Origin of the sequence: Moraxella sp. CTOTU47579, from assembly GCF_032004885.1 — a bacterium.
Lineage (GTDB): Bacteria > Pseudomonadota > Gammaproteobacteria > Pseudomonadales > Moraxellaceae > Faucicola > Faucicola tetraodonis.
This window is the reverse complement of sequence record NZ_DALZOJ010000004.1, coordinates 189637-231410: the sequence shown is the minus strand read 5'-3', so window position 1 is coordinate 231410 and position 41774 is coordinate 189637. Positions and strand designations below refer to the sequence as shown.

Here is a 41774-nt window from a genome sequence, read left to right as displayed (position 1 = left end):
TAGGTAACCCCCCACTTCAGTTTGAGTTGCTTATTTCAAGTTGAGAGTGGGGTAAAATATATTCTTATAAAATCACTATGACTTGATTTTAGTTCAGTCATCCAATGCGCTCTACCTACTATTAACCTACCTTAGTCAAAAAGTTATTCTAGTTGATGTCTTTTGAAAAAATAAAGCACGCTACTTGCGTCCCTCATGGCTTGTGCTGTCAACCATACAGCAAAATACTGGGTAGCTTTCATCACGCACCCTGACAGTAAAAACTTGAAACTCTGCTGACTTCAATAACAAGCTTTTTTGTATCTATCTACACAATAAATCACATTACTACCACAAACTGGTATTACCAATTTACAAAAAACCTAAAAAATATCGCTGTTTTTTTAAAATTCAATTGAATTAAAGCATAATTTTCTTTATTATTTGACCAATTATTGACACTCAGACTATTTTGGTAATACCAATTATTTCATGGAGGAAATGATGCAACATTGGCAACAGATTTACGATCCCATGGGCAATATTTGGCTTTCAAGTGCCATTGCCCTTATCCCAATTATCTTCTTTTTTCTAGCCTTAGCGGTGTTTCGCTTAAAAGGTAGTGTCGCAGGCACTATTACCGTTATTTTAGCGCTGCTTGTTGCCCTATTTTTATATCAAATGCCGGTGACGTTAGCGTTATCATCCGCGATTTATGGATTCTTCTACGGGCTTTGGCCTATCGCCTGGATTATTATCGGGGCGGTATTTTTATATAAAGTCACGGTAAAAACAGGGCAATTTGATATTATCCGCTCCAGTATTTTATCGCTCACCCAAGACCAACGCTTACAGATGTTACTGGTCGGGTTTGCCTTTGGTACTTTTTTAGAAGGCGCAGCAGGCTTTGGTGCCCCTGTGGCTATCACAGCAGCGTTATTGGTCGGATTAGGGTTTAAGCCTTTGTATGCCGCTGGACTTTGCCTCATTGTCAATACCGCCCCTGTTGCTTTTGGCGCGATGGGGATTCCAATCATCGTAGCAGGACAAGTATCTGGGGTAGAAACCCATGCCATCAGCCAAATGGTCGGACGTCAGTTGCCTTTTATTGTGCCGATTGTGTTAGTGTGGATTATGGCGATTATGGATGGGTGGCGCGGGGTTCGTGAAACCTTCCCAGCGATTGTGGTCGGTGGTGGGTCGTTTGCTATTGCGCAGTTTTTGACCTCAAACTACATTGGACCTGAGTTGCCTGATATTACCGCTGCTATTGCCTCGTTAATCAGTTTGACGTTGCTATTTAAAGTGTGGCAGCCCAAGCATGTGTTCCGTTTTGAAAATCAAGTCGATGGCAAAAATCAGATGGGTGATACCACAAGCGTATCAGCACCGTTGCCAACCACCCATTACTCGCCCGCTCAAATCATCAAAGCTTGGATGCCGTTTGCGATTTTGACCGCGATGGTGTCGTTGTGGAGCATTAAGCCGTTTAAAGATTTGTTTGTCAAAGGCAAAGATGGTCACCCTGATGGCGCATTAGTCGATATGGTGATGAGTATCAATGTGCCGTATTTGCACAATGCAGTACAAAAATTGCCCCCAGTCGTCACCAAGATTACCGACTATGCGGCCATTTATAAATTTGATTGGTTCTCGGCAACAGGTACTGCCATCGTGCTCGCGGCGATTATCTCTATCGTGATGCTAAAAATGCGTCCTAAAGAAGCGTTATCGACGTTTGGCGAGACCGTCAAAGAACTACGCACCCCGATTTACTCTATTGGTATGGTGTTGGCGTTTGCGTTTATCGCCAATTATTCGGGGTTGTCTGCTACATTAGCATTAGCATTGGCACACACGGGCAAAGCTTTTACCTTCTTTTCACCATTTTTGGGTTGGTTAGGGGTGTTTTTGACAGGCTCAGACACTTCAGCCAATGCGTTGTTTGCCGCCCTTCAAGCCACCACTGCTCAGCAAATTGGTGTGCCTGAGGTGTTGTTAGTGGCAGCCAATACCTCGGGTGGTGTGACTGGTAAAATGATTTCTCCGCAATCCATTGCCATTGCCTGTGCCGCCACAGGTTTGGTCGGTAAAGAGTCAGATTTGTTCAGATTTACCGTCAAACATAGTATTATTTTTACCATTATGATGGGCGTGCTCATCACGCTACAAGCGTATGTCGTGCCTTGGATGATTCCACACGGGTAATGATGGGTAAGGTATGAAGGTTGCAACGCAGGTTATTGAACAATTAATTTCGCTAATAGACCGTGAAGGGTTAAAAAATGGCGATAGATTACCTGCCGAGCGCCATTTGTGTGAGCGACTAGGGGTATCTCGTACCGCACTGCGTGAAGCGATACAGCAGATGAATAGTGTCGGTATTACCGAAAGTCGCATTGGGTCGGGAACGTTTGTCAAAGATGTGCAAAAAATTAAACAGAACCAACCCCTTGTGGCGCTGTCTGATAGTTTGATACTACGAACCTTAACCCCGTTATTAGATGCCGATCCCCTGTATCGACTTGATGTGCAAGAAGCAAGAATTGTACTAGAAGGCGGCACAGCTTGGTACGCTGCCCAAAGAGCCAGCAAACAAGACATTGAAAAAATCCGCTTTCACTATGAGCAGTTAGCAAACAGTCAGGCGCATGGCGATACCGAACAAGCCGCTATTGCCGATGCCAATTTTCATTTAGCGATTGCTGAAGCTTCCCAAAATGCGGTATTGTTGCAGATGATGAAAAATGTTTTTCACCTACTGCGACATAACGTGGTATTAGCTCGGCGAAAAATTTACACCGAGCATTATGGCTTTGAAACCCTACATACGCAGCACATGGCAATGATGAATGCGATTATCGCGCGTGATAGTGAATTAGCTCGCAAAGCCGTGGGTGAGCATATTGAGTTTGTGATAAAACAGGTTGCCAAGATTGATGAGGCAACGGCTCGCCGACAGCGAGTTTCCCGATTGGCCACTGATGTTTTTTAATACTAATGCTTTTTAATACTGATGCTTTTTAATACTGATGCCTGTTAATTCAGGCGCATTTGATAAACGTATTTTAGTGTAAACATTTTTGAATGCACGTGGCTATTTCTACCATTAATAATATAGTTAAGATAGGGATATTATGATTATTTCTTCTGCCAATGATTACCGAGAAGCGGCTCGCCGCCGTTTACCCCCTTTTTTATTCCACTACATTGATGGTGGCGCGTATGCAGAATACACCCTAAAACGTAATGTTGAAGACTTATCGAGTATTGCCTTACGTCAGCGGGTATTAAAAGACATGACGCAGCTTGATTTATCCACTGAGATTTTTGGTGAGCAGCTGTCTTTGCCTGTGGCACTCTCGCCAGTGGGTTTGACAGGTATGTATGCTCGCCGTGGTGAAGTCCAAGCAGCCATGGCTGCTGACAAAAAAGGCATTCCATTTACCATGTCAACGGTATCCGTCTGCCCTATCGAAGAAGTTACTCCAAAAATCAATCGCCCTATGTGGTTTCAGCTGTATGTGTTACGTGACCGTAAATTTATGCAAAATGTGCTGGAGCGCGCCAAAGCAGCAGGCTGTTCAACGCTGGTGTTTACCGTCGATATGCCTGTACCTGGGGCGAGATACCGTGATGCGCACTCGGGCATGAGTGGACCCAATGCCGCCATGCGTCGCTATCTACAAGCGTGCACCCATCCGCACTGGGCAATGAACGTGGGATTGCTAGGAAGACCCCATGACTTGGGTAATGTCTCTAAATATCTTGGTAAAGCGATTGGCTTAGAAGATTATATCGGCTGGCTCGGTAATAACTTTGATCCCTCGATTTCTTGGAAAGACTTAGAATGGATTCGTGATTTTTGGGATGGCGCTATGGTCATCAAAGGTATTCTTGACCCACAAGACGCCAAAGATGCGGTACGTTTTGGCGCTGATGGTATCGTGGTTTCCAATCATGGTGGACGTCAGCTTGATGGCGTGATGTCAACCGCCACTGCCCTACCCAAAATTGCTGATGCTGTTAAAGGTGATATCAAAATCTTAGTGGATTCGGGTATCCGTAATGGCTTAGACGTGGTGAGAATGTTGGCATTGGGGGCAGATTTATGTATGTTAGGACGTGCATTTATCTATGCGTTAGCCGCCGATGGTGAAGCTGGGGTGACCAATTTACTCAACTTGATAGACAAAGAAATGCGCGTGGCAATGACATTGACCAGTGCAAACCGAATTCAAGATATCAATCGAGACTGTTTAGTAGATTTTAGTACTTTGACTTGATAGACTGACAGTAAATAGCCAACCTTAGCATCTTTATGGGATTTTTTTATTCTGGTAAATCCTAAGATTTTATGATTTAGCTAAGTTCACCGCGCCACTAAGTGCATTAAATTTATCAACTTCATGGCGCAATAACCGCTTATGATGAATGGTTGATTGAGCGATGGTAAATGAATTTAATATTGATATTTTTTATTTTCGATAAAAAAACCGCTCTATGAGAGCGGTTTTTGTTGTTTATGACCTATCAAATTCTAGAAGAAGCCCATCGGTTTTTCAGAATAGCTGACCAGTAAATTTTTGGTATTTTGGTAATGCTCTAACATCATTTTGTGGTTTTCACGCCCGATGCCTGATTTCTTGTAACCACCAAATGCGGCATGGGCTGGATAAATGTGGTAACAGTTTGTCCATACTCGCCCAGCTTCAATGCCACGCCCCGCACGGTAAGCAGTATTACCACTACGTGCCCACACGCCAGCACCCAGCCCAAACATAGTATCATTGGCAATACGCATGGCATCATCAAAGTCCTTGAAAGTCGTCACAGACAATACTGGGCCAAAAATCTCTTCTTGGAAGATTTTCATTTGGTTATTGCCTTTAAAAATCGTCGGCTCGATATAATAGCCTTCACCTACCTCATGTCTGGCATTTCCACCGGTTAAAAGCTCGGCGCCTTCTTGTTTGCCTGTAGCAATACAGCCTAAGATTTTGTCTTGTTGTTCCTGAGAGGCTTGCGCACCAATCATCGTTTCCGTATCCAATGGATGACCCGTTTTAATACGTTTTACCCGTTCCACGGCTTTCGCCAAAAAGGCATCGGCGATACTTTCATGCACTAAGGCTCTCGAAGGACAGGTACATATTTCACCTTGATTGAGCGCAAACATAGTAAAACCTTCAAGCGCTTTTTCTAGGTAATCATCTTCTTTATCCATGACATCGGCAAAGAAAATATTGGGTGATTTACCGCCTAATTCTAAAGTAACTGGAATAATATTCTCTGTCGCATACTTCATAATAAGCTGACCGACAGGGGTTGAGCCAGTAAAGGCAATTTTTGAGATGCGTGGGCTTCTAGCTAAATGACTACCCACCTCTTCGCCATACCCATTCACGATATTTAAAATACCTGCTGGTAGCAAATCTTGAATCAATTCAACAAGCACCAATAAGCTCACAGGCGTCTGCTCGGCGGGTTTTAAGACGATGCAGTTACCCGCGGCTAGTGCAGGCGCTATTTTCCAGGTAGCCATTAAAATTGGGAAGTTCCAAGGAATGATTTGTCCAACCACACCTAGAGGTTCATGAAAGTGATAAGCGACGGTGTCATCATCAATGGGTGAAACACCGCCTTCTTGCGCGCGGATTGCACCGGCAAAGTAGCGAAAATGGTCAATGGCAAGTGGTATATCCGCAGCTAAAGTTTCACGGATGGGCTTACCGTTTTCCCATGTTTCAGCTACTGCCAATAACTCAATATTTTGCTCAAGGCGATCTGCGATTTTTAATAATAGATTAGAGCGCTCTGTGGGTGAAGCCGCATTCCACTTAGTTTTAGCAGTATGGGCAGCATCAAGTGCAAGTTCAATGTCTTCTGGACTTGATTTGGCGACTTTGGCGAAGGGCTTGCCGTTGACGGGTGAGATGTTATCGAAGTACTCACCTTTAACAGGCGCAACCCATTGGCCGCCAATAAAGTTGTCATACTTTTCTTTAAAATTGATTTTAGCACCGTCAGTATTAGGGTCAGCATAACGCATAATGACATTTCCTTTTGTCAGTTGGTAGATAAACTGCTTCGTGCAGTTGGGGGTTACACATTCATATTATTACAGAAACGGTAGGTAAAAGGTAGGTGTTTAATTATCCTTTACAATAAGGGATGTACATTATACTATTGAGGATAGCTTATTTTAAAAACCAAGGATTGGTTAGTGAATTAGGATATTTTAAAATATGAATAAAAATAGACTGTTAGAGCAAAGGCATCGGATTGATAAGAGGCGTTTTAACATTACCTTTACCGATAATAATGCAGATCTTATCCAACAAAGTATCGTTCAGTCATGGCATCGCTCAGACAGTGCCAACATTCCAACTGAGCGCCAACAAGCACCCATTAACGCCACCAAAAGCGATCAATCGTATTATCTAAAAAAAGCCTTAGACTATTGTCAAAATCAATTACAACATATCACGTTGAAATCCTCCATGGTGATGGCTGTGGCTGATATCGGTAGTACGATTATCTGGACGACTGCCAGCAAGTCTATGCAAAAAGCGGCCGAAGCGGTTAACTTCATCGAAGGCGGATGTTGGGGAGAAAGCCAAGTTGGCACAAATGCGCTTGCATTATCACTAAAAACGCAGCAATCAACTTGCGTTTTTTCCAATGAACACTATATGCCTTCGGTTCATGAATGGGTCTGTTACGCCACGCCTATCATTGAACCGCACACCAAGCAAGTCATTGGCGTACTGGATTTATCGACCACTTGGCAGAATCACAATAATTTTGGCATATTTGCTGCTGAACGCTGTGCCAGTATTTTACAATCCGCTTTGAATGAGTGCCAAAGACACTATCTGTATATTCAAGGATTTAACGAACCCAGCGTCATATTCAATGGCAAAACCTTGCGGCTGACCCCTCGGCAAGTCGAGATATTGACAGTGTTAGCACTTTGTCCCCAAGGCATGAGCTTAGATGCCTTACACCAAGCGATTTATGGTGAGCGTAAAGTGTCACAAGGTACGCTAAAGACTGAAATGTCGCAGTTACGTGATACACTTACTGGTTTATTGGGTTCTCGTCCTTACCGATTATTAATGCCTATTGATGGTGATTTTTTACGGGTTGAACAATCATTAAATGCTGGTTATTTAGAAGCAGCCATCAAGTTATATACCGGTATATTTTTTAGCAAAACTGAGAGCCCTTTTTTATGCACTTGGCGCACTTGTTTAGAAGCTCGCTTGAGCCAAGCCATATATCATTCAGATCAGGTTGATTTATTACTCATGCATTTGGCAAATTGTCCTGATGCTAGCGATGCTATAGAAAGGTTGATTGAATTAATGCCAGATAACCTCTCAATTCACCAACATTTAGAGGTACTGTCAAATCGGTAACCATCAATTTTTGCTTAACCGTCAATTTTCCCCTAATCATAAATTTTTCGTTGAAATAGAAATTATCAAAAAAACACAAATTATTATGCTAATATTGCCACCTTTGTAAATGACCATGTAAAGGATTACAACTATGTTAGCGCTGTTTGGATTATTAATTGTGATCGGGTTTATGATACTTATCATGACCCGCAAAGCGTCCCCTTTTACCTCTCTTATTTTAGTGCCTTTAATTATTGGTGTTATCGCCGGAGCCATAAACCAGTGGGGGTTTTCTGCACTTGATATTCCTAAATATGCTATTGCAGGGATGATCAGCGATGCCGATTTAAAAATTAAAGGTGTTGCAGGTACAGCACTTATGCTGTTATTTGCGATTTTATACTTTGGTTTAATGCTGAGTGCTGGATTGTTTCAGCCATTGGTCAATTTTATTGTCCGAGCAGTCAAGGGCGACCCTTTAAAAGTCTTGGTTGGCACAGCGATTCTTGCACTAGGCATCTCAGTTGATGGCGATGGATCGACGACCACTCTTGTGGTCTGTTCAGCCATGCTACCTGTATATCGCAAATTGAATATGAAAATGATGGATTTAGCAGTATTAATTGTCTTAGCAAACTCTATCATGAATTTATTACCCTGGGGAGGACCCACCGCACGTATCATCACAGCGCTGCATGTTGATGAGGGGGAGTTATTACGTGCAATCATGCCGGGGATGATTATCGCCGCCATATGGGTCATTGCTGTGGCTGTCATACGGGGTTTAGCAGAGAGAAAACGACTGGGTATCACCAATCTAAACACAGACGGTATGGTACATCTAATCGATACACCACATGAGGACGATGCTAAATTTACTAGACCCCACCTCATTTGGTTTAATTTTGGCTTGACGCTGCTTGTCATGATTGAACTTATTTTTGGTGGTATGTGGTTTCTACCAAAGGTAAATTCAGCATTAATTTTTGCGATTGCATTAGCCGTTGCTTTAATGGCCAATTACCCGAAACAGGCCGATCAACGTGAAATTATTGAAAAATATGGCTCATCAGCTGTACAAGTAATTTTCATGGTGCTGGCAGCGGGTGTGTTTATGGGGATTTTATCTGGCACAGGTATGAGTCATGCCATGGGCGAAGCCCTAGCGACTTGGATTCCTGAGCGATTTGGTAATCACTGGCCGTTGATTGTTGCCTTGATCTCTGTACCTGGTACGTTTTTGCTAAGTAATGATGCTTTTTATTTGGGTGTGTTGCCAGTATTAAACCAAGTTGGGATAAAATATGGTTTTAGCTCAATGGATATTGCGATTGCTTCAACCGCTGGTCAAGCATTTCATTTATTAAGTCCATTGGTTGGATTTATCTATCTATTGCTGCATATTACAGGTGTTGAGATGGGTAAATGGCAGATTCAATCAGCCAAATGGGCGATTGGTATTTTTGTCGCATTTTCCTTAGCGATATTCACGGTGGGTGGTGTGCCACTTTGACAGGCTATCATCGGGTATTTTAATTATACGATTTTAGTAACCATTATAAATTTACTGTTTATACAGGCGTCTAAAAACGACATTTTTTAGACGCTTTTTTATCGAAAATTTATAGTACGTAAATTCTGTGATAATTACCGTTCCTATTATTACCATATAACTCATAGCATTAGAAGGCTGGCATTTTCAAGCCTTTTTTCTTGGGTCAAAAGTGCTACAATGTGACAAAAAATTTTGAGACCCTTATGAATAACGCGTTATGGCTTCCTTGCACCCAGATGCAAGCCCTTGAAAACAATCCCCCACTCCACCTCGTCAAAGCTCAAGGCAATCAATTATACGACCACGACGGTAACGCCTATTACGATATGATTAGCTCATGGTGGGTCAATTTACATGGACATTGCCATCCCTTTATCAACGAAAAAATAAAACAGCAGCTCGATACGCTTGAGCATACTTTAATCGCTAGTGTCACTCACCCGCCGATTTTGACGCTTGCAGAAAAATTGGTTGCCATCACGCCCAAATCATTCACCAAAGCTTTTTTTGCCGACAGTGGCTCAGGGGCGGTGGAAGTCGCACTTAAAATGAGTTTGCAGTACTGGCAGCAATCAGGGCAAACGCAAAAAACCAAATTTATCTCATTGGAACACGGTTATCACGGTGAAACCGTTGGCAGTCTTGCGGTGACAGATATCCCGCTGTTTAGTGAGCAATACAAAGATTTGATTGTCAGTCAAATTCGTATTCCTTCCCCCGCGCATATTTTCAATACTGACGCTATCGCAGCGCAGCTGCATGAGCAAAAAAGCTTGGATTCACTAGAGCGCATCTTGGCAGAAAAATCCCGCGATATCTGTGCGATTATCCTTGAACCTTTGGTACAAGGGGCGGCGGGCATGGCGATGTATTCTGCTAATTATTTGCTTGGCGTTGCCAAACTTGCGCACCATTATCACATCCATGTGATATATGATGAGATTGCCGTGGGTTTTGGTCGTACAGGTACTATGTTTGCGGTAGAACAAATGCTAGCCTTGGCAGATGCGGATAAACAAGACGATTATTGCCCTGACTTTATCTGTCTGTCAAAAGGTCTAACGGCAGGCTATCTGCCAATGTCTTGCGTCATGACAACCGATGATGTTTATCAAGCGTTCTATGATGACAAAGTGGAAAAAGGGTTTTTACATTCGCATAGTTTTACTGGCAACCCATTGGCTTGTAGCGCGGCTTTGGCGTCGCTTGAACTGTTTGAACGCGATAATGTCTTGCTACACAACCAATCCCTTATCCAAGCGATGGCTGATGGCTTACAGCAATTAGCTGATGCCAATTTACTCATAAAGTTTGTACGTCAAACCGGCATGATTGCGGCTTTTACCTTGGATTTTTCTCAAAATTTGGGCAAAGCTTTTGCCAATTCATGCCTTGATCAAGGCGTGATGATTCGCCCGATTGGCAACCATGTTTATCTTATTCCGCCTTATTGCACCACCCCAGCAGAGCTTGGTCACATTTTTGGCATATTAAATCATTGTTTGCAAAAGCTTTGTGACAATCTCCCCCAAATGCCCCAAGGCTCGTTGCAAGCCATTGATTTGCCTTAACACCTTTACTAACACCTCATGAAATTTACTAACTAATTAATTGTAAATAAATGTTTGTTATCATAATTAATCGTCAAAAGTTAGGATTTGTTACAAACGTTCAATTCTTACTGTATTATAAAAAATTGTATTAGAATTCACAGCTTATGCCTACATTGCTAATATTTAACGTATAATCCATGAGATTATCGTCAAAAAATATTTAACTTTTGTAGGAATTTTAACCAACTTAACTTAACTCAATCGTGAAACTTACTTAGATGATTTATGCGTAGATTTTTTTATAACCAACCAAATTTGCTACAAGTTGGCAGCACTGTGCCTTTGACCGAAGATATTTTTCATCATTGGTGTAAAGTGTTAAGAGCAAGTATCGGCGAGCAATCGTTGTTTTTTGATGGTCAAGGTGGTGAATATACCGTCACTTTAACGGATATCACTAAAAAACAAGCGCTCGTTACCATCAACGATTTTAATCCGATCAACCGAGCTTTACCATTTACTGTGAACATTGCCTTGGTTATGAGCCGTGGCGAGCGCATGGATTATGCCATTCAAAAAGCCACAGAGCTTGGGGTGTCATCGATTCAACTACTCACAAGCCAACATGGCGAAGTACGCCTAAAAGTAGACCAAACCGATAAAAAACTTGCCCATTGGCAGCAGGTTGCGGTATCGGCATGTGAGCAATGTGGGCTTAATATCGTGCCAAACTTACTGGCACCAAAAGCTTTTAGCGACTGGATTGGTGAGCTAGCAGGCATGCCCACTTCTACCAACGTGACCAAATTAATTTTAGCCGTTCCTCCTGATGACATTGAGCGTAGCGATGTTGAGCATAACGATATTGAACCCATCACGCCCTATACCCCATATCCCAACCCACTACCTCAGATAACAAACCAGTTTAGACAGTGTTCTTTAGCCCAATTTTGGTTACTTATTGGGGCAGAAGGTGGGTTTTCAGAGCAAGAAATAACGCAAGCTATCGAGCGAGGTTTTATGCCTTGGCAAATTGGCGAGCGTGTGCTACGAACTGAGACAGCCCCTGTCGTCGCATTGTCTTCATTGTTAACGTTACATCAAACTTTGACCCTTGCACAGGAATAATCATGTCACCGAACAACGATCCCGTCATGCCAATAGACCATCGTGATTGCTTTACAGGAGCTAACAAATTTTGTCATGATGAGTTAAGTCAGTATGGGTTTATTGTCGATAGCCATTTTTTTGATCAACAAATTTCGCTTGAACATCAAAATGCGGTGTTTGCCTCGGTTTTTTCAAAAATCCATGATGGCATTTTTATGCTTGATGAACATCTACGTTTTATCTGTGTCAATCAGCAATTTTTAAACATTACCGCCTTGCCACGCGATCAGGTGATAGGTAGCCCGTTTTATTTTTATCCGTATAAGACCTACGCCCCACACTTACAGCAAGCGATTGCCACCATCATTACCAAACTGGATAATCGACAATCAATTTCGACCAATTTAGTGCTTTCTTATCACAATTCACCTGAAGTGGCGGTTTGGCTAGATATCTCCGTGTGTGAAGTCGATGACAACCGAGTGGTGTATGTAGGGCTACTTAGCAATTTAACCAAAAAAGATGCGCAGCTTAGCCACACCTTACATCTATACAATTATGATGAATTAACGGGTCTGCCCAATTACGATACTTTTTATGACAAATTAAAAAGCTGTATTGACTATTACCAGGCAGCCGATAATCAGCGTGAGTGTATGGGGATATTGCTACGCATCAATATTGATAAATTGCAATCTTTTAACATCAGCCTTGGCATTGAAAATACCAATACGCTGATTCAAGGTTTTGTCAAACGGGTAAAGTCCTTAAAAATTTCGGGTGCCAGTTTAGTCACTTTTTCGCGGTTTGGGGGTGATAGTTTTGCGGCGATGATTTCGGTACAACACCTTAATGCCGCGCATCACTACGTGGCAGCGCTCAAACAGTTATTTGACCTACCTTTTAGCATTGACAACCAATCAATTTATTTAAGGTTGTCGATTGGTGCTTCGGTTTTCCCAACCCATACCCAAGATGCTCAGACATTGCTATTGCAAGCAGACACGGCGTTAAAACATGCGCGGCTTATCAGTGATGAAGATTGTGTTTGGTATGATGCCAACCAGCAAAAAGGCAATTTTAAAGACATTCATTTGCTCAGTGCCTTTAAAAATGCGTTATTAAAACAGCAAATTTTGCCCTATTTTCAGCCTAAGTTAGAGTTTGCACAGCCTGACTTGCCGATGTTTGAAGCGCTGGTGCGCTGGGAGCATCCCACCCTTGGACTTCTCTATCCCAACGATTTTTTGGATGAGGTGCTCGATAAGTCATCGCAGCCGCTATTTGAAAAAATCGTGTTAGTTTGTATCGAGCAGATTTTGACATGGCGTGAGATGGGCTATAACTGCCTCATCTGTATCAATATTGATACTCGCCAATTGATTAGTGACAAATTTATTGAGTTTATTGAAGGGACGATACAGCAGTATAGTTGGCTTGCGCAACTAATCAGTTTTGAAATCACCGAAGTCTGCAACATTCAAGATGAAGTAAAATCGCAAGCGATGTTATCAAAACTGCGCCAGTATGGTTTTAGTATATCGATTGATGACTTTGGTACAGGCTTTGCCGCGATGCAATATTTGATTAAATATCCGATTGATGTGCTCAAAATTGACCGCTTATTTATTATGGATATTTTACAAGACCCAAAAAAACAAGTGATTGTCAAATCAGTGATTGAGATGGCGCACTCGTTATCCATGCAAGCATTGGCTGAGGGCGTCTCAAACCGTGAAGAAATCGAATATCTGCGTAGTCTTGGTTGTGATTCGATTCAAGGCTTTGGGTTTGCTAAACCCATGTCTGGTCAAGATACCACTGAGTGGCTTAAAGCCAACTATAAACCAAACTATTTGCTATAAGTTTAAATGTTTAAATTAGACTAATTAGATTTTTTTATGACCCTATAGTCATGTTAGTACCTTGTCACCTTTGTCAAATTTTCCTATCTTAGAGATATAAAACCTTAGTATTGGGGTAGGTTTTTTTCTTTTTAAAACACTAATCAAGGATATCGTATGCAATATAAAGCACCGCTTCGTGATATGAAATTTGTCATGCATGAATTATTAAAATTTGAAGATCACTACAAAACCATTCCTAGCTATGCCCATACGGATAAAGAAACGATTGATAGTTTCATAGAAGCAGGTGCAAGCTTCTCAGAAGCAGAATTGTCACCCCTTAACCGTTCAGGCGATGAAGAAGGCTGTCGTTTTGAAAATGGTAATGTATATACGCCAAAAGGCTTTAAAGAAGCTTATAAACAATACTGTGAATTAGGCTTTCCTTCTTTATGTGCCGATGAAGAATTTGGCGGTCAAGGCATGCCATTGTCATTGGGTTCAGCGGTCAGTGAAATGGTAGGTACGGCTAACTGGTCTTTCTCAATGTACCCAGGTCTATCTGAAGGTGCTATCCGTACGCTAGAACACCACGGTACCGATGAACAAAAACAAAAATATTTATTGAAACTCGTCAGCGGTGAGTGGACAGGTACCATGTGTCTGACCGAAGCACATGCAGGTTCTGATTTAGGTATTACCCGCACCAAAGCTGAACCCAATGAAGACGGTTCATACGCTATCACCGGTCAAAAAATCTTTATCTCAGCGGGCGAACACGACATGGCAGACAACATTGTCCATATCGTACTAGCGCGTTTACCGGGTGCGCCAGCAGGTACCAAAGGTATCTCATTGTTCATCGTACCAAAATTCAATGTCAACGAAGATGGCTCTATCGGTGAGCGTAACACCGTTACCTGTGGTTCGATTGAACACAAAATGGGTATTAAAGCCTCTGCAACTGCGGTACTAAACTTTGATAAAGCTAAAGGTTACTTGATTGGACCAGAAAACAAAGGTCTAAACTGTATGTTTACCTTTATGAATACCGCCCGTATTGGTACTGCGATTCAAGGTCTAACTGCGGCGGAATTGGCTTTCCAAGGTGGCTTAAGCTACGCCAAAGATCGTCTTGCGATGCGCGCATTAAGCGGTGCAAAGGCGCCAGAACAAGTGGCTGACCCAATCATCGTCCATCCAGCAGTGCGTAACATGGTATTAACTTGTAAAGCGTTTGCAGAAGGTGGCCGTGCCCTCGTCTACTATCTATCACAATTCTCTGATGTGGTAACTAAAGGTGAAGGCGAAACACAAGCTTACGCTGACCAAATGTTGTCTTTTTTAACCCCAATTGCTAAAGCCTTCTTAACTGAAACAGGTTATGAAGCAGCCAATCACGGTGTGCAAGTGTATGGTGGTCACGGCTTTATCCGTGAATGGGGCATGGAACAAAACGTACGTGATACGCGTATTGCTTGTATATACGAAGGTACCACTGAAATCCAGTCACTCGACTTGTTAGGTCGTAAAGTATTGGGTTCACAAGGTAAAATGCTAGCTAACTTTAGCAAAGTCATTTATCAATTCTGTGAAGAAAACAAAGACAACGATGCGATGGGTGAATTCATTCGTCCACTGGCACGTCTGAATAAAGAATGGGGCGATTTAACTGCTCGCATTGGTATGCAAGCCACTGAAAACCCTGATGCAGTGGGTGCAGCGGCGGTTGACTACATGTACTATAGTGGCTACATCACCCTAGCTTACCTATGGGCTCGTATGGCGTTAGTCGCTCAACAAGCGCTCCAAGGCGACACCACTGAGACCAAATTCTATCAAGCCAAAATCAAAACCGCTCAGTTCTACTTTGCAAAACTACTGCCTCGCACCTTAACTTACGTCAAACGTATTGATACAGGGCTTGAGCCATACATGAGTATGGAAGTTGACGAATTCCAGTTCTAATTTTTTACTAAGCTATCCTAGTAATAAAATTATGATAGAATCATTGATAGTCTAATTCTTTATTCAATCCTTAGGTAGCAAAAGCTGTCTAAGGATTTGTCTCATTTCGAATGACGAGCTAACCCATAAAAGGAAATAATATGCCTATTTATAATGCGCCAATTCAAGACATGAAATTCATCTTAAATGATGTATTCAATGCAGCCGATTTTTGGCAAAAAAATGAACAGTTAGCCCATGTTGACAGTGACACGGTCAATATGATTTTAGAAGAAATGTCAAAATTTGCTAAAAACACGTTACTTCCTATCAACCGCTCAGGCGATGAAGAAGGGGCACAATATCTAGGTGAAGGCAGAGTAAAAACCCCAACGGGTTTTAAAGCAGCATTTGACGAATACGCACAAGGCGGCTGGATTGGTTTGGGCGGCGATCCAAATCATGGCGGTCAAGGCATGCCAAAAATGGTTACGATGCTCGCTGAAGAGATGGTATTTACTGCCAACCAATCATTCGCGCTCTATCCAAACCTATCAGGTGGCGCGTGCATGTGTATTTATAACGCAGGCTCTGAAGAACAAAAACAAACCTACTTAGAAAAAATCTACTCAGGTGAGTGGACAGGTACGATGTGTTTGACTGAACCGCACGCAGGTACGGATTTGGGTATCATCAAAACCAAAGCCGTGCCAAACCAAGACGGTAGCTACAGTATCACAGGTACCAAAATTTTTATCACCGCAGGTGAACATGACTTAGCAGACAATATCATCCATTTGGTATTGGCAAAAACCCCCGATGCCCCAGCAGGCTCAAAAGGGATTTCATTGTTTATCGTACCTAAATTCCATGTGAATGCGGATGGCTCATTGGGCGAGCGTAACGCGGTAAGCTGTGGCTCTATCGAGCACAAAATGGGTATCAAGGCCTCAGCGACTTGCGTCATGAACTTTGATGGTGCCAAAGGCTTTATGGTAGGCGCAGAAAATACCGGTCTTGCGTCCATGTTTATCATGATGAACTATGAGCGTTTGACAATGGGGTTACAAGGTATCGGTGGCGCTGAGTTAGCGTATCAAAACGCCACAGCTTATACCCTTGACCGTATCCAAGGTCGCGCCGATAGCGGTATCCAAGAGCCAAACAAAGCCGCTGACCCAATCGTATTTCATGCCGACGTTCGCCGTATGCTGTTAAATGCGAAAACCATCAGTGAGGCCTCACGCTGCTTTGCGATGTATGTCGCCAAAGAGCTTGATACCAACAAATATACCGATGATGCTGAAGCAAGAAAAGCCGCTGATGACCGTGTTGCTCTTTTGACGCCCGTTGCTAAAGCATTCTTAACCGACCGTGGTCTTGAAGCGTCAATTGACGCACAGCAATGCTTTGGTGGTCATGGCTATATCCGTGAATGGGGTATGGAACAAATCGTACGTGACACCCGTATCTCGCAAATTTATGAAGGGACCAATGGTATCCAATCACTTGATTTGTTGGGTCGTAAAGTGGTGAAAAACGGCGGTGCGTTTGTGACAACGTATGTGCAAGAAATGCGTGATTTTGCCAATAACATGAAAGCAGACCATGCCATCAAACAAGCAATTTTAACATCAGCGGATAAACTTGAAGACGTAACCAAAGCGGTGGTAGCGGCGGCAGCGGTCAACAAAGACGAAATCAATGGCTGTGCGGTTGATTATTTACAAGCCTTTGGTTATGTCAGCTTTGCTTATATGTTTGGCTTGATGGTTGAAGCCGCAAATGGCAAAGAAGGCGACTTCTATGCCAACAAAGCAAAATTAGCAGACTACTATGTCGGTCGTATGTTGCCGCGCTTAGATGCGCATATTGCGATGGTAAAAGCAACAAGCCAACCTATCATAGCGTTTGACCGCGATTATTTTGCGGCAACCATTGCTTAATCCCTACTTAAACATAAAAAAATCGGCGCTAGTAGCCGATTTTTTTATGAATTAACATGTTAGCGAAGCATATCGTCATCGTCATCTGCCAACGATTCATTTTCATCAAAATCGAAGTCTTCATATTCAAAATCCGCTGAGTCGTTTTCTTCAACGACAGCAACACACTCTTCATATAATTCAAAAATATATTCTTTGATATCACTTTCTTGCTGGTGTTTATTTGGCGTGAGTTTGGCTTCTTCTTCATAGATGAATTTTGCCAAATTTAGCGCGACATAGTTATTACTTAGTTCAATCATGGTGTTATCCTTCTTATGTGCGGTATTATTATGTTAAAACGATAGCGATAGCGCATCGTTAGTATGACATATTCAAAAATAGAAAGCTTAAAGCAGTTGTAAGCTCGTGTAAAATTTGAGCGTTTAACAATTTAACGCCATAAAATATAAAACCCACCGAAGTGGGTCTATATGACTGCTTACTGCTTATCTTTTAGGCTTTGGGTAAGGTCACGCCCATTTGACCTTGGTACTTACCGCCACGGTCTTTGTAGGAAGTTTCGCACACATCATCGGCATCACTTTGGAAAAATAGCATTTGCGCCACGCCCTCGCCGGCATAGATACGCGCGGGTAAGTTGGTGGTATTACTAAATTCAAGCGTCACATGCCCTTCCCATTCTGGCTCAAGCGGCGTGACATTGACAATAATACCGCAGCGCGCATAGGTAGATTTTCCCAAACAAATGGTCAATACATCGCGGGGAATACGAAAATACTCGACAGTACGAGCCAAGGCAAATGAGTTGGGCGGGATGATACATTCATCGCCCACGATATCAATAAAGCTACGCTCATCAAAGTTTTTTGGGTCAACGATGGCAGAATGTACATTGGTAAACACTTTAAATTCGCGCGCGCAGCGCACATCATAACCATAGCTTGAGGTGCCGTAGCTGACCAATTTTTGTCCCTGCTCGCCCACACGTACTTGACCTGCTTCAAATGGCTCAATCATGCCATGCTCTTGTGCCATTTGGCGTATCCAGCGGTCGGATTTGATCGACATTTTGTTTCCTCAAATTTTAAATTTAGGCAGAATTATACTGTAATTTACTACATATAGGCGAAAAAAAACGGCTCTCACTCGAAAGCCGTTTTTTCGGTGAGAAAATTAACTCATACGTAATTTATCAAAGGTCAATTTATCTTGGGCATCGACATCCACTTTGATGGTGTCACCCGCCACAAACTCACCCGATAACAATTTGACGGATAGCGGATTTTCGATTTCTTGCTGGATGGCGCGTTTTAGCGGTCTTGCACCATACACAGGGTCATAACCCACAGCGACCAATTGGGTCATGGCTTCATCTGACAATACAATATTCATGTCACGCTCTTGAAGACGTTTGCGTAAGCGTGACAGTTGAATATCTGCAATACCTGCCATTTGCTCTTGCCCAAGTGGATGGAATACCACGATTTCATCAATACGGTTGACAAACTCTGGGCGAAAATGCTGATTGACTGAATTCATTACTGCCGCTTTGATTTCTTCGTAGCTATCGCCTGCCATCTCTTGGATTTTATGCGAACCAAGGTTTGAAGTCATGATAATGACGGTGTTTTTAAAGTCCACAACGCGACCTTGACTGTCGGTCAAGCGACCATCGTCTAGCACTTGCAGTAAGATATTAAACACATCAGGATGCGCTTTTTCTACTTCATCAAACAATACCACACTGTAGGGTCGGCGGCGTACCGCTTCGGTCAATACCCCACCTTCTTCATAACCCACGTAACCTGGGGGTGCACCGACAAGACGGCTGACACTGTGTTTTTCCATAAATTCAGACATATCAATACGAATCATGGCATTTTCATCATCAAACAAGAAACTTGCCAATGATTTGGTCAATTCAGTTTTACCCACCCCTGTCGGACCTAGGAACAAGAACGAACCGCTAGGACGATTGGGGTCAGATAGCCCTGCACGACTACGGCGCACCGCATTGGCGACTGCTTGTACCGCTTCATCTTGACCGACTACGCGCTCATGCAATTTTTCTTCCATGTGCAGCATTTTTTCACGTTCGCCTTGCATCATTTTGGTAACAGGGATACCTGTTGCAGCAGCAACGACTTCAGCGATTTCGTTTTCGGTGACTTTGTTACGTAGCAGTTTGACGCTTGGCGCTTCCCCTGCTTGCTCTTTTTGCTCAGCCAAGTCAGAATCTTTAATACGTTTTTCCAGTTGTGGAATGGTTTCGTATTGCAGTTTTGACATGGTCTCGTAGTCACCTTCACGCTGGGCTTTTTCATAGGCGATACGTGCTTTATCAAGCTCATCTTTGAGCTGTTGGCTACCTTTAACGAGGGCTTTTTCTGCTTGCCAAATTTCATTTAAATCTGCGTATTCTTTTTCAAGCTCGCTGATTTGGGTGTCGAGCAGTTTTAGCTGTGATTTCGCGCCTTCGTCATCTTCATGCTTTAAGGTTTCACGTTGCATTTTGAGCTGAATCAAACGGCTGTCTAATTTGCCCAAGGCTTCTGGTTTACTATCAAGTTCCATTTTTAGACGGCTAGCCGCTTCATCCACCAAGTCAATGGCTTTGTCAGGTAGCATACGGTCGGTGATATAACGGTTACTCATACGCGCGGCGGCAATAATCGCACTGTCTTGGATATCGACCCCGTGATGCAGTTCATAACGCTCTTTTAGGCCACGCAAAATGGCAATGGTATCTTCCACCGTAGGCTCATCAACCAATACTTTTTGAAAACGACGCTCAAGGGCGGCATCTTTTTCGATATATTGGCGGTATTCATCAAGGGTAGTCGCGCCCACGCAGTGCAGCTCACCACGCGCTAACGCAGGTTTAAGCATATTACCCGCATCCATCGCGCCATCGGCTTTACCGGCACCGACCATGGTATGAATTTCATCAATGAATAAAATAACTTGTCCTTCGCTTTTTGCTAGGTCATTAAGTACCGCTTTTAGGCGTTCTTCAAACTCACCACGGAATTTTGCCCCCGCAATCAGTGCCCCCAAATCAAGCGATAATACACGTTTGTTGCGCAAGCCTTCTGGCACATCACCGTTTACGATTTTTTGTGCCAATCCTTCAACAATCGCAGTTTTACCTACACCCGGCTCACCGATGAGCACCGGATTGTTTTTGGTACGGCGTGACAACACTTGAATGGTACGGCGGATTTCGTCATCACGCCCAATCACGGGGTCAAGTTTGCCCGATTCGGCACGTGCGGTTAAATCGATGGTATATTTATTTAAGGCATCACGTTGGTCTTCGCTATTTTGTGTATCCACTTTATCACCCCCACGAATAAAATTAATGACTTGTCTTAGTTTTGGCTCATTGACCCCTGCTTTTGTGAGCAGTTTTGCGGTGTCGCCCGTCTCTGCTAGGGCAACTAGCACCCAGTCGGTAGATAAAAACTGATCGCCCGCTTTTTGCGCGTGGCGCTCGGCTAGATTTAAAATCTTAGCCGTATTTGGGCTGAGATTGACATCACCTGTGGGTGTACCAATCACCGCTTGGTTGTTGAGCGATTGTTGCACGTCTGTTTTTAACTGATTCAAGTTTGCGCCTGCCTGTTCATACACATTGGCATTACTCGGTTCATTGAGTAGCACTGACAATAAATGAATCGGCTCAATCGCGGTATGATCACGAGTGACAGCGAGCGTTTGTGCCTGCTGAACCGCGTTTTGTAAGGCATTGGTAAATTTATCAAATTGCATTATTATTTTTCCTTTTAGCTTTTAACTAATTAGCTTCGAACTAAAATTGATATGGTGTTTTGATAAATCGTTTCAATATCCACCTTTAAAATTTTTTAATTGTCAATGGTTATTTTCTTGATGATGGGACGTAGGTTTGTTTTCAATCCTCACTTGGATCAATAGCTTGCAAAATTTATCGTGTTACCTGTCAAAAATTGACAATAAAAATGTAGATAAAGTCATAAACCAATAAATTTTGGCTTATCGTATAACTTCCAAGGGGATACACCTAATCAGTTTTACTGACTGAGTTTTTTTTGTTGGCTGATATGCGTTTACTTTAGTAGCAAATTAGTAGCGTAGTAGCACCTTGGTTTTTTATCAGCCGCCTTGAGCATTATCTTTAAAAAAATTACGCGAACTAAAGTTTAAGCCATAGCTAAAAATTGATACTATAATTTTATGGACGATAATTAAAATTATATAATATTTTCAATGGGTTATTGTAAGGCAGCTTACATTACATTAACCTATCTACTACATGAATAGACAACAACCGTGCATGGCGCATGTTACTCTGCACAACATCAAATGATAACGCCACATAACATATCAGTTCAGTGGCGCTGCTTTATTTGGTCGAATAACAATAACAGCAAAACAACAACCAGGAGTAATACCCATGCGTGCATTAACCTATCACGGTGCCAAAGATGTTCGAGTCGACAATGTTCCCGACCCACAATTACAAGCCAAAGATGATATTATCTTAAAAGTTACCGCTACCGCCATTTGTGGCTCGGACTTACATTTATACCGTGGCAAAATCCCTGCGACCGAAGAAGGCGATATTTTTGGTCATGAATTTATGGGAGTTGTCGAAGAAGTGGGCGCTGACGTCACAGCGGTAAAAAAAGGCGATCGCGTGGTGATACCCTTTGTAATTGCCTGTGGTAGCTGCTTTTTTTGTCAAAATGATTTGATGGCAGCCTGTGAGACCACCAATGAGGGTCCAGGCGCGGCAATGAACAAAAAGCTTATTCCACCACCTTCGGCGTTGTTCGGTTTTAGTCATTTATACGGCGGTGTGCCTGGTGGACAAGCAGAATATGTGCGCGTTCCAAAAGCCAATTTTGGTCCTTTTAAAGTCCCAGGTTCATTGCCTGATGAGAAAGTGTTGTTCTTATCGGATATTTTGCCGACTGCTTGGCAAGCGGTGACGAATGCCAATGTTACCAAAGGTTCGACTTTGGCTATCTATGGTGCAGGACCTGTGGGCTTGCTATCAGCTGCCTGCGCCAAAATGTTAGGCGCGGCACAAATATTTATCGTTGACCACAATGACTATCGTCTGCAATACGCACAAGATACGTATGGCGCAATTCCTGTCAATTTTGACAAAGTTGATGCCGCAGAAGCCATTATTGAGCAAACTGCGGGGCACCGTGGTGTCGATGCGGTGATTGATGCCGTTGGTTTTGAATCAAAAGGCAGCGTGGTTGAAACGGTCTTAACTACTCTCAAGCTTGAAGGCTCAAGTGGCGCGGCATTACGTCAGTGTATGGCAGCGGTGCGCCGTGGTGGTACAGTGAGTATTCCTGGGGTATATGCAGGTCCGATTCATGGTTTCTTGATGGGTGATGCCTTTGATAAAGGATTAACCTTTAAAATGGGTCAAACCCATGTACATAAATACTTGCCACAACTGCTTGAACATATTGAAAATGGGGATTTATCGCCTGAAGCGATTATTACCCATCGTATGAATCTATCGGATGCGGCGAAAGGTTATGAAATCTTTGAAAAACGTGAAGAAGAGTGTCGAAAAGTGATTTTGACACCATAATTTAATTTCATTATGGATAGATTTAGCATAGTTAATTTAGAATGATAAAATGATAAAAATATAAGATGAGTGTTAGTCACCTTTATACCATGATTAATCATTCAGTCACTAGCCCCTCACAACTTTTAGCTAATAATTTAGCCAAAGTTGTGCAAGGGGTTTCTGATTTGTTGCTACTGTTAGATATTGATGGGACGCTTAGTGAATTTCACCCCGATCCCCAGCAAAGTTTTATCAGCCATGATAATTTAACAATTTTAGCGCAGTTACAAAATCATCTACCCATTTGGCTGGTGACAGGGCGGTCAGTTGCTGATGCTAGACGCTTGACAGCGCCGCTGAAACTGCCGGTGATTGGTAGTCACGGTTTGCAATGTGATACGCTAATCGATAGCTATTCTTTGGTGGACATCAATTTAGCACAGCTACAAAAAATTAATCAAAGCGTCATTAACGCCACTGGTGATCGTCCACACTGGCGCATTGAGCAAAAACCTTTTGGTGTGGCACTGCATTTTCGTGAGCATCCCGAACTTGCCGCTAGCGCTTTAACCATCATGCAAGCTATTGGGCATGATTTTAATGATTGGCAGCTTAAAGCGGGCAAATGTTTGTATGAGCTATTGCCGCAAGGTGTCGATAAAGGCAGTGCCATTAACCATGTTTTAAAACACTATCATCCTCATTGCCGTCCGATATTTATCGGCGATGATGTGACTGATGAAGCAGGATTTATTGCTGTACAAAGTTATGGTGATACACCAAATAAGAAAGGTAGTGATATCAAAGGAATTGGTGTCAAAGTCGGTTATGAACCTACCCATGCCCATTATTATGTGAGCGACGTCTCAGCCGTTACCGATTTACTTAAAGGATTATTGACCCTATGTCAAAGTTGATTGTGTTATCGAATCGGGTTAATTTACCTAATAAACAGTCACCTAAAGCCGTGGCAGGGGGGTTGGCAGTAGCGCTTCAAGAAGCCCTTGCCAAAGATGGCGGTATTTGGGTCGGTTGGAACGGTCAAGTAGTGACAAATATCAGCGATATGCCCAATACCGTCAATCAATTTGCGACTGAGCAGCATGACAAAGTCACCTATGTCACGACGGCTTTTTCACCCATGCAATATGAAAAATATTACTGTGGTTACGCCAATAATCGACTTTGGGCGGGGATGCATGACCGCACGGATTTGATTGTATCAAGTAGTGAAGATTTTAGCGTTTATCAAGCTGTCAATCGTATGTTTGCCAAACAGCTGCAGCAAATCGCACAGCCTGACGATATGATTTGGATACAAGATTATCATTTTTTTGCGGTAGCAAGGCATTGCCGTGACTTAGGCATGAAACAGCGCATTGGCTTTTTTTTGCATATTCCATTTCCCCAGTTATGGGTATGGGATTTTTTGACTTATGGTCAAACTTTAATTAATCAATTACTTGATTATGATGTGGTTGGATTACAAACCCAACAAGACGCTCAAAATTGTGTCGCGGTGCTTGAGCAGCTACTCCCCCACGCCATCCAGATTACGCAAACAAATGCACGTACACTGATTACCCATGGCAATCATACCACCTTAATACAAGCCTATCCAATTGGTATCAATCCTCTCTATATTCATAAACTTGCCAGACAACCGCTGTCAGATCAAGCTGTGTTAAAAAATCTCACTTCAACCATCACCACGATTTTAGCGGTGGAACGACTGGATTACACCAAAGGCATTCCCGAACGCTTACAAGCTTTTGCCGCCTTTTTGCAGCGTTATCCCCAATACCTTGAACGGATTCAGCTGTATCAAATTGCTTGCCCGTCCCGTCTTGATATTCAGACTTATCAACAGTTACGACAACAAGTGCACACCCTCGTTGAGCAAATTAATAGCCAATTTGCTACTGCCAGTTGGCAACCGATTATCTATCAAGAAGACCCAGTCAGTCATGACAATTTAATGCCGTTATTTAGGCAATGCCAAATTTGTTGGGTTAATTCGCTAAAAGACGGCATGAATTTGGTGGCAAAAGAATATATTGCCGCACAGGATGAACAAAACGCAGGGGTTTTGATTTTGTCTAAAAATGCGGGGGCAGCGCACCAACTTCAGCAAGCTATCTTGGTCGACCCTACTGACAACGACAGCATGATAGAAGGCTTATACCAAGCATTGACCATCACCAAACAACAACGGGAACAACGTCACCAATCGCTACTAAAGAGCATCTATGAGACCAATATTGACACGTGGCGAGCGCATTTTTTGGCAGATTTGACCCACATGGACAAAACCAAATAAGTCAATAAAACAGATAATAAAATAGACAACAAAACAGCCAATGAGAAATTCACAATGACACCAGTGTTGGATCATGCTTTACCTACCGACTATCACCAATCGGACTTGAGTAAATTAATCACCGCTATTTTGCAAGACTTTCGTAGAACGGTTGATACATCACCTAAACTAAGCGATGCCGCTTATGTCACACAATTAAAGCAAACTTTGTCGCAGTTGGTGCTTTTGTCCACTCAAATTGCCTTGCCTGCTGACGGTCATACTTTACAGCGCTGGCAAGTATTGGCACAGGTTGCCGCTTGTGATTTGAACTTGGTCAAATTTTTTGAGTCGCATCTTGATGCATTGGCGATTTTGGCAGAATTGGGCGTGGACGATATCGCTGAAGGCCTATGGGCCGTATGGGCAGCAGAAGGCGGTGATGAGCCACTGCGTTTTGATGGCGAAACATGCACGGGACAAAAACTGTGGTGTTCGGGTGCGACCTTTGTCGATCATGGCTTGGTCAGTTTCCGAGATACCCATAATAACGCCCAATTGCTGATGTTAGCCATGAACCAACCGCAAGTGACCATTGATGACAGCGGCTGGTATGCGGTAGGTATGCCCTACACGGCGACAGCCACCCTCCATCTAAAAGGCGCTAACGCCACCCAAGTCATATCAAATGCGATTGCCAAAGGTAGCAGCCCTTATCTCGACCGCCCAGGATTTTGGCAGGGTGCGGCAGGGGTAGCGGCTTGTTGGTATGGCGCGGCAGCCCAGTTGGCACAGTTTTTATTGGACAGTTATCAGCAAAAACCCCAAGCCTTTAAAGCATTTTATCTTGGCGAAGTGTCGCAAGCACTCAGTGTCACCCAAGCGTACTTTTATCAAGTTGCGCAATTAATCGATAGTGAGCCTAGCCAAAGTCATGCACTCCCCATCCGTATCTTAAGAGCGCAAGTGGAGACTACCGCCATGCTAGTGCTTGAAAAAGTTGGTAAAGCTTTGGGCGCAACGCCTTATTGCAAAAATGCCCATTTTGCACGGCTAGCGGCAGACTTATCGGTATTTATCCGTCAAACCCATGGCGCATTTGACAGTGAAGCGATTGGCAAATTGACTGCCGAACAGCTAGGCGATTCACAAGGGGGATTATGGCAACTGTAGATTCTAAGCCCGCCCCACTGCATCCGATTGTGGGTGACCGTTTAATTGCAGGCGACGGCACATCTGCACAAGATTGGCAAGCGTGGCAAGGGTTGGACAGTCTCACCAGACTGGATATATCGACCCATTTTCCCAAACATCGGCGCGTGTGTATTTTTGCGCCGCACCCAGATGATGAGATTTTAGGCTGTGGTGGGCTGCTGCAAGCGTTGGTGGCTCAAGGTAATCAAGTATTGATTGTTAGTGTCACCCAAGGCGAGAAAAGCCACCCTAACTCACCGCTGTATCCGACCGATAAACTGGCAAAAATCCGAGCAATTGAAAGCCAGCTTGCACTTGAAACGCTCGATAGCAGTTTGGATTTGCCCAATGTGTCGATGACGAGCTTGAATTTTCCTGATGGCGAAGTTTTTGGGCGGCAAGTGGATTTTTTTGACAAGTTAACATCGCTGATTCAGCCCGCTGATATTTTAATCACCCCATTTGCGTACGATGGTCATCCCGACCATGAAGGCACTGGGCAAGTGGTGCATCGTTTTGCCCATGCATTTAAAAGTCGCTTAAATTTGACCTGCTATCAAGTGCTGATCTGGGCATGGCATTGGGCAAAACCTGGCGATAGCCGTATTCCCTGGCACAAGGCATGGCGATTTGATTTAAGCGAATTGCAGGCGCAGCGAAAAAGTTATGCCATGCGCTGTTTTAGCAGTCAAATCTATGTTGACCCAACAACGGGAACAGCGCCTATTTTGTCAGATACCACGTTAACTAGGCTTAGCCAACCATTTGAGGTATATCTTCATGACTGATGTGTCAGCGTATTTTGCCCAAATTTATGCCGATAGTAGCGACCCTTGGCAATATGAAAAACGCTGGTATGAAGTGCGAAAACGCGCAATTTGCCTGTCATTGTTACCCTACCCGCATTTTGCCAAGGCGATTGAACTGGGCTGTAGCAATGGTGTATTTAGTGAGCAGTTAGCCCAGCGCTGCGATGATTTGCGGTGTGTGGATGGGCAACTTGAGGCAGTCAAACTTGCCAGTGAGCGTCTGCACAACCAGGCACATGTGCAAGTTATGCAAGGTTTGATACCGCAGGATTTGCCCAGTGAGCGATTTGATTTGATTGTGGTCAGTGAGATTTTATATTACTTGGCGCCTGACGCATTGACCGAAGTCATCGCTTGGCTCAACACTGCATTGACAGACAATGGCGTGATTTTAGCCTGTCATTGGCGCTATCCGATTGACGGGTTTCAACTGACAGGCGAAACAGTCCACGACAGTTTGCAACAACAGCTGCACTACCGTCAGCAAAGTCATGTGATTGACCAAGATTTTTTGTTGACCATTTGGCAAGCCAATCACCAAAGCCTTGCCAAGCAAGAAAATCTAGTGGAATAACTGAGAAAAGCATTATGGCAAATACTACTGTCCCACAGCGGCTACCCAAAAAAATCGGCATAGTCATCCCTGCCCATAATGAAGCCGATAGCATCAGCGCGTGTTTGGATGCGATTAAACAGGCGATTGCTCAGCTATCAAGCGACATAGTGGTACAAACGGTGGTCGTGCTAGATAGCTGTGATGATGATACTTTATCAAAAGTACAAAACGCCCAGGTAGACTGGCTGCGCTGTGAGTTTCGCTGCGTGGGTAAGGTCAGAGATTTGGGCGTGCGTTACTTGATTGAACAGGGGGCTGATTGGATTGCTTGCACCGATGCCGATAGTATGGTGGAAGCTGATTGGTTAATGGCACAAATCAAACATCTAAAAGCTGAGCCCACAACTACGCCCACCACTAGGCCCACAGCCATGATATGTGGCGTAGTGAGCATCGATTGTTGGGATGCGTTGTCAGAGAGTACCAAACAGCAATACCTCGCCCATTATCAAGATTGTATGGATCATCGCCATATTCATGGGGCAAATTTGAGCTTTGCCAGTCAAGATTATCTGGCGGTGGGTGGTTTTGATGAATTAACTTGCCATGAAGATGTGGGTTTGGTGAAAAAATTTGAGCAAGCCAATTTACCCATTATTTGGAGTAATTTGGTACGCGTGGTGACTAGCAGTCGCCTTGATGCCCGCGCTAAGGAAGGATTTGCCCATTTTTTAAGGGGTTTAGAGAATCAACCTTCAGCATAAATGAAAACCAACCTTTGGCTCAAATCAAAATCAGCCTTTGGCTTAAATAAAGGTAAAAAGTTGGGTTTAACACAGTTCACTTACAAAACTATTGTGATATTCCTTGCTATCTGCCGGTATTACTATATACTGGACAACAGCTAGAAAGCAGTCAGAAGTTTCAATCGCATTACATTAAGTCTATTCTAAGTTCGTTTCCATTACGCTTGTGTCCTAGATTTTAAGTCAATCGTGTATCAAAACTACCGCAATTCTTTCATACCGAATAGAATCGTGTTGTGGCTTAGTTCCAGCTTTAGGGTCAGATGACCACTTTTAAAATCTATCTAATCAAGGACAATCCTATGTCAAATACTGTAAACGGCACCGTAAAATGGTTTAACGAATCAAAAGGCTTTGGCTTTATCGAACAAGACAATGGCGGCAAAGACGTTTTCGCACATTATAGCCAAATCGCAAGCTCAGGTTTCAAAACATTGAGCGAAGGTCAACGCGTATCTTTCGTTGTGACCCAAGGTCAAAAAGGCGACCAAGCTAGCAATATCGTTGCTATCTAAGGTTAGCTAAGCCTACTATCGTAAATGGTCTGATAACGCGTGGCGTGAATAACGCTTCATTCATTGATTAGCCATTTGCATAGATAGCAAAAAATAGATATCAAAAAAGCGCTTATTTATTATAAGTGCTTTTTTTGTGTTTTGTGCTCACCCAACTATTGGGCTAACTCGGCTGACAATTTATGGGCTGCTGTGTGCGGTTAAGAAAGGTTATTGTGCATCCACTTTACGTTTTTTTTGTAGTTTGCGCTGTAGTGTGCGCCGGTGCATTTTAAGTACCCTCGCCGCTTCACTGATATTGCCTTGGCATTCATCTAATACTTGGTGGATGTATTCCCATTCGTGATGTTCAAGTGACAAACGTTCATCTGTTGCACTACCGATTGACTTTGTAGGGGCTACTACGATGTCCAATACTTTATAGATTTCATCCAGACTACACGGCTTAGGCAAATAATGATACGCGCCCATTTTGACCGCACTGACGGCGGTCGCAATGCTGGCATAGCCAGTAAGCATTAGAATTTTGGCAGTGGGGGTAATAGCGAGTAATGGCTCAATCAGATGAATGCCGTTGTCATCACCGATGTTGAGATCCAATATAATAAACCTGGGTAATTGCTTCTTTGCCAGTTGTAGCGCGCTATCGGCATTAGTGGCAGTCAATACCTGATTGCCCTGTTTTTCCAACGACTTTTTTAAAATACGGCAAAACACCTCATCATCATCAATGATAAGCCATGTCTCTGCTAACAGGGGTGGGTGTTGCAACCTAGTCTCCTACAACAAACTGGCGGGCGCATCGATTACTGGTAACGTTATCTTCACGCACGTACCTGAATCATTTAACCTTTTTTGCAGGGGTGAATTTTGCTTATTGGTCAGCTCAAGGTGTCCGCCAACATATTCTATAACTGTTTTGGCAATCGTCAAGCCAAGCCCTAAGCCATGATCCGATTCGATAGCAGTTTGGTGTTGGATACGCTGTATCATGCTACTGTCGATACCCTGTCCGTTGTCTTCAATAATAATCATCACGTTTTGAGCAAGCTGTACGCTAATATCAAGCCTTGTGGCTTGTGCCTGCATGGCATTATTGAGCATATTCATCACAATAGAATACAGCTGTTCTTCACTCAAGGGGACGGCTATCGATTGTGGTGGTACATTGAGTGCTACTTCAACATGGGGGTTGATAAATTGCCAATCATTGACGACTTTGGGCAGTAGCGTTGGTAAATTTGATGACGTTACCCATGCCAATGGCTCAGATTGCGCTGGCGGCAGCGCATTGGATTGGATATGGGATTTGAGCTTGTGCAGCGATTGGCGGCAGACGTCGATTTGTGATTGTAACAGTTTTATGTCATCCAATAACTCGTCGTCTTCATCTAATTGCTGGGCAATGTCATCGCTTAGTAATTGCATCGACGCAATCGGCGTGCTCATCTCATGGGCGATATTGGCAGCCAGACTACTGATAGCAAGCAACCGACGTTGTTGGTGAATGGCTTGCTGCGCTTGCTCAAGCGCCTGATAACTACGGCTCATCGCCTGTTTAAAATAAACCGTTAAGGCGGTTAACATGATTGCCGCAAAAATAAAAACCCCAAACATACCCAGTAAATGGAGTTTTTGACCCACCGCATGATCATGGTGGCTCAGGGTCAGCGGCACATAACAATACCATAACAGCGTATACAGCCCAACAGACAGCATTGACAAGCCGATGATGTGCACGGTGCTCATCACCATAGACGCCACGGCAATCACCGTTAAAAACAAGGTAATCAACGGATTGGCGGCCCCACCTGAATAATAAATAAAGGCTGACCACGCCAGTAAATCCCCGATAAACCCCGCCAACATGAGCCAAGAGTGTTGTGGGTGAAAGTGTCGAGTAGCTATTAGGCGTTTAGTTAGCTCAACGCTGACCCCATACATAATGATAATCGCGAGCAGATGATTGATTTGCTGTTTGGCAACGCCCCATTGGTCGGCACAAATCATGGCGGCGACCATAATAGCTAACCAGGTATAGCGAGCAATCATGGGGGCTTTTGCGACGTTGTTGATGGCTTGATGCATGGGCAAACTTTTGACGAACCATAAAACAAGATTTTAGCATGAAGCAGCCGCACTTTGAGCGAACTTTGAGCGAATTAACGTGTCAAAAGTAAATCAATGGCTAGTCAATACTAGGATAACCACAAATGCACCAAAAGTTTTCTCTTTAAACCCTATGGATGATGGCATAATTTTTTTAATGTTAATTTTTAAAACTTTAAAGTGTGCTTATTTGCTGATTCAGTTACAATCAGATAAAGGCTCACTTTATGTTTTTAATCAAAAATTTATTGGAGTGCCAACTTACAGCTATCTTTGACGCTTTACAAATAGATGAGAAATGTACCATGGTCAATTTTCCTCAAAGTGCTAAGAATTTAACTATTACCCTATTAATCAGCAGCCTGCTGTTGCTGGGTTGTCAAAAAATGAATGCCAAAGAAAACACTGGCTCTGCGCGTGCTGCTAGCAAATCGGATGTATTGCCGACTGATACGTTAGCAACCTTACAAGGTTTGAGCCAAATCAACCCAAAATTAGGCAAAATGGGTCGTCATGTGATTGACCCCAACAAGCCAACTGTGGTGAAATTTTGGGCAAGCTGGTGCCCGCTGTGTTTGGCAACGCTCCAAGAAAGCGACGCATGGGCAAAGCAGTATCCCGATATGAATGTCATCAGCGTGGTCAGTCCAGGTCATTTGAGTGAAAAATCCTCCCAAGATTTTCAAACTTGGTACACAGTGCTTGCCAAAGACTATGCTAACCTAGCGGTGCTTATGGATAACAATGGCAAGCTGATTAAACAATTTGGCGTGCAAGTCTATCCCAGTTTTGCGATTTTGGATAAACAAGGCAATTTATTAAAACTGGTCAAAGGCAATCTTACCCCAACACAAATACAAGCCTTGTCAGACAATGCTAGCAACGACTTTGCAGAACTCAAAGCCCTGAATCAAGCAAAAACTCCGTATAGCCAGACTGCCCAAGCTCATGAGCAGGCTAATAACCAAGCTAGCAAACAAGCCGCTAGCATCAAAGCCTTAGCTCCGATTAACCATAACGGTGTGTATTATCAAGCAGATGGTAAAACCCCGATTCGCACGCATACTATCTATCTGGCGGGTGGCTGTTTTTGGGGGCTAGAGGCCTATATGGAGCGCGTGGATGGCGTGGTCGATGCGATATCAGGTTATGCCAATGGCAATAGCGCGAACCCGAGCTATGAGCAGGTGATAGCAGGCTCAGGGCACGCAGAAACCGTCAAAGTTATCTATGATATCGATAAAACCAATCTTGCGACCCTCTTGGCATACTACGTGCGAGTGATTGACCCGACCAGTCTCAACAAACAAGGCAATGATCGCGGGGCGCAATATCGTACCGGCATTTATTATACCGATGCCAATGATAAGCCAATCATTGATAAAACCCTTGCCGATTTGGCAAAAAAATATCCGCAAAAAATTGTGGTAGAAAATAAACCCTTGGCGAATTTTTATGACGCAGAAAATTATCACCAAGATTATCTAAGCAAAAATCCCAATGGCTACTGCCATATTGATATTAGCCTTGCCAATCAAAAAATCCCCGTTATCAAAGCCTTAGCGCCTGCCACGACGGTCACCGAGGCGCTCAATCCTACCCGCTATCAAAACTACGATAAAAATGTAAAAAGTCGGTTGACCCAAGCGCAGTATGATGTCACCCAAAACGCAGCTACTGAGCGCGCCTTTAGTCATCAATACGACCATTTATTTGCTAAAGGTTTATATGTGGATATCGTCAGTGGCGAGCCGTTGTTTTTATCCACCGATAAATATGATTCGGGGTGTGGCTGGCCGAGTTTTACCAAACCCATTAGCGCAAACGTCATTACCACCTCAACCGATAGCAGTTTTAACATGACACGAACGGAAGTGCGCTCGCGGGTCGCCAACTCACATTTAGGGCATGTGTTTGATGATGGCCCCAAGGATAAAGGCGGATTACGCTACTGCATCAATGGCGATGCGCTACAATTTATCGCTTTGGCAGACATGCAAGCGGCAGGCTATGGCGCACTTATGCCATTGGTAAAATAGCCAGTCAATTAGGTAGCACGTTGACTGGTAACGATATCAAAAACGCTTTGACAAGCCATCAGCTGCCAATGCGTTTTTAATAAGGCGTTTTTGATTATGCCGAGACTTTAAAATTTTTTAAAAATGCGCTTATAAAAATTTGGTCATCACCCTGAGCGGTAATATTTTCATACCAATTCCAATCGGCAGCCAAGGCCATGCTGGGACAAAGGCTTCATTCACTTTGGCTTCAATCGCTTCGACAATCGCCTCGACGCCCTCTTCTTCTGTACTCTCAAACGGCAAATATTTGGCACCGATATTGAGCTCGGTACGGATATACCCAGGGTAAATCGTGGTGACAGTTATCGGACGTTTTTCCTGCATCATATCAGCGCGAATGCCTTCGGCTAAATTTGCCAGTCCCGCTTTGGCAGCCGCATAAGTGGTAAGATGACGGGGCAAACCGCGCACCGCTGACATACTTGAGATGACCACCAACTGACCGCTGTTTTGCTGGCGAAAAATCTTCATCGCCGCCTCACACTGGGCAATCGCTGCGATAAAATTGACTTCAGCGGTATGGCGATTGGTCTCAAAGCGTCCATGACCAATGACGCGGCTATCGCCCACCCCTGCATTGACGATAATTTTATCAATGGTTTTCCCTCGGGTTTTGCAGTCACTCACAAAGCTATCAAATACCGTAAAAATCTGATTATAATCGGTCACATCCAAAGTTTTGACAGAGACTTTGACAGGGTACTTGCTTTCAATGTCTTGCTTTAACGCATTTAATCGCTCTTCTCGTCTGGCACAAATTGCCAAATCATAGCCTAGATAAGCAAATCGGCGTGCCATCATCGCGCCAATCCCTGAGCTGGCACCGGTAATCAATACGGTTTTGCCTTGACCGATACCTTGTAGCTCAGCTAATGAGCGTCGATTGACCAGTTTTTTCATCACAAATTGACCGTATTTATCAATTTTTTGTAGCGCGTTTTCAAGTTTTTTCATCGTTTGGTTGCCTGTACCACTCAGTTATCGTAACAATAAATAAAAAATCATCAAAGAGGCGCTGATTTTATCATTACGACCCTTGTTTAGCCTACTGCAAATATCACTATAGGCTTTAAATACATAATATAAACAAGGATGGCGATAGGATTAACGATGACTGACACCCTTTAGCCCTCTATACTGGTTAACCCTTCATACTCGCTATTTTTTATAACAGCCTCTTACTGGGTAATGTCAAATCTGTCACCAAAGGCAAATATACAGGTTGGCAATGCTATATTAAGATACTCTATATTAGGACGCCCTATATCAAGACACCCAATGTGAAGACAATAAAAAACCCAAATCAGCGCAAAGTCTCATTTGGGTTGTTTTAGAAATTTTTGGGTTATGCCAAACCATTGACCCATGTCAGTGGGGCGTTTTTCATCCAATCACTCATCAGTGTCCACGGTTGTTCAGGGACACACGCTTCATCCGGCTCGCCTTCAATCGCGATTGCCAATGCTTTGGTGCCGATTTCTTCACTCACTTCAAAGGGTAACGGTTTAGCCCCTTCGTTAATCTCAGTGCGTATATACCCTGGATATATCGTTGACACTTTAATCGGTAAATCAGAGAGCAGCATATCGGCGCGAATCCCTTCAGCAAGCTGGGCAATCGCTGATTTACTTGCCGCGTACACTGACATGTGTTTTGGCAGACCACGGAACGCCGACATGCTTGAGATAACCACCAAATGACCGCTATTTTGGGCGCGGAAAATTTCCATCGCCGCTTCACACTGGGCAAGACCTGAGATAAAATTGATTTCGGCAGTTTTGCGATTAATCTCAAAATTACCCTTGCCAATACGGCGACCCTCGCCGACCCCTGCATTGATGATGATACGATCAAGCTTGCCAAACTCTTGGGCAAATTCATGAAACACTTTAAAAACCTGCGTATAATCAGTCACATCGAGTGCCTTGACACTGACTGTAATCGTCGGATTATCCGCTAATAAGTTGGCTTTGAGTTGTTCTAGGCGTTCGGTGCGGCGTGCACAAATTGCCAGGTTATAGCCCATGCGAGCAAAATGGGTCGCCATGCCTGCCCCCAGCCCCGAGCTTGCGCCAGTAATCAAAATGGTTTTACCCTTGCCCACTTGGTTATTTATAAAACCAGATAAGTCCGTGTTTGGGGCTGTCATTGTGGCCTGAACTTGCTGCAGTAATTCCGGTAGTGTTTGCATTATTTCATCCTTAATTATTTATTAAATTTTTTTTAAACGTTAAACTGATAAGCTAAATTTTAGCGCCAAGTCACCATCTGCTCGCCTTGTTGATACAAATAGCTAAACTCATTAAAGGTCTGTAAAAAAACACCTTGGTTACTCACGCGAAATTGGTGAACACTGGCGTTGGCGATATGCCAGTTCAAATCAAAAGCTTGGACATCCGATAGTTTCATCACTTGCTGCATGATACTGGCAATCACGCCACCTGAGGTAAATACCATCGCATGTTCATGCTCGCCAGTTTGGGCAATTAAACGCTCAAAACCGTTCCAAGTGCGCTGCAAAAAGTGTTGCCAACTTTCATCATAATCGCTGTCGTACTGACCGCTTTGCCAACGGCTCATGGCTTGGGTAAAAATATCAGTAAAGCTAATTTCCGGGTGTGTTTGACTGGACAAATACGCCATAAAACTGGCTTTATCCTGAAATGGCAATCCCGCTTTATAAAGAATTTGTTCATGATTAAACTCATTAAAACTGCTATCTTCACCGAGCAATAGCGGCATGGTCAAACTGGGATTTGCCTGATTTTTTAAAGCGTTTTGCACATGGTGGGTGATTTCGGTCAGTTCAATGCCTTCACGGGTGACATAATAATGGCTCAAAAAATGCTTGAGACTATCCTTTTGCCGCGCCATACTGCCTGACATCAGCGCGTGCACTTGCCGACCTGACTGGCGAAAACTATCACCAAGCCACTGGGTCTGAGCGATACCTTTTGGAGACAGTTGGTCATAATTGTCTGCGCCAAATGACGCTTGCCCATGACGGACAAGGCTGATGAGTTTCATGAAAATCCCTATGATTTATTGTTATTTTTTTCGATAAGTTCGACGCAGCGGTTGTGTAAGGCGTTGACAATCACGCCAAAATCTTTGAACGCCGGATTATCCGTCTGCCCATGATAATAACGGTAATAAATCTGCTGCGCAATCGCTGCCAAGCGAAACACCCCAAACACTTCATAAAAGCGCCAGTTATCCACTTTCAGCCCCGTTTTTTGCAGGTAGTACTCGACCACTTCGGCACGGGTCATCATGCCTGGCAGATTGGTCGGCTGACGGCGCGTAGCTTTCATCACCGCATTGTCATCGGCTTGAATCCAGTAAGCTAACGCACAGCCCAAATCCATCAAGGGGTCGCCTATCGTTGCCATTTCCCAGTCGAGCACGCCAATGATGTTGGTTGGATTGTTTGGGTCTAAAATCACATTGTCAAAACGCCAGTCATTATGAATCACGCTAGTTTTGACATCTTTTGGGGTGTTGGCTTTTAACCACTGACGCACATCGGCAAAATCAGGCACATCAGGCGTGCGGGCTTGCTCATAGCGTTTATCCCAGCCCATGACTTGACGCTCGCAGTAGCCTTCGCCTTTGCCAAGTGCGACCAAATCAGGATTTTGGGTGTAATCGACCTTGTGTAAATCAATCAACGCATCGACTACCTGCCTGCACAGCTCGCTGACTTGCTGTTCGCTTAACGTCAACGCTTTTGGCAAATTGGCACGGGGAATAATGCCCTCGATGCGATCCATGACATAAAAATCGCAACCAATCACGCGGTCATCGGTACACAGGGCGACCATATTGGGGACGCGTGGGTATTGTGATTGCAGTGCTTTTTGAACTGTGTACTCACGTACCATATCATGGGCGGATTTGGCTTTGGTACCTTTGGGTGGGCGTCGTAAAATTAAATCACGGTTGGCATATTTTAGGCGGTATGTCCAGTTGGATGCGCCCCCTGAAAACTGGGTAACTTCTGGCTCACCTTGCAAAGCGATGCCTTGGCTCATTAAATACTCGGTGACCGCATTGCTGTCAATCTCTTCGCCTTTGCGTACTGGGTTCGCAGTATCAAGCATAATCTCATCCTTGTTTCTTATTTTGTTTTTTAACTTGTATTTTTAACTAGGTCAAATAGCAAAATGACGTAACCTGACATCACGTCTTTTTTGTTAGCTAGCTACCTTTTTTGTTAACTAGCTATTAGTTATTTGCTAGTTATTTGGTCGTCGCTTGTTGGCGTTTTTTCACTTCCAGTTTGGCAATCATGCCTTTATGCACTTCGTCAGGTCCATCGGCAAGGCGTAGGCTACGGGCTTGGTTAAAGAACATCGGCAACAGCGTATCTTGGCTTACACCCATACCCCCATGCAGCTGAATCGCCATATCGACGACTTCTTGTAGTACCGTTGGGGCGACCACTTTAATCGCTGAGATTTCGGTCAACGCCGCTTTGGTGCCAAGTTTATCCATTTTATAGGCGGCATACAGGGTTAACAGACGCGCTTGGTCAATTTTGACACGGGCGTCAGCGATACGTTCACGGTTGCCACCTAAATCAAGCAGCGGTTTGCCAAATGCGCTACGGCTTAGCCCGCGATCGATGGCAAGCTCTAGCGATTTTTCTGCCGCGCCAATACAACGCATACAGTGGTGAATCCGACCCGGTCCTAAGCGCCCTTGGGCAATTGCAAATCCCTCGCCTGCCCCGCCGATGACATTGCTAAGCGGTACACGCACGTTGTCAAAACGCATTTCGCCATGTCCATGTGGTGCATCATAATCATTAAACACTTTGAGCATACGTTCAATTTTGACGCCTTTGGCATCTATAGGTACCAGTACCATGGTGTGCTGATGGTGGCGATCTTTGCTCTCATCTGGGGTGTGTGCCATAAAAATAATAAGTTTAGCATTTGGATCGCCCAAACCTGAAGACCACCATTTGCGACCGTTGAGCACAATTTCATCGCCTTCGACAATCGCCGTGGCTTGCATATTGGTGGCATCACTACTGGCCACTGCAGGCTCTGTCATGCCAAACACGGAGCGAATTTCCCCTGCCAATAACGGCGTTAACCATTGCTGTTTTTGGGCGTCGTTACCGTAGCGCCAAATCAATTCCATATTGCCACTATCGGGCGCATTACAGTTAAACACATGGGGGGCAATAAGACTTCTGCCAGACAACTCAGCAATATGGGCGTATTCTTGAACGCTTAATCCTTGACCCAGTTGCTCATCTGGCAAAAACATATTCCATAAATTTTGCGCACGGGCTTTGGTTTTTAATTCTTCAAGTTTGGCAGGCCATTGCCAAGTCGTCCAATCGCCTGTGGGATTAAGCTTATGCGCGGCTTGCCAAAATTCTGCTTCAATCGGTTCGATTTCGGTTTCAATAAAAGCTTTGGTACGGGCGATGTAGTCTTTTGCTTTATCGCTAAGTTGGAATTCCATTGGGCGTTGTCCTTATTTGGCTAAAACAATCATTGAATCAGCTTAACGGATTTATTATCATGAATAAAATGATTTTAATTAGTAGAATACTATAAATAAAATTCATACAACTGAGGTATATCTGGTGTTATCCAAATGTTGCATAAAAACCCGTTAAAGCAGCTTGATTTAAATTTGCTTAGGCTATTTATTTATATTTTTGAGCTTAAAAATCTTACTCATACTGCAGAAGCTTTGCATTTGAGCCAATCTGCCATTAGCCATGCGTTAGGTCGGTTACGCCAAGCGCTGGGGGACGAACTTTTTTATCGGGAAAAAGGTGAACTGCACCCCACCCTGTATGCCAAACGGCTTTATCCCACCGTCAAACAAAGCTTTGAAAATCTCGAACAAATATTTCAAACTAACCATTTATTGAGCGAGGACAAACTTGGCGAGCTGGCGCAGCAGAGCTTTGCTACGTTGACGATTGCCATGCACGATGAAATTGAATTGATTGTGTTTAACAAATTGGTCAGCCAAATTCATCAAGTCCTGCCCAATTGTCAAATCACCAGTAGCCGGCTCAATCGCTCAGAACTCGCGCATGAACTAAAAGTTGGACAGCTGGATTTTGCCATTGATGTGGCGCGGGTGGTGGATAGTGAGATTGTGCATCAACCCTTGTTGCGAGATGAGTTTGTGCTGGTGTTGTATGCGCCAAATTTTGCGGCTGAATTGGCGAATGAACCAACTATCACCCAAGCCCAGTATTTTGCCAGTCAACATATAACTGTGTCATCAAGGCGGCTAGGTCTGTCGATTGAAGATAGTTTATTGTCCAAAGCAGGTTGGCAGCGGCAGAGTAAAATCCGTTGCCAACATTATGCCACGGCTTTTCAATTGCTAAAACAAGACAAGCTATTGCTTACCTTGCCGCGCCAGTTAGCCACCACATTTTTGCCACCCGCCCAAGGCTGGCAGATTTTGGATTTGCCAATTGAATTGACTCATATCGAGTTACACGGCTATTGGCACCAACAACAACAGGTTGACCCGCTGTATGGGTGGCTAAGACAGCAGATTTTTAGTGCGTTTCATTAGCGCGTTGCGCTTATTGATTATTTATAGGCTATTGATGATTTATTCAGACAATAGCTGCTCAATACGGCCAGCGTGACGCTCTTGCTGTTTAGCGAGAGTCAAACGATTGGCGATGATGATTGATTTTAACTCCGCTAATGCCACGTCGAAATTGTCATTAATCACCACATAATCAAAATTCACGTATTGCGACATTTCATTGACCGAACCGGCAAGACGTCTTTCAATCACTTCTTGACTGTCTTGTCCGCGATTGGAAAGCCGCTGGCGCAGCGATTGGCGGTCGGGCGGTAGGATAAAAATGGTCGTGGCATCGGGACGCAATTTTTGCACTTGCAGCGCACCCTGCCAGTCGATTTCTAAGATGACGTCTAAGCCATTGCTCAGCATAAATTCTACTGTGGACTGGGCGGTGCCATAGTAGTTTTCAAACACTTCGGCATGCTCCAAAAACTCACCTTGCTTAATCATATCAGCAAATATCTCGCGGCTGACAAAGTGATAATGCTGCCCATCAATCTCACCAGGACGTGGCTTGCGAGTCGAATGCGAGATACTCACCGCCAAGTCATTGGTCGTTGCAATCAGCTGTTTAACCAGCGATGTTTTGCCAGTACCGCTTGCTGCGGTGATGATAAATAATGAGCCTTTGGTCATGACATATCCTTAGAGGTTTGATTAAATAAGTAGTAGCCATTTTTGAATCGGCTATTTTAGCAATTTTTGCTAACAATTTCTGCGTAATTTAGCCCTTCAATACCGATTCGCTGATTTTTTACGTTTAACATATTTTGCGTGTATGAACTCATGGTAAACTAGCCACATGAATCATCAATGACTGAAGAACTGCGTTATGAAAATTTTACTCGCCAATCCCCGTGGTTTTTGTGCTGGGGTCGATAGAGCCATCGAAATCGTTAATGTCTGCCTTGAGCGCTTTGAACCGCCTATTTATGTGCGCCATGAAGTGGTACACAACAAGTTTGTGGTGGAAGACCTTGCCAATCGCGGTGCGGTATTTGTCGAAGAGTTGAATGAAGTGCCGGATGGGGCGATTGTGATTTTTTCAGCGCATGGCGTCTCCAAAGCCGTGGAAGATGAAGCCGAACGCCGTGATTTGACGGTGTTTGATGCCACTTGCCCACTGGTTACCAAAGTCCACATCGAAGTCAATAAATTTGCCAAAACAGGTGTAGATGCGGTGTTGATTGGTCATGCCGGTCACCCAGAAGTGGAAGGCACGATGGGACGCTTCGATCCACAATACGGTGGACGTATTCACTTAATTGAAGATGTGGTGGATGTTGCCAACCTTGATTTACCGACCGATACTGATTTGGCATTTGTCACCCAAACCACCCTATCGATGGATGACACCGCAGAAGTGATTGATGCGCTAAAAAATAAATTCCCAAAAATCCATGCGCCGCGTAAAGATGACATTTGTTATGCCACCCAAAATCGTCAAGATGCGGTCAAGGAACTTGCGGCACGTTGTCAAGTGGTGTTAGTGGTGGGCTCACCCAACTCATCTAACTCCAACCGCTTGCGTGAACTCGCGGAGCGCTTGGGCGCCAAAGCGTATTTAATTGACAATGCCGGCGAAATGCAAAAAGACTGGTTTGCAGGTGTGGATACGGTGGGTGTGACTGCAGGTGCATCGGCGCCTGAAGTATTGATTCAAGAAGTATTAGATACCTTACAGTCTTGGGGCGGCGAAAAACCTGAAGAATTATCAGGTATTTTGGAAAACGTGACCTTTAGCTTGCCTAAAGCATTGCGCTCGCCCCAACTGCATAATCCTAGTGAATCCAAGATTTAACAGAGATATAGTATCGGATAGATAGCAAGTAAAGCCGGGTATAAGTATGCTCGGCTTTTTATTGATCATTTAATTATTGGTGATTTAAACCC

At 43.8% G+C, this 41774-nt stretch carries 33 protein-coding genes; 21 read left to right on the top strand and 12 right to left on the bottom strand.

What is annotated here, in order from left to right; genetic code table 11:
- Positions 1-471: 471 nt before the first annotated feature.
- The 3 genes from lldP to lldD all read left to right on the top strand — a co-directional run bounded on the left by lldP (position 472) and on the right by lldD (position 4265).
- Positions 472-2187, top strand: coding sequence for an L-lactate permease (gene lldP / locus RTP55_RS04730; protein ID WP_409418412.1), 1716 nt, complete (start codon positions 472-474; stop codon positions 2185-2187).
- A 13-nt stretch (positions 2188-2200) separates the two neighbouring features.
- A complete protein-coding gene (locus tag RTP55_RS04725; protein WP_219331073.1) occupies positions 2201-2974 on the top strand; it encodes an FCD domain-containing protein in 774 nt (257 codons plus the stop codon).
- Between the two features lie 142 nt (positions 2975-3116).
- Complete coding sequence (gene lldD / locus RTP55_RS04720; RefSeq protein ID WP_138019086.1) at positions 3117-4265, top strand: FMN-dependent L-lactate dehydrogenase LldD; 1149 nt, start codon at positions 3117-3119, stop codon at positions 4263-4265.
- Between the two features lie 254 nt (positions 4266-4519).
- On the opposite strand, the gene exaC is transcribed toward lldD, so the two are convergent.
- Entirely contained in the window at positions 4520-6031 is a 1512-nt protein-coding gene (exaC, locus tag RTP55_RS04715; protein ID WP_096488733.1) for an acetaldehyde dehydrogenase ExaC, read from the bottom strand.
- A 196-nt stretch (positions 6032-6227) separates the two neighbouring features.
- Between exaC and RTP55_RS04710 the strand changes: the two genes are divergently transcribed.
- From RTP55_RS04710 to RTP55_RS04680, 7 genes are all read left to right on the top strand, one after another.
- Complete coding sequence (locus RTP55_RS04710; RefSeq protein ID WP_312384579.1) at positions 6228-7403, top strand: helix-turn-helix domain-containing protein; 1176 nt, start codon at positions 6228-6230, stop codon at positions 7401-7403.
- 133 nt (positions 7404-7536) lie between these two features.
- Complete coding sequence (locus RTP55_RS04705) at positions 7537-8898, top strand: CitMHS family transporter (protein WP_065252473.1); 1362 nt, start codon at positions 7537-7539, stop codon at positions 8896-8898.
- Between the two features lie 221 nt (positions 8899-9119).
- Entirely contained in the window at positions 9120-10511 is a 1392-nt protein-coding gene (gene bioA, locus RTP55_RS04700; protein WP_312384577.1) for an adenosylmethionine--8-amino-7-oxononanoate transaminase, read from the top strand.
- Positions 10512-10778: 267 nt separating this feature from the next.
- Positions 10779-11621, top strand: coding sequence for a 16S rRNA (uracil(1498)-N(3))-methyltransferase (locus RTP55_RS04695; protein ID WP_312384576.1), 843 nt, complete (start codon positions 10779-10781; stop codon positions 11619-11621).
- Between the two features lie 2 nt (positions 11622-11623).
- On the top strand, positions 11624-13468 hold the full coding sequence (locus RTP55_RS04690; RefSeq protein WP_312384575.1) for a putative bifunctional diguanylate cyclase/phosphodiesterase: 1845 nt from the start codon (positions 11624-11626) through the stop codon (positions 13466-13468).
- A gap of 156 nt (positions 13469-13624) precedes the next feature.
- Complete coding sequence (locus RTP55_RS04685; protein ID WP_312384573.1) at positions 13625-15418, top strand: acyl-CoA dehydrogenase C-terminal domain-containing protein; 1794 nt, start codon at positions 13625-13627, stop codon at positions 15416-15418.
- A gap of 140 nt (positions 15419-15558) precedes the next feature.
- Positions 15559-17343 carry an acyl-CoA dehydrogenase C-terminal domain-containing protein gene (locus RTP55_RS04680; RefSeq protein ID WP_312384571.1) on the top strand — a complete coding sequence of 595 codons (1785 nt, stop codon included), beginning with the start codon at positions 15559-15561 and terminating at the stop codon, positions 17341-17343.
- A 59-nt stretch (positions 17344-17402) separates the two neighbouring features.
- On the opposite strand, the gene RTP55_RS04675 is transcribed toward RTP55_RS04680, so the two are convergent.
- From RTP55_RS04675 to clpB, 3 genes are all read right to left on the bottom strand, one after another.
- Positions 17403-17645, bottom strand: coding sequence for a hypothetical protein (locus tag RTP55_RS04675; protein ID WP_312113794.1), 243 nt, complete (start codon positions 17643-17645; stop codon positions 17403-17405).
- Between the two features lie 193 nt (positions 17646-17838).
- Positions 17839-18414 carry a dCTP deaminase gene (gene dcd, locus RTP55_RS04670; RefSeq protein WP_007116249.1) on the bottom strand — a complete coding sequence of 192 codons (576 nt, stop codon included), beginning with the start codon at positions 18412-18414 and terminating at the stop codon, positions 17839-17841.
- A gap of 105 nt (positions 18415-18519) precedes the next feature.
- On the bottom strand, positions 18520-21117 hold the full coding sequence (clpB, locus tag RTP55_RS04665) for an ATP-dependent chaperone ClpB (RefSeq protein ID WP_312384569.1): 2598 nt from the start codon (positions 21115-21117) through the stop codon (positions 18520-18522).
- A 664-nt stretch (positions 21118-21781) separates the two neighbouring features.
- Here clpB and RTP55_RS04660 point away from each other — a divergent pair.
- The 8 genes from RTP55_RS04660 (at position 21782) to RTP55_RS04625 (ending at position 29106) form a co-directional block, all read left to right on the top strand.
- Complete coding sequence (locus RTP55_RS04660; protein ID WP_312384567.1) at positions 21782-22945, top strand: zinc-dependent alcohol dehydrogenase; 1164 nt, start codon at positions 21782-21784, stop codon at positions 22943-22945.
- Between the two features lie 65 nt (positions 22946-23010).
- Entirely contained in the window at positions 23011-23844 is an 834-nt protein-coding gene (otsB, locus tag RTP55_RS04655; RefSeq protein ID WP_312384565.1) for a trehalose-phosphatase, read from the top strand.
- The gene (locus RTP55_RS04650) at positions 23832-25247 is read left to right on the top strand and encodes an alpha,alpha-trehalose-phosphate synthase (UDP-forming) (protein WP_312384563.1); all 1416 of its coding nucleotides are present in this window, start codon (positions 23832-23834) and stop codon (positions 25245-25247) included. The genes otsB and RTP55_RS04650 overlap by 13 nt, the downstream gene beginning before the upstream one ends.
- 54 nt (positions 25248-25301) lie before the next feature.
- Entirely contained in the window at positions 25302-26399 is a 1098-nt protein-coding gene (locus tag RTP55_RS04645; RefSeq protein ID WP_312384560.1) for an acyl-CoA dehydrogenase, read from the top strand.
- Positions 26387-27208: a PIG-L deacetylase family protein gene (locus RTP55_RS04640; RefSeq protein WP_312384556.1), complete on the top strand. Its 822-nt coding sequence runs from the start codon at positions 26387-26389 to the stop codon at positions 27206-27208. The genes RTP55_RS04645 and RTP55_RS04640 overlap by 13 nt, the downstream gene beginning before the upstream one ends.
- Complete coding sequence (locus RTP55_RS04635; RefSeq protein WP_312384554.1) at positions 27201-27803, top strand: class I SAM-dependent DNA methyltransferase; 603 nt, start codon at positions 27201-27203, stop codon at positions 27801-27803. The genes RTP55_RS04640 and RTP55_RS04635 overlap by 8 nt, the downstream gene beginning before the upstream one ends.
- Before the next feature lie 14 nt (positions 27804-27817).
- A complete protein-coding gene (locus tag RTP55_RS04630) occupies positions 27818-28549 on the top strand; it encodes a glycosyltransferase family 2 protein (protein ID WP_312384552.1) in 732 nt (243 codons plus the stop codon).
- 344 nt (positions 28550-28893) lie between these two features.
- A complete protein-coding gene (locus RTP55_RS04625) occupies positions 28894-29106 on the top strand; it encodes a cold-shock protein (protein WP_007116258.1) in 213 nt (70 codons plus the stop codon).
- A gap of 210 nt (positions 29107-29316) precedes the next feature.
- Here the strand turns inward: RTP55_RS04625 and RTP55_RS04620 are convergent, their stop codons facing one another.
- Complete coding sequence (locus RTP55_RS04620; RefSeq protein WP_312384550.1) at positions 29317-29877, bottom strand: response regulator transcription factor; 561 nt, start codon at positions 29875-29877, stop codon at positions 29317-29319.
- 9 nt (positions 29878-29886) lie between these two features.
- A complete protein-coding gene (locus RTP55_RS04615; RefSeq protein ID WP_312384549.1) occupies positions 29887-31194 on the bottom strand; it encodes a sensor histidine kinase in 1308 nt (435 codons plus the stop codon).
- A gap of 326 nt (positions 31195-31520) precedes the next feature.
- Between RTP55_RS04615 and msrAB the strand changes: the two genes are divergently transcribed.
- A complete protein-coding gene (gene msrAB / locus RTP55_RS04610) occupies positions 31521-33254 on the top strand; it encodes a bifunctional peptide-methionine (S)-S-oxide reductase MsrA/peptide-methionine (R)-S-oxide reductase MsrB (RefSeq protein WP_203171696.1) in 1734 nt (577 codons plus the stop codon).
- A 129-nt stretch (positions 33255-33383) separates the two neighbouring features.
- Here the strand turns inward: msrAB and RTP55_RS04605 are convergent, their stop codons facing one another.
- From RTP55_RS04605 to RTP55_RS04585, 5 genes are all read right to left on the bottom strand, one after another.
- Entirely contained in the window at positions 33384-34196 is an 813-nt protein-coding gene (locus RTP55_RS04605) for an SDR family oxidoreductase (protein ID WP_060994714.1), read from the bottom strand.
- Positions 34197-34641: 445 nt separating this feature from the next.
- Entirely contained in the window at positions 34642-35445 is an 804-nt protein-coding gene (locus tag RTP55_RS04600; protein ID WP_312384604.1) for an SDR family oxidoreductase, read from the bottom strand.
- 101 nt (positions 35446-35546) lie between these two features.
- Positions 35547-36323 carry a histidine phosphatase family protein gene (locus tag RTP55_RS04595; protein WP_312384546.1) on the bottom strand — a complete coding sequence of 259 codons (777 nt, stop codon included), beginning with the start codon at positions 36321-36323 and terminating at the stop codon, positions 35547-35549.
- An 8-nt stretch (positions 36324-36331) separates the two neighbouring features.
- Positions 36332-37399, bottom strand: coding sequence for a phosphotransferase family protein (locus tag RTP55_RS04590; protein WP_312384544.1), 1068 nt, complete (start codon positions 37397-37399; stop codon positions 36332-36334).
- 139 nt (positions 37400-37538) lie between these two features.
- A complete protein-coding gene (locus RTP55_RS04585; RefSeq protein ID WP_050324210.1) occupies positions 37539-38777 on the bottom strand; it encodes an acyl-CoA dehydrogenase family protein in 1239 nt (412 codons plus the stop codon).
- A 135-nt stretch (positions 38778-38912) separates the two neighbouring features.
- Here RTP55_RS04585 and RTP55_RS04580 point away from each other — a divergent pair, with 135 nt between their 5' ends.
- On the top strand, positions 38913-39860 hold the full coding sequence (locus RTP55_RS04580; protein ID WP_312384541.1) for a LysR family transcriptional regulator: 948 nt from the start codon (positions 38913-38915) through the stop codon (positions 39858-39860).
- A 39-nt stretch (positions 39861-39899) separates the two neighbouring features.
- Here RTP55_RS04580 and gmk read toward each other — a convergent pair whose 3' ends face one another.
- On the bottom strand, positions 39900-40517 hold the full coding sequence (gene gmk, locus RTP55_RS04575; RefSeq protein ID WP_007116269.1) for a guanylate kinase: 618 nt from the start codon (positions 40515-40517) through the stop codon (positions 39900-39902).
- A gap of 196 nt (positions 40518-40713) precedes the next feature.
- Between gmk and ispH the strand changes: the two genes are divergently transcribed.
- Entirely contained in the window at positions 40714-41682 is a 969-nt protein-coding gene (gene ispH, locus RTP55_RS04570) for a 4-hydroxy-3-methylbut-2-enyl diphosphate reductase (protein WP_312384539.1), read from the top strand.
- The last annotated feature ends 92 nt before the right edge of the window (positions 41683-41774 follow it).

What these genes read in the sequence shown, in the direction of transcription:
- RTP55_RS04635 (WP_312384554.1), top strand. Translation starts at nt 27,201, where the DNA reads ATGACTGATGTGTCAGCGTATTTTGCCCAAATTTATGCCGATAGTAGC.
- RTP55_RS04585 (WP_050324210.1), bottom strand. Translation starts at nt 38,777, where the DNA reads ATGGAATTCCAACTTAGCGATAAAGCAAAAGACTACATCGCCCGTACC.
- RTP55_RS04685 (WP_312384573.1), top strand. Translation starts at nt 13,625, where the DNA reads ATGCAATATAAAGCACCGCTTCGTGATATGAAATTTGTCATGCATGAA.
- RTP55_RS04695 (WP_312384576.1), top strand. Translation starts at nt 10,779, where the DNA reads ATGCGTAGATTTTTTTATAACCAACCAAATTTGCTACAAGTTGGCAGC.
- lldP (WP_409418412.1), top strand. Translation starts at nt 472, where the DNA reads ATGGAGGAAATGATGCAACATTGGCAACAGATTTACGATCCCATGGGC.
- dcd (WP_007116249.1), bottom strand. Translation starts at nt 18,414, where the DNA reads ATGTCGATCAAATCCGACCGCTGGATACGCCAAATGGCACAAGAGCAT.
- ispH (WP_312384539.1), top strand. Translation starts at nt 40,714, where the DNA reads ATGAAAATTTTACTCGCCAATCCCCGTGGTTTTTGTGCTGGGGTCGAT.
- RTP55_RS04595 (WP_312384546.1), bottom strand. Translation starts at nt 36,323, where the DNA reads ATGAAACTCATCAGCCTTGTCCGTCATGGGCAAGCGTCATTTGGCGCA.
- gmk (WP_007116269.1), bottom strand. Translation starts at nt 40,517, where the DNA reads ATGACCAAAGGCTCATTATTTATCATCACCGCAGCAAGCGGTACTGGC.
- RTP55_RS04680 (WP_312384571.1), top strand. Translation starts at nt 15,559, where the DNA reads ATGCCTATTTATAATGCGCCAATTCAAGACATGAAATTCATCTTAAAT.
- RTP55_RS04615 (WP_312384549.1), bottom strand. Translation starts at nt 31,194, where the DNA reads ATGCATCAAGCCATCAACAACGTCGCAAAAGCCCCCATGATTGCTCGC.
- RTP55_RS04660 (WP_312384567.1), top strand. Translation starts at nt 21,782, where the DNA reads ATGCGTGCATTAACCTATCACGGTGCCAAAGATGTTCGAGTCGACAAT.
- RTP55_RS04690 (WP_312384575.1), top strand. Translation starts at nt 11,624, where the DNA reads ATGTCACCGAACAACGATCCCGTCATGCCAATAGACCATCGTGATTGC.
- RTP55_RS04640 (WP_312384556.1), top strand. Translation starts at nt 26,387, where the DNA reads ATGGCAACTGTAGATTCTAAGCCCGCCCCACTGCATCCGATTGTGGGT.
- RTP55_RS04630 (WP_312384552.1), top strand. Translation starts at nt 27,818, where the DNA reads ATGGCAAATACTACTGTCCCACAGCGGCTACCCAAAAAAATCGGCATA.
- exaC (WP_096488733.1), bottom strand. Translation starts at nt 6,031, where the DNA reads ATGCGTTATGCTGACCCTAATACTGACGGTGCTAAAATCAATTTTAAA.
- RTP55_RS04590 (WP_312384544.1), bottom strand. Translation starts at nt 37,399, where the DNA reads ATGCTTGATACTGCGAACCCAGTACGCAAAGGCGAAGAGATTGACAGC.
- RTP55_RS04600 (WP_312384604.1), bottom strand. Translation starts at nt 35,445, where the DNA reads ATGACAGCCCCAAACACGGACTTATCTGGTTTTATAAATAACCAAGTG.
- RTP55_RS04725 (WP_219331073.1), top strand. Translation starts at nt 2,201, where the DNA reads ATGAAGGTTGCAACGCAGGTTATTGAACAATTAATTTCGCTAATAGAC.
- RTP55_RS04675 (WP_312113794.1), bottom strand. Translation starts at nt 17,645, where the DNA reads ATGATTGAACTAAGTAATAACTATGTCGCGCTAAATTTGGCAAAATTC.
- RTP55_RS04625 (WP_007116258.1), top strand. Translation starts at nt 28,894, where the DNA reads ATGTCAAATACTGTAAACGGCACCGTAAAATGGTTTAACGAATCAAAA.
- lldD (WP_138019086.1), top strand. Translation starts at nt 3,117, where the DNA reads ATGATTATTTCTTCTGCCAATGATTACCGAGAAGCGGCTCGCCGCCGT.
- RTP55_RS04650 (WP_312384563.1), top strand. Translation starts at nt 23,832, where the DNA reads ATGTCAAAGTTGATTGTGTTATCGAATCGGGTTAATTTACCTAATAAA.
- msrAB (WP_203171696.1), top strand. Translation starts at nt 31,521, where the DNA reads ATGGTCAATTTTCCTCAAAGTGCTAAGAATTTAACTATTACCCTATTA.
- RTP55_RS04645 (WP_312384560.1), top strand. Translation starts at nt 25,302, where the DNA reads ATGACACCAGTGTTGGATCATGCTTTACCTACCGACTATCACCAATCG.
- RTP55_RS04580 (WP_312384541.1), top strand. Translation starts at nt 38,913, where the DNA reads ATGTTGCATAAAAACCCGTTAAAGCAGCTTGATTTAAATTTGCTTAGG.
- RTP55_RS04605 (WP_060994714.1), bottom strand. Translation starts at nt 34,196, where the DNA reads ATGAAAAAACTGGTCAATCGACGCTCATTAGCTGAGCTACAAGGTATC.
- RTP55_RS04705 (WP_065252473.1), top strand. Translation starts at nt 7,537, where the DNA reads ATGTTAGCGCTGTTTGGATTATTAATTGTGATCGGGTTTATGATACTT.
- otsB (WP_312384565.1), top strand. Translation starts at nt 23,011, where the DNA reads ATGAGTGTTAGTCACCTTTATACCATGATTAATCATTCAGTCACTAGC.
- RTP55_RS04710 (WP_312384579.1), top strand. Translation starts at nt 6,228, where the DNA reads ATGAATAAAAATAGACTGTTAGAGCAAAGGCATCGGATTGATAAGAGG.
- clpB (WP_312384569.1), bottom strand. Translation starts at nt 21,117, where the DNA reads ATGCAATTTGATAAATTTACCAATGCCTTACAAAACGCGGTTCAGCAG.